Source organism: Kitasatospora sp. NPDC087861, assembly GCF_044742585.1.
Lineage (GTDB): Bacteria > Actinomycetota > Actinomycetes > Streptomycetales > Streptomycetaceae > Kitasatospora.
Genome location: NZ_JBIUUS010000003.1, coordinates 230,686 through 287,168 on the forward strand (window position 1 = coordinate 230,686; position 56,483 = coordinate 287,168).

A 56,483-nucleotide genomic window follows, 5' to 3' on the forward strand; every position below is an offset into this window, starting at 1 on the left:
AGCACGGTCACATGGTGAACTCGCAGGTCAACGCGGGGAAAACGGGACGGGCCCGCCATGCGGCATGCGCATGACGGGCCCATCGGCCAACGCCCTCCGGACACCGCCGGTGACGTTCCCCCCTCGACTCAGCCGATCGCTCCCGGCTGCCCGGTGAGCACCTCCACGGCCGCCAGCCCGCAGACCCGGGCGGCGCCGTGGGTGGCGATGTAGAGCGCGCCGACCGGCTCGGACTGCGGCAGCCCCATCTCGACCACCGCGGCGTCCGGGCGGGCCGCCACCAGGCGGCCCAGCGCGGCGGACATCCAGGCGTGCCGGTGCGCGTCGCGGACCACCAGCACCAGGCGACGTCCCTCGGCGGCGGCCACCAGCCCGGCGACCAGCGCGTCCAGCAGCTCGGGGGTGGCCTCGGCCGCCGAGACCGCGCGGGTGCGGGTGCCGGGGAAGCGGTCGGCCAGCATGCCGGCCACGCCCCACGGGGTGACGTCGCCGACGGCGATGTTCGGCTCGTCCGAGAACGAGGCCACGAACGGGCGCTCGGACACCGGCAACGGCTCGTGGCCCGGCGCCCGGACCACCTTCAGCGCCCGGCGGGCGGCCCGCAGGCCGACCGCGAGGTCCGGCTCCGGCCGCTCGCCCTGGGCCGAGATCCGGCCCCAGCTGCCGAGCGCGCGGACCCGGTCGGCGGCGTCCGCCAGCCGCTCCTCGGAGAGCCGGCCGGCCCGCACGCCCGCCACGATGGCGTCGCGCAGCATCAGCACGGTCTCCTCGTCGGCCAGCCCGCCGCCGACGCAGATCGCGTCCGCGCCGGCCGCCAGGGCCAGTACGGTGCCCTCGCCCATCCCGAAGGTGTCGGCGATGGCGCCCATCTCGATCGCGTCGCTGACGATCAGGCCCTGGTAGCCGAGGCCGCCGTCGGCCGGGGCGGCGCGCAGCAGGTCGCGCAGCACGGTGGGGCTGAGGGTGGCCGGCAGCTTCGGGTCGAGCGCCGGGATCATGATGTGGGCGGTCATCACGGCCTTGGTGCCGGCCGCGATCGCCGCCTGGAACGGGATCAGGTCGCGGGCCCGCAGCACGTCCAGGTCCACGTCGATGACCGGCAGGCCGTGGTGCGAGTCGACCGCGGTGTCGCCGTGGCCGGGGAAGTGCTTGGAGCAGGCGGCCACGCCGGCCGACTGCAGACCCTCCACCCAGGCGGCGGTGTGCCGGGCGCACAGCTCCGGGTCGGCGCCGAAGGAGCGGACGCCGATCACCGGGTTGCGCGGGTTGGAGTTGACGTCCGCGGTGGGCGCCCAGTTGTAGTTGACGCCGGCCGCGGCCAGCGCCCGGCCCAGCTCGCGGGCGACGTCCCGGGTCAGCGCCGGGTCGTCGATCGCGCCGAGCGCGAGGTTGCCGGGCCAGGACGAGCCGGAGCCCGCCTCCAGCCGGGTGACGTCCCCGCTCTCCTCGTCGATCGCGATCAGGAGGTCGGGGTTCTCCTCGCGCAGCGCCCTGGTGAGCGTGGCGAGTTGGTCGAGGTCGACCACGTTGCGGTCGAACAGCGCGACCGAGCCGAGCCCGGCGGCGAGGTGGCGGCGCAGCCACTGCGGCACCTTGGTGCCGACGAAGCCGGGCTGCAGAACGGTCAGGGCGTCGCGGTGCAGCTGGTCGCTGTCCGGCACGGTGGGAACGAGGATGCTCACGATGACTCAGCCCTTCACGGCGCCGTCGGTCAGTCCACCGACCGCCTTGCGCTGCAGGAAGACGAACAGGATCAGCACGGGGATGGCGAACATCGTGGACGCCGCCATGGTGGCGCCCCAGTCGTTGCCGAAGGCGGTCTTGAAGGAGGACAGCCAGAGCGGGAGGGTCTTGCCCTCCTCCTTGTTGAGGATCAGGACGAGCGGGAACTCGTTCCACGCGGTGATGAAGCCGAACAGCGAGGTCGACATCAGACCGGGGGCCAGCAGCGGGAAGATCACCTTCACGAAGGCCTGGGTGCGGGTGCAGCCGTCCACCATGGCCGACTCCTCCAGCTCCTTCGGCACGGCGGCGATGAAGCTGCGCAGCGTCCAGATGGTGAAGGGCAGGACCATCATCATGTAGAAGAAGGTCAGCGGCACCAGGCTGTTCAGCATGCCGTTGTCGCGGGAGATGATGTAGACCGCGATGGTCATGACCTCCCACGGCGCCATCTGCGCGATCATGACGACCAGCACGAAGGACTTGCGGCCGCGGAACTTCATCCGGGCGATGGCGAAGGCCGCCAGGGTCGCGATCACCAGCGAGGCCAGCACCGCACCGACGGTGGCGATGAGGCTGTTGGTGACGTACGTCCAGAAGTTCGGCGCGTTCACCGCGGTGGTGAAGTGCTCGAAGGTGCCGTTGAACGGGATGAAGACCGGCGTCTTGCTGATGATGTCGTTGTTCTGCTTGAAGGCAGTCGCGACCATCCAGTAGACGGGGAAGATGAAGAAGACGAAGAGGACGACCGCGATCACGTTCGGCCAGGTACGTCCGAAGAGAGAGCGCCTCACAGCTCGTCCTCCTGCTTGATCATGATGCGGAAGTAGTACGCCATCAGCGCGCCCAGCATCAGGATGGTGAGCACCGCGATCGCGGAGCCGACGCCGTAGTGCTGGCCGGACGAGCCTTCGAGGAAGGCGTGCACGGGCAGGGTGCGGGTCAGCTTCTCGGGACCGCCGGCGTTGATCGCGTACACCTGGGTGAAGGCCTTGAAGACCCAGATGATCTCCAGGAAGGTCGTGGCCAGGAAGAACGGCTTCAGGCTGGGGAAGATCACCGAGCCGAAGATCTTGAAGGAGCCGGCGCCGTCCATCCGGGCGGCCTCGTAGAGCTCCCTGGGGATGGTGGTCAGGCCGGCGTACATGTTGAACGCCACGAACGGCACCGACTGCCAGACGATCAGCAGGATGACGACGAAGAAGGTCGAGTACTGGTCGCTCATCCAGTTGTAGTCGGCCATCGAGTGCCAACCCAGCTGGTCCAGGACCCAGTTGACGACACCCCACTGCTGGTCGAACAGCCAGCTGTAGACGGTGGTCGCGGCGACCACCGGCATGGCCCAGGCCATCAGCAGCCCGATCGACAGCACCAGGCGCATCTTCTTGCCGAGGTGGTTGAGCAGCAGGCCGATCAGGGTGCCGCCGACCATGATCAGCACCACGTTGACCAGGGTGAAGACGACGGTGCGCCCGGTGACCGACCAGAACTCCGGGTCGGTCAGCTGCTCCTTGTAGTTGTCGAAGCCGTTCCACTCGGTCAGGTGCAGGACCAGCTGGCGCTTGTTGAGGTTCTGGAACGACAGCAGGACGGTCTTCACCAGCGGCCAGCCCAGCAGGGCGATGGTCGCCACGGTGGCCGGCAGCAGCAGCAGGTACGGGGCGAGACGGGAGCCCAGGCCGGGGCCGTCCGCGGATCTGGTGCCCTTCGGGGCGGAGCCCTTGGCACCGCCGCCCGCGGCACGCGTCTCAATGCTGGCCACAACAGCCTTCCCTGACTCCGGGGACTGTGTCTGCACCCGCTCTGAATGCACAGCCATCGTTCTCACTTCCTCACAACCCGACCACGACGGACAGGCGTGGCGCCCCCCCCCCCCCCCCGGGGGGGGGGGGGGGCGCCCCGCGGGGGGGGGGGCGCCCCCCCCCCCCGCCGCTCGGTGCCTACTGCTTCTGGTTGAGCCGCTTCGCGATCTCGTCGTCGTACTTCTTGGCCGTGGCCGCGTAGTCGCCACCCTGCAGGACCGCGGTCAGGAAGTCCTTGACCGGGTTCGGGTTGTCCTCGACGCTGGCCCAGTTCGGGGTGTTCGGGGTGATCCCGCCGACCGCGGCGGCCGACTGGGCGGCCTTCGCGAAGTCACCGGTGAGCTGGCTGTTCAGCGCGGCCTTGTTCGGGATGTTGCCCGCGGCGGCGACCAGACCCTCGTTCTTGTCGTTGAGGGCGACCTTCAGGAAGTCCTTCGCCATGTCGGTGTTCTTGCCCTGCGAGGCGATCGCCAGGTTCGAGCCGCCGAGGAAGACGCCGGAGGGCTTGTCGGCGGTCTTGCCCGGGAGCGGGAAGAAGCCGATCTTGTCCTTGGGCATGGTCTTCTCGTCGGGCAGCTCCCAGCCGAGGCCGATCATGGCGCCGACGTTGCCCTTGCCGAAGACGTCCTTCTGCTGCGGGGTGGCCTCGTCCTTGTCCTTCGGGCCGGTGACCGAGTAGCCCTGCAGCTTCTTGTAGGTCTCGAAGGCCTTCTGCGCCTCGGGCGAGGACAGGCCGCCGACCCACTTGTCGCCGTCCTTCTTGGCGATCTTGCCGCCCTCGCCGGTGAGCAGGCCGAAGTAGGTGTACCACTCCTGACCCGGCAGGTAGATCGGGTCGGCGACGCCGTCGGTGGTCTTCAGCTTCTCCAGGTCGGCGTAGAACTCGTCCAGGGTCTTCGGCGCGTCGGTCAGGCCGGCCTTGGTCCACAGGTCCTTGTTGTAGGCGACGACGCGGTTGGAGACCCACCACGGGGCGGCGTACTGCTTGCCGTCCAGGATCGCGGACTCGTTCTGGTTGGCGGCCCAGTCGGCCCCGCCCAGGTTGGCCTTGTCCTTGGTGATGTCGAGCAGGCCGCCCGAGGCCGCGTAGCCGGCGGTCTGGGTGTTGCCGACCTCCACGACGTCGACCGAGCCCTCGGACAGCGCGGCGGTGACCTTCGCGCCGATGCCGCCCCACTCCTGGATCTGGAAGTCGACCTTCGAACCCGGGTAGGTGGTCTCGAACTCGGTCTTGACCGCGTCGGTCCAGCCCTTCGGGGCGGAGCCGCTCATCAGCCACACCTTCAGCGTCTTGCCGCTGTAGTTCTTGGCGCCCGCCGCGGACGACGAGCCCGAACCGGCGTTGTCGTCCTTCTTGCCGTCGGAGCCACAAGCCGCCAGGCCGACGACCATTGCTGCGACGCCGACCGCCGCGATGAGCTGACGCTTCACGCCATCCTCCTGAGGGATGCCTGGGTTACCCCCGTCGGGCGGCAGCGGCAGACCCACGTAGAGCGGGGGGAAAGGTGCCGCGGACCCCTTCGAGCGGGTGGGGGGATTCGTAGTGACCGGCCTAGTGGTGTAGACCAGATGCCTGGAGCTTGGCCTAGACCAATGGGCCTGTCAACGGGAGTTCGACCGATCCGGACCACCCGTTATCAAGCCGACACCGCACATCGTTCATCGCGTGATGAGGTATTCGTTCCGTAGCCATACATGCAACGATGTCACCCGTTAACGATGTGGCGGGGTCCGTAAAGACCCTGTGAGAAGCGGGAGAACAGGTCCGATGAGCAGCGACGGGGGATCCACCGCCCAGGTCAACGACCCCGAGGTGAAAAACCTCCCGGCGCAGGCCGGCACCGACCCGACCGCGCGCGTCCCCAAGTACTACGGTCTCAAGCGCCACCTGCTCCAACTGACCGAGACCCAGCCCGCCGGCACCCCGGTCCCGCCGGAGCGCGCGCTGGCCGCCCAGTTCGACACCTCGCGCACCACCGTCCGCCAGGCACTGCAGGAACTGGTCGTCGAGGGCCGGCTGGAGCGCATCCAGGGCAAGGGCACCTTCGTCGCCAAGCCCAAGGTCGCCCAGGCCCTCCAGCTCACCTCCTACACCGAGGACATGCGGGCCCAGGGCCTGGAGCCCGCCTCGCGGCTGATCGAGATCGGCTACATCACCGCCGACGACCGGCTCGCCCCGCTGCTCGACATCAAGCCCGGCGGCCGGGTGCTGCGGATCGAGCGCCTGCGGCTGGCCAACGGCGACCCGATGGCCATCGAGGTCGCGCACCTGTCCGCCAAGCGCTTCCCCGCGCTGCGCCGCAACCTCGCCAAGCACAACTCGCTCTACGCGGCGCTGCGCGAGGTGTACGGGGTCACCGTGGCCGAGGCCGAGGAGACCATCGAGACCACCCTCGCCAACCCGCGCGAGGCCGGGCTGCTCGGCTCGGACCTCGGGCTGCCGATGCTCCAGCTCTCCCGGCACTCCTTCGACGCCGAGGGCGACCCGGTGGAGTGGGTCCGCTCGATCTACCGCGGCGACCGCTACAAGTTCATCACCCGGCTCAAGCGGCCGGAGTAGTCGACGGCGGCTCACGCCCCCTTCGCACCACGGGCACCGGCGCGCGCGACCCGCGCGCCGGTGCCCGTTCGCGTCACCCGGACGACCCGTACCGGTCGAATACACCCGGACGGCGTCCGAATGGCGGGAAGTCGCCCCGATCCCGGTGACATGGATCACCCCATGCCCTAGATTGCGCAGCCGTACTGACTGCCGATCACCGATGGTGCTGCTCGGCGGGCTCGCGGGGGCGTGCGGTGCTCCCGGGGCTGCGGCGCCGACGGGGAACCCTCCGGAGCGGAGCCGAAGATGCCGTCTGATCCCGATGCCACCGAACCTGTCATGCCCGAGCCACCCGGGGACCGGGTGCCGGCGGTGACCCCCGAGCGGGTGCTGGCCGGGCTCGCCCTGCTGGTGCCGATCGTCGCGTTGCTCTGGGTGTCCTCGTACGACAAGACCGACCCGCCCGCGGGCGGGGTGCCGTTCTTCTACTGGTACCAGCTGCTCTGGGTGCCGGTGTCGGCGGTGTTCACCGTCGCCGCGTACCTGCTGATCAACCGGGACGAGAAGGCCCGCACGGCGGCCCGGAAGGCGGGTGGCGCGCGATGAAGGACGTCAACGTGCCGGCCCTCGTGGTCTTCGTGCTGTTCTTCGCCCTGGTCACCGTGATGGGCTTCCTCGCCTCGCGCTGGCGCCGGGCCGACGACGCGGCGCACCTGGACGAGTGGGGCCTGGGCGGCCGCAGCTTCGGGACCTGGGTCACCTGGTTCCTGCTCGGCGGCGACCTCTACACCGCGTACACCTTCGTCGCCGTCCCGGCGGCGGTCTACGCGACCGGCGCGGCGGGCTTCTTCGCGGTGCCGTACACGATCGTCGCCTACCCGCTGGTCTTCCTCTTCCTGCCCCGGCTCTGGTCGGTCTCCCGGGTGCACGGGTACGTCACCCCGGCCGACTTCGTCCGCGGCCGGTACGGCTCGCGGCCGCTCTCCCTGGTCGTCGCGCTGACCGGGATCCTGGCCACCATGCCGTACATCGCGCTCCAGCTCGTCGGCATCCAGGCGGTGCTGGACGTGCTCGGCGTCGGCGGCGGCGAGCACGCCAACTGGTTCGTCAAGGACCTGCCGCTGTTCATCGCCTTCGGCGTGCTGGCCGCCTACACCTACTCCTCCGGGCTGCGCGCCCCGGCGCTGATCGCCTTCGTCAAGGACGCGCTGATCTACATCGTGATCATCGTCGCGGTGATCTACATCCCGATCCGGCTCGGCGGCTACGGGCACATCTTCGACGCGGCGGCGCACAAGTTCAGCGCCCCCAAGTCCGGCGGCTCGATGACCCTCCCGGACAACAAGCAGTGGACGTACGCGACGCTGGCGCTGGGCTCGGCGATGGCGCTGTTCATGTACCCGCACTCGGTGACCGGCGTGCTGGCCTCCAAGTCCCGCAACACCGTGCGCCGCAACATGGCCATCATGCCCGCGTACTCGCTGATGCTGGGCCTGCTGGCGCTGCTCGGCTTCATGGCGATCGCCGCGGGCGTCGGCCAGGGCGACAAGAAGTTCAACGCCCAGCTGTCGGTGCCGCAGCTGTTCGCCGACATGTTCCCGGACTGGTTCACCGGCGTGGCCTTCGCCGCGATCGGGATCGGCGCGCTGGTGCCGGCCGCCATCATGTCGATCGCGGCGGCCAACCTGTTCACCCGCAACGTCTACAAGGAGTGGCTGAAGCCCACCGCCAGCCCCGCGGACGAGACCCGGATCGCCAAGCTGGTCTCGCTGCTGGTCAAGGTCGGCGCGCTGGTCTTCGTGCTCGGCATGGACAAGCAGGCCGCGATCAACCTCCAGCTGCTCGGCGGCCTCTGGATCCTGCAGACCTTCGTGGCGATCGTCGGCGGCCTGTTCACCCGCTGGTTCCACCACTGGGCGCTGTTCGCCGGCTGGGCGGCCGGCATGGCGTACGGCACCTGGACGGCGTACGGCATCGCCAGCCCGGCCACCAAGCACTTCGGCGGCAACGCGGCCGCGATCCCCGGCATCGGCGAGATCGGCTACATCGGCCTGACCGCCTTCGCGCTCAACCTGCTCGTCGCGGTGGCGCTCACCCTGGTGCTGCGCGCGGTCAAGGCGCCCGAGGGCCCGGACGAGACCCGGCCCGCCGACTACAGCGCCGAAGCCGGCGACGAGGAGCCGGAGAACGCGCCGGAGCCCGTAGCAGCGCACTGATTCGCGCTGCACGCGCCCTGTGATCGCGCCGCCCTCTCCGTGAACACTGGAGAAGGCGGCGCGATCATATGTATGAACAGCCGCCTTCGCAGGGCACCACCAGACCGGACCGGCGACCGGCCGGAAACTGATCGACCCACGGGGAGCACGCGGCCATGGCAGAACTCGGCACCACCCTCAACGGCCAGCACCAGTCCACCCAGAGCCCGCACCACCTCACCACCCACCGCCCGGCGACGGCCACCCGGCTGCCGTCCGTCCTGATCGCCACCCGGCACGGCGAGTCCACCGCCAACGTCGAGTTCCAGCTGGCCGAGGCCGCCGGCGCGCTCAGCGTCCCGATCAGCTGCCGGGACGCCGACATCCCGCTGTCGCTGCACGGCCAGCAGCAGGCCCAGGCGCTCGGCCGCTGGTGGGCCGGCCTGCCCAGCGCCGACCGCCCGCGCAGCGTCTGGTGTTCGCCGTACGTGCGCACCACCGAGACCGCCCGGATCGCGCTCGCCCAGGCCGCCGGGCTCGGCGCCGTCCCGGTCACGCTCGCGGTGCGCTACGACGAGCGGCTGCGCGACCGCGAGCTGGGCGTCCTGGAGATGCTGCCGCGGGCCGCGATCGAGGCCAAGCACCCGGAGGAGGCCGCCCGGCGGCGCAAGATGGGCGAGCTGTACTACCGCCCGCCCGGCGGCGAGTCCTGGGCCGACGTCGCGCTGCGGGTGCGCAGCCTGCTGCGGGACCTCTGCGAGGAGGAGGCCGGACGGCCCGTCCTGCTGGTCGCGCACGACTGCACGGTGCTGATGCTGCGCTACGTGCTGGACCGGCTCACCGAGGAGCGGCTCACCGCGCTCGGGCCGGTGCACAACTGCTCCACCAGCCTCTGGCGCGCCCAGGACGGGCGGCTGCACCCGGACCGCTGGAACACCGTCGACCACCTGGCCCCGGAGAACTGACGATCCGTCACCCGCGCTCCCGCGGGTCGGCGAAGCAGCGCCGGTAGGCCAGCGGCGTGGTCCCCAGCCGGCGCCCGAAGTGATGCCGCAGCGCCGCCGCGTTGCCGAAGCCGCAGCGGGCGGCGATCGCGTCCACCGGCTCGGTGGTGGACTCCAGCAGCCGCTGGGCGAGCAGCACCCGCTGCCCGGTCAGCCAGCGGTGCGGGGTGGTGCCGGTCTCCTGCTGGAAGCGGCGGGCGAAGGTGCGCGGGGACATGTGCACCCGGGCGGCCAGCTGCTCGACGGTCGCGTCGCGGTCCAGGTGGTGGCGCATCCAGTCGAGCAGCGGGGCCAGCGAGTCGCCGTCGCCCCCGGGCAGCGGGCGGTTCACGAACTGGGCCTGCCCGCCCTCCCGGTGCGGCGCCACCACCATCCGGCGGGCGATCCCCCGGGCCACCTCGGCGCCCTGCACCTTGCGCACCAGGTGCAGGCAGGCGTCGATGCCGGCGGCCGTCCCGGCGGAGGTGATCACCGGGTCGTCGTCCACGTACAGCACGTCCGGCTCGACCGTGGTCAGCGGGAAGCGCCGGGCCAGCTCCTCGCTGTGCCGCCAGTGGGTGCTGGAGCGGCGGCCGTCCAGTAGTCCGGCGGCGCCGAGCACGAAGGCGCCGCTGCAGATGGAGAGCACCCGGCCGCCGTCCGCCACCACCGAGCGCAGCGCCGCCAGCAGCGGCTCCGGGTAGTCCGGGCGGATCGCCGTCGCGGTGACCACCGCCAGGTCGGCCCCGGCCAGCCGCTCGGGGCCGTGCGGGACGTCCACCGCGAACCCGGAGTGGGTCGCGTGCGGCCCGGGACGGGCCCCGGCGATCGCGAAGTCGTACCCGGGCAGGCCCTCGTCGGTGCGGTCCAGGCCGAAGACCTCGCAGGCGACGCCGAGCTCGAAGGGGTGGACCTCCTCCAGCACCACGGCGACCACGTTCTTCAGCATGCCGCCCAGGATGCCCGGCGGGCGTCGCGGGCGGAAGGGCCCGGGTGGCAGGATTTCGAGGCAATCGGTCGTTCCTGCCACTCGTGGCCGCCGCGCGGCCCGGCCAGAGTGGAGCCATGGACACCGACACTCTCGCAAGCGCACTCGCCCTGGCCGGGACCGTCGGCGGTTTCGGCCTGCTCGGCACCCTGATCGGCCGGGAGGTCGCCCGCGGCGCCGCCGCCGGCCGCGACAACTGGCACCGCCCGGGCGGCTACCCGGCCGGCCCGGAGCGCCTGGACCGGCTGTACGGCAGCCTGCCGGCCGCCTCGCTGCGCCCCTCCGCCGACCCGGCCACCCTCCCGGTCCGGTCCACCCCGGAGATCACCACACCGCACGGCTCCGGCACACTGGCGGGATGGACATCCTCATCCGTCAGGCCCGTTCGGAGGACCTCGACGACGCCGGCCGCATCACCGTCGAGGCCTTCGTCGGCGACGGCCACACCTCGCCCACGAGCGGCTACGTCGAGCTCCTGCGCGACGCCGCCCGCCGGGCCCGGGAGGCCGAGCTCCTCGTCGCGGTCGACGCGGCCGAAGGACGGGTCCTCGGCTGTGTGACCTTCGCCGTCGGCGGCACCGAGTGGGCCGACATCGCCGCCCCGAGCGAGGGCGAGATACGGATGCTGGCCACCGCCGCGGCCGCCCGCGGCCGGGGCGTCGGCGAGGCCCTGGTCCGCGCCACCGTCGCCCGCAGCCGCGAACTCGGCCTGGCCGGCATGGCCTTCTCCACCCGCCCCGAGATGACCGCCGCCCACCGCATCTACGAGCGGACCGGCTTCCTGCGCACTCCGGAGCGCGACTGGGCGCCGTACCCGGGGATGGACCTGATGGTCTACACGATGGCTTTCTGAGGCCGCGTCGGCCGCTGCGCACGGGCCGGTGACGTGAAATGACCATCTGATCGGGGCACTGCTAGGATCCGCCGCATGACGACGGGGAGTACGCCAAGCGGCTGGTACGACGACCCTTCCGGGCAGCCCAACACGCTGCGCTGGTGGGACGGTTCCGCCTGGACCGACAGGATTCAGGCCAAGCCCGGAGGCGCCGCCGCGCCCGCGAGCGCCTTCCCGGGCCACACCGCCCAGAACGCCGCCGCGTCGACCGTCGTCTCCCCCACGGTGCCTGGTCCGCAGCCCGGGCCCGTCGCGCCGGCCCCCAAGCCGATCCCGACCTCGGTGGTCTTCGAGACGGTCGAGCCGAACCGCGCCAAGCGCAGGGTGCTCCTGGCCGTCGGCGCCGTCGTGCTGTCGGTCGTGATGGCCGGCGCCGGGTACGTCGTCGGCGACAAGACCGGCAACTCCGGCTCGGCGAAGGCCGACCCGACCGCCGCCCCGACGGCCACCGGCGACCCGAAGAGCCCGAACGGCTTCATGGGCACCGCCCTGACCGGCGGCCAGCCACTCGCCGGCGGGCGGCAGATCACCGGCCAGGACTCGAAGATGAACTTCATGCTGCCGCCGGACTGGCAGGTCCAGGTCGACGCCAAGAACCCGACCGACGTCCGCTACGCGGTCGGCCCGTACGCCTGCGTGGGCCACGGCAGCGGGGCCTGCACCCGCGGCCTGGTCATCCAGAACCTCCGAGTGTTCAACGGCGGCTGGTCCGACCCGAAGTCCCTGGTGCTCGGCATGGGCCAGCTGCTCTACAACGCCCGTTACGGCTCCGACGCGCCGACCCCGCCGGAGCCGGTGAAGCAGTCGGCCGTCAAGATCCAGGGCCTGGACGGCTACCTCGCGCTGTGGCACGTCCCGATGTCCAGCGGCTCCTCCACGCCGGACGGCTACTGCGGCGTCCTCCAGGTCACCCCGGCGGCCGGGGCCACCACCGTGCCGGTGCTCCAGATCTGCCTCGACCAGGCGCCGGAGGCCCCCTCGCTGGCGCTGATGGACCAGATCGCGAACTCCGTCAAGATCACCCCCTGAAGCCCTCCCGACCCACGGGCCACCCCGCAGGCCCCACCGTCCCGGTGGGGCCTGCGGCGTCCCGGCGCCCCTGGACCCGAACCCCGACTGTGACCGTCCGGCAGCGGCCCGTATGCTGGCCGTTTGAACGACTATCAGCCAAGCCAGCGAGGGTGTCGGCCCACCCGCGGACCCGTCCCACCGACGGCCGGGTGACCAGCGCCGACGAGCGGTGACAGAGCAGGGAACCAACGGCTTCGGCCCAACGGAGCGGTTGCATGGGGGCATACCGGTGGACTCCACCAACGAACACGCGGCGACCAGGGGCAACCGGGGACGGGGACGCCACGGACGCGTCCTCCCCCGGGCCCGGCACGAACGGCGGATCGTCCGCAGGGACGTGCGCAACACCGCGGCCCAACGCGCCTACGTCGCCTGCGCCGAGACCGCCGGCCCGCTGACCCCCGGCGAGGACGGCGCCGCCGTCCGCTACCGCTCGGTCTCCTCCCGCGGCACCACGTTCGTGATGACCGTCCTGGTGACGGCCAACGCACTGGCCGGCCTCGCCTTCGTCGGCTGGCTGCTGCTGCCCGAACACATCCCCGGTTCCGGTGTCGGCTGGTCCCCGGACTGGCGGATCAACCTGGCCCGCATCTGCTTCTGTGCCGTCATCACGGTGGAACTGGTCCGGCTGGTCCAGAACCTCGCCGTCTGGGTGTTCGCCTTCCGCGCCAAGGACCCGGTGCCGGTCACCCCGCCGCCCGGGCTGCGGGTCGCCGTGCTGACCACGATCGTGCCCTCCAAGGAGCCGATCGAGATCGTCGAACGCACCCTCGCGGCGATGCTGCGGATCGAGTACGACGGCCGGGTCGACGTCTGGATCCTCGACGAGGGCGACGACGACCGGGTCAAGAAGATGGCCGCCCGGCTCGGCGTCCACCACTTCAGCCGCAAGGGACGCCCCGAGTACAACCGGTCCGAGGGCGAGTTCCGGGCCAAGACCAAGTCCGGCAACCACAACTCCTGGCGCGCCGAGCACGAGCACGGGTACGACGTGGTCGCCCAGATGGACCCGGACCACGTCCCGCTGCCCTGCTTCCTGCAGCGCACCCTCGGCTACTTCCGCGACCCCGACGTCGCCTTCGTGGTGGCCCCCCAGGTGTACGGCAACATGTACGACAACTGGGTCGCCCACGGCGCCTCCGTGCAGCAGTACCTGTTCTCCGGCCTGGTCGAGCGCGGCGGCAACGGCATGGACGCGCCGCTGCTGATCGGCACCAACCACCTGTACCGGCCCACCGCCTGGCAGCAGATCGGCGGCTACCAGGACTCGATCATCGAGGACCACCTCACCAGCATGCGGGTCCAGGCCTCCGTGAACCCGGAGACCGGCCACCACTGGAAGGGCGTCTACACCCCGGACGTCCTCGCCGTCGGCGAGGGCCCGACCTCCTGGACCGACTACTTCAACCAGCAGAAGCGCTGGGCGTACGGCATCTGGGAGATCCTGCTCAAGAACCGGCTGCGCTCGGGCATCAAGCTGCGGCTGCGCCAGCGGGTGCTCTACGGCCTGGTCCAGTTCTACTACCCGAGCGTGGCGCTCACCACCGTCCTCGGCAGCCTCGCCACCTCCGTGTACCTGGCCCTCGGCGTCACCTCCATCCACCTCAACAGCGCCCACTGGGTGGCCCTGTGGGGCGCCAGCATGGGTAGCTGGTTCGTGCTGTGGCTCTGGCTGCGCCGGTTCAACCTGGCCGCGCACGAGCGACGCGAGATCGGCATGGCGGGCATGGGACTGGCCCTGTTCGCCGGCCCGGTCTACGTCGCCGCCGCCGTCGCCGCGCTGCTGCGCCGTCCGCTCGCGTACGCCGTCACCGCCAAGGGCGACCTGCGCAGCGCCGAGTCGCTGTCGACGTTCCGGCTGCACCTGGTGTGGGCGGCCGTCGCGGGCGGACTGCTCGGCGCGAGCTTCACGCTCCACCACGACCTCTGGATCCTGCGGTTCTGGGCCGGAGTCAGCCTGTTCACCGGCGTCGCGCCGCCGGTGATCTCCTTCGTCAGCGGACGCCGCGAGGCCCGCGCCCGGCGCGCCGCGGCGACGTCGGCGCCCGTCGGGGCCGCCCACGCCCCCGCGGCCGGACACCTGCCGGCCCAGCGGAGCGAACCGCCGCACGACGGGACGACCGTCCGCAGCGACGAACCCACCGCCGCGGACGAGTTCGAGGAACTGCTGGAGCCCGCCCGGGCCGGCGGCCGGTCGAAGCAGGGAGGCCGCTGATGCTGCGGATCACCGTGCCCCGGATCGCCGCCCTGGTCGCCCTGGCCCTGATGGTCGGGTACACCTTCGTCCTGGCGCCCCGGCTCTCCCACGCCGACCGGGAGCCGTACGCCTTCGCCGGCGCCGCCCCGACCGCGCTGCCGAGCTGGCTGGCCAGCGCCCTGGCCGCGCCGCCGAGCGCCGACCCCACCACCCCCGGCACACCGGCGGCCCCCGCACCGACGACCGCCGCACCGACGACCGCCGCGCCGCCCCCGCCGCCGCCGTTCCCGCCGGCCGGCGGCGCGTTCACCGGCATCATGACCAAGACCGGCCCGTACGACCTCGGCCCGCTCGACGAGTTCACCGCCGCCGTCAAACACCAGCCGAACGTGCTGGAGTTCTCGGTGGGCTGGTGGGACCGGAAGTTCGACCGCCGGGTCTTCGACACCGTCGCCGAACGCGGCATCATGCCGATGGTCGCCTGGGAACCCTGGGACTACCACAAGGAATCGAAGGACGACAAGCTCCGCGGCGACCAGCCCGAGTACGCCCTGTCCAACATCATCGACGGCAAGTTCGACGACTACATCAGGACCTGGGCGGAGGGCATCAAAGGCCTCGGCTACCCCGTCGCCCTGCGCTTCGCCCACGAGATGAACGGCTACTGGTACCCCTGGGCCGAGCAGGCGAACGGCAACAGGAAGGGCCAGTACGTCCAGGCCTGGCGGCACGTCCACGACATCTTCAAGCAGGCGGGCGCCACCCGGGTCACCTGGGTGTGGAGTCCCAACGTCGACTACGAGAACGCCACCAGCCTGAACTCGCTCTACCCCGGCGACGACTACGCCGACTGGATCGGGCTGTCCGGCTACTACGGCACCACCGGCGTCGAGAAGTACAAGTCGTTCGACCAGATCTTCCAGCCGACCATCAAGCAGGTCCGGGAGTTCACCCAGAAGCCCGTGGTGATCACCGAGACCGGGGCCACCGACACCTCGGGGCTCAAGGCCCAGTGGATCACCGAGATGTTCTCCCAGCTCCCGCAGCACCCCGACATCATCGGCGTGATCTGGTACGAGGCGCGGAAGGAGGTGGACTGGCGGGTGGCCGCGTCCGGTGCGGCCGCCGAGGCGTACGCCGCCGGGGTCGCCGCGCCCCGCTACAGCACGCCGTGGACCGTCCGCTCCGAGCCGGCCCTGACCGTCCCCCCGCCGGTCCCCGACCCGCCGGCCTCCCCCACCCCCTCGACGTCCCCGTCGGCCACCACCACGAAGCCCCCCGCCAAGAAGCCGACCTCCGGTGCCACCCGGCCCCGGTCGGGTTCCACGCCCGCAGGGTGAACGCGCCACCGACCCGGCCCCAGCACCGGCCGGCCACACCGCCGCAGGGAGGCGAGGACCCCATGGCCCACCCCGTCGTGCCCGGAACCGGGCGCCCCCGTCTGCGACCGTGGTGGTGGCTCGCGCCGTCCATCGCGATCGTGCTGGCCCTGTGCGCGGTGCTGCTCCCGCAGGACCGCCAGGAGCCCACCAGGGCCGCCCCCGCGGTCACCCCGCTGCCGGCCGCCACCGCCGGCGAGATCTGCTCCACGGGGGACAACCGCTACCCGTCCCAGGCCGTCGACTCCGGCCGCTACCTGATCAACCCGAACGAGTGGAACGCCACCGGCGGCCTCTGCATCAGCAGCACCGACGGCGGACCCGGCTTCCGGGTGACCCGCAGCGGGATCAGCCCCACCAGCCTGACCGACCCGGACCGGGGCCCCGGCGCCTACCCGCACATCAGCACCCAGCTCCAGCCCGGCACCGGCCCGCTGCCCATCGCCGTCAACAACCTGCGGTACGCGACCAGCAGCTGGCGCACCACCCAGGTCGACGACGGCGTCTACAACGCGTCGTACGACGTCTGGTACAGCACCAGCCGGACCAGCTGCTCCTTCACCGAGAGCGCCGAGCTGATGATCTGGCTGCGCGGGAACGGCAAGACGCCGTTCGGGCAGCAGGCCGGCGAGCTGCGGGCCGGCGGCGCCTCCTACCGCGTCTACCAGGCGCCGAAGAAGAGCAGCCACACCCTGATCACCTACGAGATGGCCACCAGCGCCACCTCCGTCACCGACCTGGACCTGCGGGCCTTCACCCGCGACGCCGTCCAGCGCGGCTACGTCCCGGCCGGCTCGTACCTGTGCGCCGTCCAGGCCGGGTTCGAGATCTGGGACGGCGGCGCCGGGCTCAGCAGCGACTCCTTCTCGTTCCAGGCCGCCGCCGGACAGCCCAGCGGGGCGATCACCTCGGCCGTGCCCGGCCGCTGCCTGGACAGCCGGATGACGGACGATCCCGCCCTGCTGGGCGCCGGCACCTGCGACGGCTCGCCCGCGCAGACCTGGACGATGGGGGACGACGGCTCGATCGGCCAGTCCGGGCGCTGCGTCGAGGACCCGGACATCGGCTTCCCCGTCCTCACCGGCTGCACCTCGCGCCCCGACCAGCGCTGGCGGGTCACCCCCGCCGGGCAGCTCGCGAACCAGGACACGGGGCGCTGCATCGAGAATCCGGGCGCCTCCACGGGCGGCGCGACGCAGGTGCGGATGCGCCCGTGCGACGGCCGTACGGCCCAGGAGTGGCACCCTCCGGCCTGAGCAGATTACCGCACACAGACTCGATAGACCCTGCCGCGCGACACTACATGTGGGGCTGCATCGGACTCACGCCACTAGATGTATGCTCGTCCCTGCTGTCGACGCAGGGGAACCCGGTGCGAATCCGGGACTGCCCCGCAGCGGTGTGCGGGCGGCTCCAGCAGCCGCCCCGCGAGTCCGAATACCTGCCGATGGTGTGCGCACCGGCCCTCCCGCAGAGGCCGCACCAGCACGAGAAGTACCTTCCGGGCCTCGCGGGCGGGCCGGGGACGCCACTGTCGCGCGACGCATCCTGCGTACGTGCCGTGCTCCCCTGCCCCGAACGGTCCGGTGCCCCGATCACCGCCGCACGATCGCCGCCAGGAGAGAGCGCCTTGACCATCGCTGCCTCAGCCACCCTGCCCGCCCAGGGAACCGGCTCCGCCTTCACCGACCCGACGGTCTCCGACCCCGGGGGCGCGCTGCTGCGGCTGCTCACCGACCGCAGCGTCGACCTCCCCCAGGCCGACCCCGGCCACGTCGCCGCCGCCGCGCTGCGCGGCCGCCACGCCGGTTCGGACTTCGCCGAGCTGCGCGGGCTGGCCGTGGACGCCGCCGCGTCGATGATCGCCGAGGACCCCCAGTACTCGAAGCTGGCCGCCCGGCTGCTCGCCCTGGAGATCGTCGACGAGGCGAACAGCCAGGGCTCGGTCTCCTTCGCCGCCTCGATCGCCGTCGGCCACGCCGAGGGCCTGATCGGCGACACCACCGCCGCCTTCGTCGCCAAGCACGCCGCCGCCCTGGACGCGCTGATCGACCCGCGCGGCGACGACCGCTTCGAGTACTTCGGCCTGCGCACCGTGCAGTCCCGCTACCTGCTGCGCCACCCGATCACCCGCAAGGTCATCGAGACCCCGCAGCACTTCCTGCTCCGCGTCGCCTGCGGCCTGGCGGTCGGCGACAGCGAGCAGTCGGTGCGCGAGGTCGCCGAGCTGTACGGCCTGATGAGCCGGCTGGAGTACCTGACCTCCTCGCCGACCCTGTTCAACTCCGGCACCCGGCACCCGCAGATGTCGAGCTGCTACCTGCTCGACTCGCCGCTGGACAACCTGGACTCGATCTACAGCCGCTACGCGCAGATCGCCCGGCTGTCCAAGCACGCCGGCGGCATCGGCCTGTCCTACTCGCGCATCCGCTCCCGCGGCAGCCTGATCCGCGGCACCAACGGCCAGTCCAACGGCATCGTCCCGTTCCTGCGCACCCTCGACTCCTCGGTCGCCGCGGTCAACCAGGGCGGCCGCCGCAAGGGCGCGGCCTGCGTCTACCTGGAGACCTGGCACGCCGACATCGAGGAGTTCCTGGAGCTCCGCGACAACACCGGCGAGGAGGCGCGGCGCACCCACAACCTCAACCTGGCGCACTGGATCCCGGACGAGTTCATGCGCCGGGTCAACGCCAACGCGGACTGGTCGCTGTTCTCCCCCGCCGACGTGCCCGAGCTGGTCGACCTGTGGGGCTCCGACTTCGACGAGGCCTACCGCAAGGCCGAGCTGGCCGGCAAGGCCGTGCGCACCATCCCCGCGCAGACCCTGTACGCCCGGATGATGCGCACCCTGGCGCAGACCGGCAACGGCTGGATGACCTTCAAGGACGCCTCCAACCGCGCCGCCAACCAGACCGCGCTGCCCGGCCGCACGGTGCACTCCTCCAACCTGTGCACCGAGATCCTGGAGGTCACGGACGACTCCGAGACCGCCGTCTGCAACCTCGGCTCGGTCAACCTCGGCGCCCACGTGGCCGAGGGGGCCTCGGCTGAGGACCTGCTCGGCGCCATGGACTGGGAGCGGCTGGACGCCACCGTGCGCACCGCCGTCACCTTCCTCGACCGCGTGGTGGACATCAACTTCTACCCGACCACCGAGGCCGGCACCTCCAACTCCCGCTGGCGCCCGGTGGGCCTCGGCGTGATGGGCCTGCAGGACGTCTTCTTCAAGCTGCGGATCGACTTCGACTCGGCGGAGGCCGCGCGGCTGTCCACCCTGATCGCCGAGCGCATCATGCTCACCGCCTACGAGCGCTCCGCCGACCTGGCCGAGCAGCTGGGCCGCCACGAGGCGTACGGCGAGACCCGCGCCGCGCGCGGCGAGCTGCACATCGACCACTTCCCGACGGCCGCCCCGCAGTGGGCCGACCGCTGGAGCGCGCTGCGCGCCCGGATCGCCGAGACCGGCCTGCGCAACTCGCTGCTGCTGGCCATCGCGCCGACCGCGACCATCGCCTCGATCGCCGGCGTGTACGAGTGCATCGAGCCGCAGGTCTCCAACCTGTTCAAGCGCGAGACGCTGAGCGGCGAGTTCCTCCAGGTCAACCCGTACCTGGTGCGCGAGCTCAAGGAGCTCGGTGTCTGGGACCAGCAGACCCGGGACGCCCTGCGCGAGGCCAACGGCTCGGTGCAGGAGCTGGGTTGGCTGCCCGCCGAGGTGCGGTCGCTGTACCGGACGGCCTGGGAGCTGCCGCAGCGTGCGCTGATCGACCTGGCCGCGGCCCGGATGCCGTACCTGGACCAGAGCCAGTCGCTGAACCTGTTCATGGCGGCGCCGACCATCGGCAAGCTCAGCTCGATGTACGCGTACGCGTGGAAGGTCGGTCTGAAGACCACCTACTACCTGCGCTCGCGCCCGGCCACCCGGATCGCCCAGGCCGCCTCCGGTGCCGCCCGGGCCGCCGCGCCCGCGCCCGCGCCCGTGCCGGTGAACACCCCCGCTCTCACCCCGGAGCAGGAGGCCGCGCTGGCCTGCTCCCTGGAGAACCCCGAGTCCTGCGAGGCCTGCCAGTAATGACCGCCGACGACCGCAAGATGCTGCTCGACCCCGGCTTCGAGCTGACCCTGCGCCCGATGCGCTACCCGTCGTTCTACGACCGGTACCGCGACGCGATCAAGAACACCTGGACCGTCGAGGAGGTGGACCTGCACTCCGACGTCGCCGACCTGGCCAAGCTGAGCGAGGGCGAGCGCCACCTGATCGGCCGCCTGGTCGCCTTCTTCGCCACCGGTGACTCGATCGTCTCCAACAACGTGGTGCTGAGCCTCTACAAGCACATCAACTCCCCGGAGGCGCGGCTGTACCTGAGCCGTCAGCTGTTCGAGGAGGCCGTGCACGTCCAGTTCTACCTGACGCTGCTCGACACCTACCTGCCCGACCCGGAGGACCGCGCGGCGGCCTTCGACGCGGTGGAGAACATCCCCTCCATCCGCCAGAAGGCGCAGTTCTGCTTCAAGTACATGAACGCGGTCGACCACATCGACTCGCTGCAGACGAAGGAGGATCGGCGGGCGTTCCTGCTCAACCTGATCTGCTTCGCGGCGTGTGTGGAGGGTCTGTTCTTCTACGGCGCGTTCGCGTACGTGTACTGGTTCCGGTCGCGCGGCCTGCTGCACGGCCTGGCGACGGGCACCAACTGGGTGTTCCGCGACGAGTCCATGCACATGGACTTCGCGATGTCGGTCGTGGACACGGTTCGCGAGGAGGAGCCCGACCTCTTCGACGACGAGATGGCCAAGCAGGTCACGGAGATGCTGGAGGAGGCCGTCGAGGCCGAGCTCCAGTTCGCCCAGGACCTGTGCGGCGATGGTCTCGCCGGCATGAACACCGAGTCGATGCGCCAGTACCTGGAGGCCGTGGCCGACCAGCGCCTGGCCCGCCTCGGCCTGCCGATCCGGTACGGGTCGACCAACCCGTTCGGCTTCATGGAGCTGCAGAACGTCCAGGAGCTGACCAACTTCTTCGAGCGCCGGGTGTCCGCGTACCAGGTCGCCGTCGAGGGCTCGGTCGCCTTCGACGACGACTTCTAAAACACCCCACAACGACGCTGCCCCGCACGGCCACAAGCCGTGCGGGGCAGCGTCGTTGGATCAGGCGCCAGGAAACTCCCCGCCCTTGACCCCGGCCACGAAGGCCGACCACGCCTCAGCCGCGAACACCAGCGCAGGCCCGGCAGGATTCTTCGAGTCACGCACGGGGACCGCGCCAGGCATGCCAACGGCCACCTCGACGCACTCGCTCTGCGCGCCCGAGAACGAAGACTTGCGCCACTCAAGCGAGAACTCGTTCACAGTCTCTAGACCTTCTCACTCGCGATGCGCTCGATGAGCGCGATCGACTCGTTGCGGGGAAGCGACTCCGCCAGAGCACGGCGGAACAGATTCGCGTACTTGAAGACTTCGTCCGGCTCCTCAAGGTACAGAGTGCTGAGGAGGCTGTCGACGTACACCACGTCCGTCTCGGCTGTCTCCGGGAAGCTGAGGATGGTGACCGGTCCAAAGAGCGCCGCGTGAACCTCCGACGCCTCAGGCAGAACCTGGACGTTGATGTTGGGACGCTCAGCGGAAACCGCCAGGGATAGAAGCTGCTCACGCATGACTGACGAACCACCGACCTGATGCCTGAGCGCAGACTCCGAAATCACAGCCCATACCCTCAAGGGCGCATCCCTCACCAGGACTGATCGACGTTCCTGACGAACCTTCGTCAGTGTCTCGATCTGGTCGGACGTCGCATCCTCTATCTGCGCCCTCACAACCGCCGTGGTGTACTCCTCGGTCTGCAAAATCCCAGGCACCAGAAGAGTTTGGATGCTGTACATGTCCGACGCATCGGATTCCAGTGCGATGTAGTCGGCATAGTGCGGCGACAGGGTGTCCGAGTAGCGATCCCACCACCCACGAAGACGACCCTCACGCGACAGGACCTCCAACCGGCCCCGGGTCTCCAGGTCCGTCACCCCGTACAGGTCAAGTAGCAACCGGAGGTCCACCAGCCGGATGCCCGACTGCGCGGCCTCGATACGGCTGATCTTGCTCTCGGCGCATGCGAGGTGACGAGCAGCCTGAGCCATCGTCATGTCCACCTCGGTCCGCAGCTCCTTGAGCGTTCGAGCCAACCGCCGCTGCCGAACTGTCGGGTTTCTGTTCAAAGGCACTGCCATGACCTCCCCTCATCTGTGATCCGCAAGTCTGCCCCGCCCCTGCCGCCGGCAACAATCCTTACCCGGCTTTCAAAGTGGAGACTTGCAACATGGAAGCTTCCAGGAGCATGCTACTCAACGTAGTCCGCTAATCGACACATCGTGATCATGGCGGTCTACCCCCGGGCATCCCCATGCCTTCTTCAGCCGTCTTCACCCCGCACACTCCGGAGGTGGCCCCGCCATGCCTGAAACCGTCTCCCCCATCCCCACCGAGCAGACCTGCTGGCTCCCCCGACAAAGCAAGTCCCCCCGGGCCGCCCGCCAGGAGCTCCGAGACTTCCTCCTCCCCCTCCCCTCCGGCGAAGTCCTCCTCCCCATCGGCGAGTTGCTGGTCAGCGAGCTCGTCACCAACGCCATCCAGCACGCCCGCGCCCCGCGCGATCGGCTGATCTTCGTCCGTTACCACCTCGCCCCGGATGACACCCTCCGCATCGAGGTGCACGACGCCAACAGCAAGGAGCCGACGCTCCACCCGGCCTCCGCCTCCGCCGAGACCGGCCGAGGCCTGCTGCTCGTCCAGGAGTTGGCCACCCAGTGGGGCTGCTGCCCCCGCAAGGGCGGCATCGGCAAGTTCGTCTGGTGCCACATCTCCTCCCCCGCCGAGCACGCCGCGTGAGCGCCGTCCGCGCCGGGATCAGCGGCATCATGGCGCCCGCCGACTTCCCCAGCCTCGACCACGCGCTGCCCGTCCTCTGGGAGCGCGTCCGCGAACTCCCCGTCCGCGAGGCCCACCGCGACTTCATCCGCCTCTGCATCGGGCCCGGTGGCGGCGACGGAGTCGCCCTCTGCCTCTCCCGGGGCGGCAGCTGGAGCATGACCCTCTACGTCGGTGAGATGACCGACTGGACCGCCCACCCGATCACCATCACCACCCACCAGCCCTGAACTCCCCCGCCCCGCCCGGCTCTCACGCCGGGCGGGGCGGGGACGATACCTGAGGTGCTATCGGGGCCGCTGGATTCAAGCAGCCCGAATAAGGCGCGCGCGCCCGCCCGGACCGGTGAATTCCAGGGGGCGCTTCGTCGTACCTCATGCGCGATCGTCGGCCAGGCCGGTCACCCGAACGGGAGAACAGCGGTGCTGCGCTGGGACAGGACGCGCGAGTAGTCGACAGCTTCGCCGGTCAGGGCACGGTAGTTGAGCACCGGGTCACCTGCCCTGACCAGGGCAGTCGCGCATCCCACGCACCACGGCCGGGGCGGATGCACGTCCAGGTCCTCGATGACCGCCTCAGCAGTGCGGCACTCCGCGCAGATCGGCATGCTGCCGGCCCTCCTCGCTGTCTCAGGCCCAGGTGGAGCCGCACGAGGTGCAACCCCAACGGCCGTCCATCTCTCTCGACGATGACCTCTCAGCACCGAGGTCCAGAAGGGGAGTGCCACTCGACACTCCCCCTCCTTCGGTGATGGGCCAGCGGCAGCCGTCCGGCTCGCGCAGCCACGCCCACTGGCGCTCCGGCGTCACGGTGATCCCGTAGTCGTACGGTGCCGGTCGGCCGTGCGCCTCCCACTGCGCCCAGGCCGTCAACAGCTCGTCGCCGATGCGTCGCCGACCGCCTTGGTACAGCACGGCGCTGCCGTCGCCACGCGCGGACAGGGCCGCCCACGACGCGGTGCCGTCGTGGATCCAGGCGTTGACGCCCTCCTCGTCCCGGCCGGTGACCACCAGGGCGCCCGGAACGGCGACGCGAACCGCGAACCGTAGATCCCAGTTGTCGGCGAGCGGGGCGAGGTCACGTTCGACGACCTGCCCGGCGTCGGGATCGCCGGTGCCGCGTACTTTCGCGTAGCCGTCGTAACCGGCCGAAGCCGGAGCCGGACCGGACCGGTCGGCCATGAACTGTCCGAGGCCCTGTACCCAGCCGCTCGCACTGCGTCCGTCGGCCCCCACCGTCAGCGCCACGTGCCCGAGCCGTCCCCACGGATAGACGATCCGGCCGCCCGGCCCGGCGGCGCTGATCCACTCGTACGGGACGGTCTCGACGGCATAGGTCGCGTGGATCCGGTCGAACGGGCCGCCGGGCGGCACACTGCCGGTGCCATTGCCGGCAGAGATCTCGGCGTCGACCCCGGCGGTGGCAAGCCGTCGGCGGGCGAGCACGGCGAGGCCTTCGTCGATCTCCGTGGAGACGACCCGGCCGGGGCCGGCGCGCCACGCGGCGAGCGCGCAGCTCCAGCCCTGCCCGGTACCGATGTCCCACACCGTGTGGCCGGGCTCCAGCACGAGGCTGTCCAGCATGTCCGCGACCACTGCGGGCGCCGAGAGACTCGACGACGGAAGTCCACCGGTGACCTGGGTGACCGCCGCCGCGTCTGGGTCGGCATACAGCTCGTCCGCCCACGCGGCTGGATCAGTCGCACGGTCGAGCGGCACGTAGGCGTGGCCGTCCCAGCGCCACAGCCGATCCGGCGCGAACGCGTCGCGGGGCAGCGCGGCCATGGCCTCGCGAAGCCACGGCGAGTCGGTCGGCCACGCCCCGCGCTGCTCCATCACCGTGTCCAGCCGCTCGCGGCGGCCCGCCAGGTCACGGGTCACTTCTTGTGCTTCCCCCCGCTCGGCGGCGGAGGCGGCACCTGCCCGTCGGCATTGCCCGGCGGCGGCTCCCCCTGGCTCGGGTCCGGCGGCGGCTTCTCGTGCTCACCCATGCTGCGATCCCTTCGCGTGCGGAACACGTCCGGCTACCCATCCTTGTGGGCCACCGTTGCCCGGCGGTAGATGCGCAGAGGCGCACCCAAGGGTGCGCTCGTACAGACGCGCGCCGGACGGTACCCCCGCCCGTCCGAATGAACTCCCGGGCCGCACCGGCATCGCGCGCACACGTACCACCAGGCCCCCCGCTACGGTCCGGCGCACAGCCGAACGAAAGGGGTACGCCGTGACGACCGGAATCCTGGACTACCGGAGCGACGCGATCGTCCAGCTCATGAACATCCCGGAGGAGGACTGGACCGAGCAGGAGCTCAAGGACGCGCTCCAGCGGGCGATCATGCTGGAGTTGTCGACCATCCCGCCGTACGCCACCGCGCTCTGGTCGATCACCGATCCGGACAACAGCCAGCCGATCCGCAACACCATCCACGAGATCGTCTTCGACGAGATGTCACACTTCGGCCTGGTCTGCAACATGCTCACCAGCATCGGCGGCACCGTCGTCCTCACCGACCCGCTCACCGTCCCCACGTACCCGGGCGAGCTGCCCGGCGGCGTCAACCCCGGGCTGGAGGTCTTCCTCAGCGGGCTGACCCGCGACTCGGCGGGCCTCTTCTCCGACATCGAGAAGCCCGAGAACCCGCTCGCCTTCGCCGCCGACGGCAACACGATCGGCGCCTTCTACCAGCGCATCGCCAAGGTCTTCCCGAAGTTCGCCGACCTCCTCACCGGCCGGCACCAGGTGAGCTTTCCGCTCGGGTCGAGCCACGGTGCCGGCAACGACATCGTCCCGATGAACACCATCGACGACGTGCTGAACGCCATCCACGTCATCCAGGCCCAGGGCGAGGGCACCGACGCCTCCCCGGACAACCCCTTCCCCGGCGTCCCGGGTGAACTCGCCCACTACTACGCCTTCAAGGAGATCGCCGTCGGCAAGAAGCTGGTCCAGAACCCCACGACGAAGAAGTTCGAGTTCACCGGCCCCGACCTCCCGCTGCCGGACGCCCACCCGGTCGCCCGCGTCCCGGCCGGCGGCTGGGCCAACGACCCCGCCAACAAGCCCGACCAGGCCACGGCCGCCCTCCTGCGGACCTTCAACCAGCAGTACAGCGACATGCTGCGCGCCCTCGAACAGGCCTGGGGCGCCGCCGGGCCGAACTCGCTCTTCCAGGCGATCGGGCTGATGGGCCAACTGCGCGGCACCGCCCAGCAGATCAACGGCGTCAAGCTCCCCGCCGACCCGCGCTTCACCTACGGCCCGGAGTGGCTCTTCGTCCCGGCCTGACAGGCGCCGCAACGCCGCTGCCCCGTGAGGAAGTTCCTCACGGGGCAGCGGCGTTGCGGCGCTCAGTCCTTGACCGAGCCGGCGGTCAGGCCCTGGGCCAGGTAGCGCTGGAGGAACTGGTAGACCACGATCACCGGCAGCGAGGTGACCAGCGCACCGGCCGCGAACAGGCCGTAGTTCTGGTCCTGCTGGCCGGAGATGATGCCGTAGAGGCCGACCGCGACGGTCTTGGAGTCGTTCGAGGTCAGGAAGATGTTCGCCAGGATCACGTCGTTGAGCGCGGCGGTCAGCGACAGGATCGAGATCACCCAGCTGCTCGACGCGGGCGTCACCGCGATCATCGCCGGCAGCGACCTGATGGCCCTCGGCGTCGCCCAGGCCGCCCGCGAGGCCGGCCGCTCGGTGCCCGGCGACCTCTCCGTGGTCGGCTACGACGACTGCTACCTGGCCGCCCACAGCAACCCGCCGCTGACCACCGTGCGCCAGCCGATCCAGGAGATGGGCGCGGCGGTCGCCGAGGCCCTGTGGCGCCAGCTGGAGGGGCACGGCGGCCAGGCCCGGGACTACCTGTTCACGCCGGAGCTGGTCGCCCGCGAGTCCACCGGCCGGGCGCCCGGCTGACGCAACGCCGAGGGCCGGGACACCGCTCGTGTCCCGGCCCTCGTACGTCCCGCACCGTCAGTTGTTCGGCGCTGTCAGTTGTTCGACGCTGTCAGCTGTTCGGCACCGTCGCGTAGCGCGGGGTGCCCTCGGCCATCTGCTTCAGCGCGTCCTTGCGGTCCCGCTTCGACAGCTTGTCGATGTAGAGGGTGCCGTACAGGTGGTCGGTCTCGTGCTGCAGGCAGCGGGCGAAGAAGCCGGTGCCCTCGACCCGGATCGCCGTGCCGTCCTTGTCCACGCCGGTCACCGCCGCGTAGTCCGGGCGGGGCAGTTCGGCGTACGCGGTCGGCACCGACAGGCAGCCCTCGTTGCCGTCGTCCAGCACCCGCCGGCGGTCCGCCGGGTACTCCTCCAGCGTCGGGTTGATCACGTGGCCGATGTGACGCACGCCCTCGTCGTCCGGGCAGTCGTAGACGAAGACCTTCAGGTCCACGCCGATCTGGTTGGCCGCCAGGCCCACGCCCTCGGCCGCGTACATCGACTGGAACATGTCGTCGATCAGCCCGGACAGCTCACCGTCGAACGCGGTGACGTCCTTGACCTCGCGGTGCAGGACCGGGTTGCCCACGACGGTGATCGGACGCGCGGTGCCCCGGGAGAGGTCCGGCTCCTCACCGACCACCTTCAGCGGGGCCTCGTCGGCCGCCGACTCGTGGCCGTGGTCGTGGTCGTGGTCGTGCTGGTGGTCGTGCTGCTCCGCCATCGCTGCCTATCCGCTTCCGCTTCCGAGAATGGTCCAGGTATACGGCTCGCGCCGGGTATACCGGTCAAGGGTAAGCGGCGCGCTCAACAGACTTCCTCCAGATCACGGTACGCCCTCGTCCCGGGGGACGCCGCGGCCCAGCGGTCCAGCAGTGAACGGACCAGCAGGGCGGGCGCGGCGATCCCGCACTCCCGCTCCACCAGCCAGGACATCCCGGCCGCGCCGCCCTGGCTGAGGTGGCTCAGGTGGCCGGGGTGCGCGGCGTCGCCGTCGTCGTGCGGGTCGTGGTGGGCGGTGTGCCCGTCGTCCGCGGCCATCCGGCTCTCCGAGCAGGCCCGGCAGAGCAGCCGCACCGAGGACGTCCAGTCCTCCGCCGCGAAGCCGGCGTCCGCGACCACCCGCTCCAGCGCGTCCCGGTCCCCCGCCGTGGCGGCCTGCAGCAGCACCACGTAGGTCGGCACCGGGGAGGGCGCCCACAGCTCGATCTCGTCGAACACCGGGTAGGCGACCCCGTCGGTGACCCGCTCGCCGTGCGGGGCGCCGTCGTGCAGCACCACCTCGCCCCAGCGGCGGCCGGAGGACGGCAGCGGGATGGACAGCACCTCGATCCGGGCCGGGTCCAGTCGGCGGCCCCACACCACCTCGGACTCGCCGTCCGGGGAGAGCCGCACCGGGGTGGTGCCGAGGTCCAGGCTGACCGGGCCGTCCGGCTGCCCGCCCGGGCCGCCGGGCAGTTTCAACCCGTACGCCTGCCAGGCGCGGCGGGCCAGCGGCCAGTCCTGCAGGGCGGTCGCGGTGATGCCGAGGTTCCACCAGTCGGGGGCGCCGTGCTCGCGGTCCAGCAGGGCGACGGCCCGCAGTCCGGCCGAGCGGGCCTGCTCCCAGTCCCGGCGGAACTTGTGCAGCAGGGCGAGGTTGAACCAGGAGTCGGACAGCCAGGGCTCCAGGTCGGCGGCCATCACCAGCAGCGCGCCGGCGTCCTCGTAGCGGCCGTCGCCGATCAGCGTGAAGGCCCGGTCGGTCGTCTGCCGCCAGGTGGCGGACGGCCGGTGCCGTGCCCGGTGGAAGATCCTCACGTTCGTCCCTGCCGTCGTCGTCCGCTCAAGTCCCGTACCACCGCGCCCGGATCCGCTTCCGCGGGGTCGGGGCCCGGTGCCCCGGGTCGGTGTTTCCACGCTACGACCGCATCCAACCACGCCCGCCCCCGCCCGCGCTCCCCACCGCCGAGGTCGGGGCCCGCCCCTACCCAGCCTGCCCGCCCGGCCGCCACGCCTCAACCCCGGTGGGGGCCGCCCGGTCCGGACCGGGCGCCGGGGACCCGAGCCGGGCGCCGGAGACCCGAGCCGGGCACCGGGCCGGGCACCGGCTCAGGCCCGCACCTGGCCGCCCACCCGGGCCAGCGCGTCCACCACCCGGGCGTCGTACACCCGGCCGCGGCCCAGCCGCAGCAGCTCCAGCGCCTCCAGCCGGCCCACCGCCTCGCCCAGCCCGCGGCCGCGCGCCGCGGTCAGCAGGTCGTCGTGGGCGTTGGCCACCCGGATGATCCTGGCCGCCAGCGGCACCGAGCCGTCCCCGCCGACCGGACCGGGCACCGGGTCGGCCAGCCGGGCGACCTGCTCGGCGACCTGCCGGGGCACCCCGGTGCGGCGGATCACCTCGCTGCCCAGCCGGGCGATCCGCTGCTGCTCGGCGCAGGGCAGCAGCGCGGTCGCGCCGTCCGGCACCGGCTCGACCAGCGACAGCTGGCCCACATCGTGCATCAGCGCCGCGTACTCCAGCAGGGCGAGCTCGCGGGTGCCCAGCCCCAGCTCGCGCCCCAGCGCGCACGCCGTGTCCGCGACCCGGCGGGCGTGGCCGTGCGGGGTGTAGCCGGCCACCTCGGTGGCCCGGGCCAGGCTGGCGATGGTCTGCCCGGTGGTGGCCCGCACCGCCGCGGCCCGCCGGAACGACACCTGGGCGAGCAGCAGCGGGGTGCAGAACAGCGGCAGCGCCCACAGCCCGACCTCGCCGGCCGCCAGGCTGACCAGCATCCCGGTGGCGACGATCGCCGAGCCGATCCCGAACAGCGAGCGCAGCTCGTCCTCCAGCGCCGCTGGGAACCGCAGCCCGGTCTCCGGGCCCGCCGCCGACCGGCGCAGCAGCGCCGCCAGGGTCGCGTCGCAGAGCGCGGCCAACGCGGCGACGGTGGTCAGGAACGCGCCGTACGCCGGGCCCTCGGGCGAGAAGCGGTCGACCAGACCGCCGTTGTAGAGCGGCTGGAAGACGGCGGCCGCGAAACCGACCCCGAGCAGCCGGCGGGCGGCGCTGTCCCGCCGGGCCGGGTCGGCCCAGGGCGGGCGCCGGTGCGGGCGCCCCGGGCGGGAGCGGTGCGGCGGGCCCGGCCGGCCCAGCGGCGCACGGCACGCCCTGAGCCAGGGCAGCGCGAGCCCGGGCAGCCAGGCCAGCAGCAGGCCGACGCCGGTCACCGCGACCACCTGGAGCGTGCCGTGCGCGGTGGGCACCCCGCGCAGCGGCCCGAGCAGGGCGTACGCCAGCGCGCCGGCCGCGCCGATCGGCGCCTGCTCGCGGTCCCCCGGAAGGGTGATCCGGACGCACTCGCCGAGCGCGATCAGCGCGGTGAACGCCAGCGCGACCCTCGGCTCGGCCACCCCGCGCAGCCCGACCGCGCCCCCCGCGAACGCCAGCAGCGCGGCCGCCGCCGCGTGCACCGCGCGGGCCTCGCGGCCGGCCGCGGTCACGGCTGCCCGGCCGGGGAGGCGGTCCCGCCCTGCGCGGGCACCCGCACCGGCGCCGCCCGCACCGGCTCGGGCACCCCGAGCGGGATGTCCGGGACGGCCCGGATGCTGTCCTCGGGCGGCGGCAGCACCGGCTGCCAGTCGTACCCGGCCAGCGCGTCGATCAGCGCCCGGACCATCACCGGGTCGAACTGGCTGCCCGAGCAGCGCTCCAGCTCGGCCACGGCCTCGGCAACCGGGCGGCCGCGCCGGTAGGAGCGGGTGGAGGTCATCGAGTCGAAGGCGTCGGCGACCGAGATGATCCGGGCGAACTCGGGGATCTGCTCGCCGGCCAGCCCGCTCGGGTAGCCCCGGCCGTCCATCCGCTCGTGGTGGTGCAGGATCCCGGCGTGCGCCTCGCCGAGGAAGGCGATCCCGCGCACCAGCTCGTACCCGTACACCGGGTGGACCTCGACGGCCCGCCGCTCCGCCGCGCTGAGGGGACCGTTTCTGCGCAGCAGCTCGGTGGCCACGCCCAGCTTGCCGACGTCGTGCAGGATCCCCGCGAAGCGCAGGGTGCGCAGCCGCTCGGCCTCCATGCCGAGCTGACCGGCGATCAACACCGAGGCCCGGCCGACCCGTTCACTGTGCCCGCGGGTGTAGGCGTCCTTGATCTCCACCGCCTGCACCAGCGACTGCACGGTGGCCTGGTGGGCGTCCCGCTCGCGCTGGCCCTGGGCGAACACCCAGGCCGAGATCGACAGCGGCAGCAAGGCCAGCAGCGCCGCGAACGCCCCGTACGGGCCCTGCCAGAGCACGGCCACCATCAGCCCGCCGGCCGCGTGCACCAGCACCGGCAGCCCGCACACCGTGCCCGCCCCGCGCAGCAGCACCCCGGGGCGGCGGTCCTCGGCGAGCATCAGCATGGCGCCCACCAGCACCCCGTTGACCAGGCAGAACGTGACGACGGCGGCGAAGCCGGGCAGCAGCGCGGCCGGGAAGCGGGAGCCGAGCAGAAGCTGCGGCCCGTGCAGCAGGTGGAAGGCGGCCGAGGCGGCGAAGGCGCACAGCGCGAGCTGGGAGCCGTTCCACAGCTGGCGGGTGCGGCAGGTGCGTCCGCTCGGCCCGCCGAGCAGCGCGGCGGGCACCGCGACCAGCGCGGCGGCGGCCGGCGGCAGCATCAGCACGCCGGCGAACAGCACCGGGAAGAAGGCGTTGACCCCGGGGCGGGCGGGCGCCCGCTCGGGCGGCGGCGGGCGGCGCAGCAGTCGGCGCACCAGCCGCAGGCAGGGCGTCGGCAGGCCCTGGGCCAGCGACTCCCAGCAGCCGTGCAGGAAGGCCAGCAGCCCGACCTTGGGCCAGTCCACGGGGGCGCCGAGCCAGCGCGGGAGGCCGGGCGCCACCCCGGTCGGCAGCAGCGGCAGCAGGCAGCACAGCGCCGCCACCGGGACGGCCACCAGGTAGCGCGTCGCCCCCTCCGGCAGGGCCGCGCCTCCACTGTCGGTAGCGATCTCGACCTCCCCCGCCGTCCGGGCCCGCGTTGCCTCAGCGCGCCGGGCGGACCGGCGGTGAGCGTCCGTCAGGAGGATAGGCCGCCACCCGGACGCAAGGACGCATGATCGCGCGATGACGCAGCTGGCGCACCGCCAACTCACTCGAACGAGTGAGGGGCGCATGCGAGCACAACGGGAGCGGCCCCGGGAGCGCACGCTCCCGGGGCCGTTGGACTCCGTGTCCGGACCGTTCGTCCCGCCCTCGCCGGCGGGCCCGTCCGGTTGCTCCGCCCGGCCGCCCGGCTACTCCGCCGGGGCGCCCGCCTCGACGGGTGCGCCGGGGCGCACCGCTGGCTCGTCCGAGGCCTCGGCGGCCGTCGGCGCCGGCCGGGCCTGCTCGACGTGGATCTCGACCGTGGTGTCGACCGCGACCACCACCTGCTCGCCCGAGCGCTGCCCGGCCCGGATCGAGTCGATCCTGGCCAGCACCTTGCTGCGCAGGTCGCTCGGGGCGTCGTCGCACCCGCAGGAGCGCTTGATCAGCGCCTTGATCGCCTGCTCCAGCCCGTACTGCTTCAGGCAGGGCGAGCACTCCTCGAAGTGCACGCGCAGCTTGGCGCAGTCGCCCTCGGTCATCTCGTTGTCGAGGAATTCGTAGAGGTGGTCGAGGACCTCGCCACACTCCGTCTCGTGCGGATCGCCGCAGCTCATGAGCCCGAGCCCTTCGCTTCCTGCCCTGCCCCGCTACCGGCCGGGACCAGCCCGCGCTCACGGGCGTAATCCTCCAGCATGCCGCGCAGCTGACGGCGGCCGCGGTGCAGCCGGGACATCACCGTACCGATGGGAGTACCCATGATGTCCGCGATCTCCTTGTACGCAAAGCCCTCTACGTCCGCGAGATAGACGGCGATCCGGAATTCCTCCGGGATGGCCTGGAGCGCGTCCTTCACATCGCTGTCGGGCAGGTGGTCGAGTGCCTGGGTCTCGGCCGAGCGCAGACCGGTCGACATGTGCGACTCGGCGCGGGCCAGCTGCCAGTCCTCGATCTCCTCCGCCGCCGTGCGCTGGGGCTCGCGCTGCTTCTTGCGGTACGAGTTGATGAACGTGTTGGTGAGGATGCGGTACAGCCAGGCCTTGAGGTTCGTGCCCTCACGGAACTGGTGGAAGGACGCGTACGCCTTGGCGAACGCCTCCTGGAGCAGGTCCTCCGCATCCGCGGGGTTGCGCGTCATGCGCAGCGCCGCCGAGTACATCGGATCCAGGTAGCCCAGGGCGTCGCGCTCGAAGCGCTCCCGCCGGGCCTCCTCGGACTCCTCCGCCGACACCCGGAAGGTGTCCTCACCGATCGCCTCGGCCAGCTCCTCACCGGTGAGCGCCTCGCCCGCGGGCTGGCCCTCCTCCGGGCCCCGGCCCGGCTCGGCCTCGTGCTCGGTCCCGACGACCGGACCCACCTCCTCGCCATGGCGGGCACGACCCACGGCGGGCCGCCCCGAAATGGAGGATATCGGGCTGACGGGCTTCTCGCCCGCGACAATCCAGTCGGACCAGGCGGGGGCGAACGCCGCGGCGGCCTCGCGCTGCTGTGACCGCTCGGGGCACGCGATCGAACCCATCTGCCCTGCCTCTCAACGGGAATCGTGCTGACGAGGGTGTCAACCACCCGGACCTCGCCCGCATTCCCGTGCCCACCCCGGAATCACTCGCACGAGTGATCGAGTGGAAACTCCCTGCTCACGGCCGCCCGCGCCGCCTCACCCGACCCTCAGCACCCAGTCCCCCACCGCCCGGCAGATCAGCTCCAGCACCTCGTCCTGGCCCAGCGACGCCCGCTTGGGCACCTCGAAACCGTGGTTGCCGTACGGCAGCGCCACCAGCTCGTGCCCGGCCGGCAGCTCCGGGAACTCCTGCGGCCCGCCGAACGGATCCGCCGCGCCCTGCACCACCAGCGTCGGCAGCCCCGACTCCAGCAGCTCCTGCGCCCGGCTCTTCTCCGGCTTGCCCGGCGGGTGCAGCGGGAAGGCCAGCGCCACCACCCCCACCGCCCCGGTCGCCGCGCCGGTGCGGCAGGCCACCCGCGCCCCGGCGCTGCGCCCGCCGACCACCAGCGCCGGCCCCTGCCCGGCCAGCCGCTCGGCCACCGGCCGCCAGCCGAGGTCCAGCGTCTTCGCTGCCGACGGGCCCAGCTTCCTCCCGGCCACCTTCCAGGGCTGCTCGACCAGCGTCACGGTGATCCCGCGCGACGGCAGCCTCCCGGCCAGCGCCGCCAGGTCCCGGCTGTCGATCGCCCCGCTGGTGCCGTGCCCGAGCGCCAGCACCACCCTCGGGTCGGCCGCCCGGTGATAGGTGATCCGGGCGTCCCCCGCCTCGGTGGGGACGAGCTCGGTGGTCCTCACAACAGTCACTCCAGCAGGTTTCAGAACAGGGTGGTCTCGTACTCGACCTCGGCCCACGGCTCCTTGAGCTCCGGGCCGTCGTTGCGGATGTTGCCGACCGCCGGCGAGACCGGGGTGGCCAGCAGCGCGCCGGGCGGCGGGGGTATCAGCAGCCGGCGCAGCTCGTCCGGGTCGGCCTGCCCCGGGTCCAGCCACTCGTCGTAGGAGACCGGGTCGAGGAACAGCGGCATCCGCTCGTGGATCGGCGCCAACGACTCCTCGGCGTCGGTGGTGACGATGGTGAAGGTCACCAGCCAGGCCGCCGGGTGGTCGGCCGGCACCGTCCGGTCCCGCCAGAACTCGTACAGTCCGGCCAGCGCCAGCGGGGTGCCGTCGGCCCGGGCGACGAAGAACGGCTTCTTGCGCGGCTTGCCCCGCTCGGCCGCCACCGTCTGCCACTCGTAGTAGCCGTCCACCGGCAGGATGCACCGGCGCGAGGCGAAGGCCTGCCGGTACGAGGGCTTCTCGTGCACCGTGTCCGAGCGGGCGTTGATCATCTTCACCGCCGTCTCGGCCGACTTCGACCACTGCGGCACCAGGCCCCACCGCAGCACCCGCAACTGCCGCACCGCCCGCGACCCGCCCCTGGGCACCCGGTCCAGCACCACGAAGGCGCTGTTCGTCGGAGCGACGTTCCAGCTGGGGGCCAACGTCTCCGCCGGATCCCACTGCTCGACGCCGAAGAGCTCCACGATGTCCTCGGGCTTGCCACTGGCTGCGAAGCGACCGCACATGCGGGCCAGCTTGCCATGCCGGGCCCGCTCACCACTTCTTCATCCCACCAGGAGAACCGCCCGCTCCCGCCCGCCCGTCCCCGCATGGGAGGCTGCCCCGAACGGCCCAACGCAGCGGACGGAGGCGGAGAAGAAACGATGAGTACACAACCGACCGACCAGAACCTCGGCGCACTGTGGAACCAGGTCACCGGGACCCAGCCCGCCCCGCCCGGCTGGCTGGTCCTGGCCACCGCGGGCGCCGCCCTGCTCGCCGTCCTCGCCCGCCCGCTCTGGCACGTCACCCGCAACGCCGTGACCATCGCCCACGAGGGCGGCCACGGCCTGATCGCCCTCGTCACCGGCCGCCGGCTCGCCGGCATCCGGCTGCACTCCGACACCTCCGGCCTCACCCTCTCCTACGGCCGCCCCACCGGCCCCGGCATGATCCTCACCGCCGCCGCCGGCTACACCGCCCCCGCCCTGCTCGGCCTCGGCTGCGCCGCCCTGCTCTCCACCGGCCGGATCACCCTGCTGCTCTGGCTGGCCATCGCCCTGCTGCTCGCCCTGCTGGTGCGCATCCGCAACGCCTTCGGCCTGTTCACCGTGCTGGTCGCCGGCGGCGCCTTCTTCCTGGTCTCCTGGTTCGGCAGCGCCGAGGTCCAGGCCGGCTTCGCCTACCTCGGCTGCTGGTTCCTGCTGTTCGGCGCCGTCCGCCCGGTCCTCGAACTCCAGCACCAGCGCCGCATCGGCTGGGCCCGCGACTCCGACGCCGACCAGCTCGCCCGCCTCACCCACATCCCCGGCCTCGCCTGGATCACCGTCTTCCTGCTCACCGCCCTCGCCTGCCTGGCCCTCAGCACGAGCTGGCTGCTCAAGCCGCTGTGACCCGGCGGGCGGGCAGCCGTCCGTCATCCGGCCGCAGCAGGGGCCGTTCCGGTACGGCCCCTAAACTGGCCCCCATGACCGAGACCCTGTGGCCCGCCCCCGTCGCGACCACCCCCGTTGACGCCACCGTCACCATCCCCGGCTCCAAGTCGGTCACCAACCGAGCCCTGGTGCTGGCGGCGCTCGCCGACGAGCCCGGCTGGGTGCGCCGCCCGCTGCGCAGCCGCGACTCCCAGCTGATGGCCGACGGCCTGCGCGCCCTCGGCGTCGGCATCGAGGAGAAGGTCAACAACGACTCCGGCGGCACCGGCGGCGGCGAGGCCTGGCGGGTCATCCCGGCCCCCGCGCTGCGCGGACCGGCCTCGATCGACGTCGGCAACGCCGGCACCGTCATGCGCTTCCTGCCCCCGCTCGCCGTCCTCGCCGACGGCCCGGTGCACTTCGACGGCGACCCGCGCAGCTACGAGCGCCCCCAGCACGGCGTGATCAACGCCCTGCGCGCGCTCGGCGCCCGGATCGACGACGGCGGCCGCGGCGCCTTCCCGCTCACCGTGCACGGCACCGGCGCGCTCGACGGCGGCCCGGTCGAGCTGGACGCCTCCTCCTCCTCCCAGTTCGTCTCCGCCCTGCTGCTCTCCGGCGCCCGCTACAACCACGGCGTCGAGGTCCGGCACGTCGGCGGCCCGGTGCCGTCGCTGCCGCACATCCGGATGACCGTCGAGATGCTGCGCCTGGCCGGCGTCCAGGTCGACGCCCCCGAGGACGGCGGCGAGAAGGACGTCTGGCGGGTCACCCCCGGCGCCCTGATCGGCCGCGACCTGGTGGTCGAGCCGGACCTCTCCAACGCCGCGCCGTTCTTCGCCGCCGCCCTGGTCACCGGCGGCCGGGTGACCGTGCGCGACTGGCCCAAGCACACCTCCCAGCCCGGCGACCAGCTGCGCGAGATCTACACCCGGATGGGCGGCGCCTGCGAGTTCACCGACGAGGGCCTGCAGTTCACCGGCACCGGCCGGATCCACGGCATCGAGGCGGACCTGCACGACGTCGGCGAGCTCACCCCGGTGATCGCCGCCGTCGCCGCGCTGGCCGACTCCGAGTCCCACCTGTACGGCATCGCCCACCTGCGGCTGCACGAGACCGACCGGCTCGCCGCGCTCGCCAAGGAGATCAACGACCTCGGCGGCGACGTCACCGAGACCGAGGACGGCCTGCGGATCCGCCCGCGCCCGCTGCGCGGCGGCATCTTCCACACCTACGAGGACCACCGCCTGGCCACCGCCGCCGCGGTGCTCGGCCTGGCCGTGCCCGGCGTCGAGGTGGAGAACGTGGCCACCACCGCCAAGACCCTGCCGGACTTCCCGAAGATGTGGGCGGAACTGCTCGGCGAAGCGGTGGCGGACGCCTGAGCGGAGACTGAGCACATGCGCCGCTACGGCAAGGACGCCGACGAGGACGACATCCGCAACCGCCCCGCCCGCCGGGGCTCCCGGCCGCGGACCCGGATCCGGCCCAAACACGAGGACGCCGCCGAGGCGATGGTGCTGACCGTCGACCGCGGCCGGCTGACCTGCCTGATCGACCCGGGCACCAAGCAGGAACGCGAGATCGTCGCCATGAAGGCCCGCGAACTGGGCCGCAAGGGCGTCGTCGTCGGCGACGTGGTCAACATCGTCGGCGACCTCTCGGGGGACGCCGACACGCTCGCCCGGATCGTCCGGGTCGAGGAGCGCAGCTCGGTGCTGCGGCGCACCGCGGACGACGACGACCCGTACGAGCGGATCGTCGTCGCCAACGCCCAGCAGCTGGCCATCGTCACCGCGCTGGCCGACCCGGAGCCGCGGCCCCGGCTGATCGACCGCTGCCTGGTGGCCGCGTACGACGCGGGCATGGAGCCACTGCTGGTGCTCACCAAGTCCGACCTCGCCCCGGCCGGGCCGCTGCTGGAGTCGTACGCGCCGCTCGGCATCGACTACGTGGTCACCCGTCGGGACGAACTGGAGACGGCCGGCGCCGAGGCCGTCCGCGAGCACCTGCGCGGCCTCTCCACGGTGTTCATCGGCCACTCCGGCGTCGGCAAGACCACCCTGGTCAACGCCCTCGTCCCGGACCACCAGCGGCAGACCGGCCGGGTCAACGCGGTCACCGGGCGCGGCCGGCACACCACCGTCTCCGCCCTGGCGCTGCGGCTGCCCCCGCCGCCCGGTGCCAAGCCGGGCTCCAGGAAGGCGCTGGACCCGGGCTGGGTGATCGACACCCCGGGCTTCCGCTCCTTCGGCCTCTCGCACATCGACCCGTCCCGGGTCATCCACGCCTTCCCCGACCTGGAGCCCGGCACCGTCGACTGCCCGCGCGCCTGCAGCCACGACGAGGCGGACTGCGCGCTGGACGCCTGGGTCACCGACGGCCACGCCGAGGCCGCCCGGCTCTACTCGCTGCGCCGCCTGCTGGCCAGCAAGGAGGCCCGCGAGGGCGACTGATCCGCTCGGCGGTTTTACCGTCCCATGGGGTTTCCCGACCGTTCGAGGTGTCGGACCGCGCCGGCCTGGTGATCATAGGAAGGTCGGGCCACATCGCGGCCCGACCCGTCGATCGACAGGGAGGGCGCGCGATGGCATGGGCCCTGGTGGTCCTGGCCGGCCTGCTGGAGACCGGCTTCGCGATCAACCTCAAGCTCAGCGAGGGCTTCACCCGGCTCTGGCCCACCATCAGCTTCTGCGTGTTCGCCCTGGGCAGCTTCGGCCTGCTCACCCTCTCCCTGAAGACCCTGCCGGTCGGCCCCGCCTACGCGGTGTGGACCGGCATCGGCGCGGCCGGCACCGCCATCTACGGCATGGTCTTCCTGGAGGAGACCACCTCGGTGCTGAAGCTGGTCTCGATCTCCCTGGTGATCGCCGGCGTGATCGGCCTCCAGCTCAGCGGCACGGCGCACTGACGCCGGGCGGCCGGTCGCGTCCCGCTCCGCGAGCCCGGCTGTCCCGATCCGGGTGGGCTCGCTAGGGTTTCGGACATGGCCGACTACCACGACGATCTCCGACTCGCCCACGTCCTCGCCGACTCGGCCGACTCGGTCACCCTGGAGCGTTTCCGCGCCCTCGACCTGAGGATCGAGACCAAGCCCGACCTCACCCCCGTCAGCGACGCCGACAAGGCCGCCGAGGAGCTCGTCCGCAGCGTGCTGCAGCGTGCCCGCCCGCGCGACGCGGTGCTCGGCGAGGAGTTCGGCCTGCTGGGCTCCGGCCCGCGCCGCTGGGTGATCGACCCGATCGACGGCACCAAGAACTACATCCGCGGCGTCCCGGTCTGGGCCACCCTGATCGCCCTGGTGGAGGACGGCCCGGACGGCGTCGAGCGCCCGGTGGTCGGCATCGTCTCCGCCCCCGCGATCCAGCGCCGCTGGTGGGCGGCCAAGGACCTCGGCGCCTTCGCCGGCCGCAGCCTCGCCAAGGCCTCCCGGATCCACGTCTCCGGCGTCTCCCGGATCGAGGACGCCTCCTTCTCCTACTCCTCCCTCTCCGGCTGGGAGGAGCGCGGCCGCCTCGACCCCTTCCTGGACCTCACCCGCGCCTGCTGGCGCACCCGCGCCTACGGCGACTTCTGGTCCTACATGATGGTGGCCGAGGGCGCGGTCGACATCGCCGCCGAGCCCGAGCTGTCGCTCTGGGACATGGCCGCCAACTGCGTCATCGTCGAGGAGGCCGGCGGCCGCTTCACCGGGCTGGACGGCGTTCCCGGCCCCGGCGGCGCGGACGCCGTCGCCAGCAACGGCATCCTGCACGAGGAGGCCCTGCGCCGCCTGAGCGTCTAGGGAGTGTCCGGCCCCGGACCTGGTGCGGGCCCGGTCGACCAGTCCTCCGGTCGACCGGGCCCGCCGCTCAAAGGGGCGCCCCCCGGCTACTGCTTGCGCAGCTCCCGGACGGCCACCTCCAGCCGCTGCCCGTAGTCGGCGTCGGCCTTGCGGAAGTTGTCGATCGCCCGCTCGACGATGTCCTCGCGGTCGGCCGAGACCTTGGCGATGAAGCCGGCCAGGTTGGCGATCAGCCGCTGCTTCTCGTCCTCCGAGAACAGCCGGTAGAGGTTGCCGGCCTGCACGAAGTCGTCGTCCTCGGCGTGCGAGGGCGCCTCGTGGTTGCCGGTGGCACCGGTGACCGGGGTGGCGGCCCACAGCGGGCGGCCGGTCTGCGCCGGGCCGCCGAAGCTGTTCGGCTCGTAGTTCTTCTGGCGGCCGTGGCGGCCGTCGTACAGGTGGCCGTCGCGGCTGTTGGTGCGCGCCTCGGTGGCGTGCGGGCGGTTCACCGGCAGGTGGTCGGCGTTGATGCCGACGCGGTAGCGGTGGGCGTCCGCGTACGCGAACAGGCGGCCCTGCAGCATCTTGTCCGGGGACGGGCCGATGCCGGGCACGAAGTGCGCCGGGGAGAAGATCGACTGCTCGACCTCGGCGAAGACGTTGTCGGGGTTGCGGTTGAGCTCCAGCCGGCCGATCTCGATCGGCGGGTAGTCGGCGTGCGGCCAGACCTTGGTGAGGTCGAAGGGGTTGAAGCGGTAGTTCGCCGCGTCGGCCGCCGGCATGATCTGCACCTGCACGGTCCAGCTGGGGAACTCGCCGCGCTCGATCGACTCGCGCAGGTCGCGCTGGTGGCTGTCCGGGTCCTCGCCGGCCAGCCGGTTGGCCTCGGCCTGGGTCAGGTTCCGGATGCCCTGGTCGGTCTTGAAGTGGTACTTGACCCAGAAGTACTCGCCGGCCTCGTTCTGCCACTGGAAGGTGTGCGAGCCGTAGCCGTTGAGGTGGCGGTAGCTGGCCGGGATGCCGCGGTCGCCGAACAGCCAGGTCACCTGGTGGGTGGCCTCGGGCGACAGGCCCCAGAAGTCCCAGACGTTGTCCGCCTCCTGGGAGCCGGTGTACGGGTCCCGCTTCTGGGTGTGGATGAAGTCGGGGAACTTTACGGCGTCCTTGATGAAGAACACCGGGGTGTTGTTGCCGACGAGGTCGTAGTTGCCCTCCTCGGTGTAGAACTTCAGCGCGAAGCCGCGCGGGTCGCGCACCGCGTCGGCCGAGCCGAGGTTACCGGCCACGGTGGAGAACCGCAGGAACACCTCGGTCTGCTTGCCGACCTCGGACAGGAACGCGGCCCGGGTGAAGGGCGTCAGGTCGGCGGTCACCGTGAAGGTGCCGTACGCCGCCGCGCCGCGGGCGTGCACCACGCGCTCCGGGATCCGCTCGCGGTTGAAGTGCGCGAGCTTCTCGAACAGCTGCTGGTCCTGGATGAGCGCCGGGCCGCCGACACCCGCGGTCTCGGTGTTCTGGTTGTCGGCGACGGGGGCACCCGCCTCCGTGGTGAGGGTGGGGCGCAGCTCGTCCTGGGTCGTCATAAGAGGGCCTCCGCGTTATCCGGTCGTGACGACTCGATCCTAACTTGGACTTTGTCCAAGTCAATACTGGAACCAATCTCAGAGCGTGACTTACCCTGTTCCCATGAGCGACCTGCTGGAACGACTTCGCGGACGCGGCTGGCGGCTGACCTCACAGCGCCGGGTCGTGGCCGAGGTCCTCGACGGCGACCACGTCCACCTGACCGCGGACGAGGTGCACGCCCGCGCGGTGGCCCGCCTGCCGGAGATCAGCCGCGCGACCGTCTACAACACCCTCGGTGAACTGGTCGGCCTCGGCGAGGTCCTGGAGGTCGCCACCGACGGCCGCGCCAAGCGCTACGACCCCAACGCCCACCGCGCCCACCAGCACCTGGTCTGCTCCGGCTGCGGCGCCATCCGCGACGTCCACCCGCACGGCGACCCGCTCGCCGCCCTCCCCGCCGACGAGCGCTTCGGCTTCACCGTCACCGCGGCCGAGATCACCTACCGCGGCCTCTGCCCGGACTGTACGGGCCAGGCCTAGCAGCACGCAGCGCTACGCGCTCAGCTCCGCGTGCAGCGCGCCCAGCAGGCGCCCGGCCCGCTCCGCCACCTCGGCCGGCCCGTAGTCGGCCGCCCGGCGGCACCAGTTCTCGGCCTGCACCGGCTCGCCCCGGCGCAGCGCCAGCAGGGCCAGCCGCAGCGCCGCCCGCCCGTGCCCGGCGTCGGCGGCCCGGGTGTACCAGAGCATCGCCTGGGCCTCCCGGTCCTGCCGGGCCAGCAGCAGCCCCAGGTTGAAGGCGGCGCTGCGGCTGCCCGCCTCGGCCGCCCGCCGGTACCAGCTCTCGGCGATCTCCAGCGCGCCCCGCTCGGCCGCCCGCACGCCCATCCGCACCTGCGCCCGGCGGTGGCCGGCGTCGGCCGCGACCGCGTACCAGTGCTCGGCCTCGGCGTCCGCGTCGCCGCGCCGGTCCAGCACCGAGGCCAGCCGGAACGCGCCCTCCGCCGACCCGCCGGCGGCCGCCTGCCGGTAGCGCTCCAGGGCGCCGGCCAGGTTGCCCCGCTGCTCCTGGGCGACGGCCAGCTGCAGCGCGGCCTCGCCGTGGCCCTCGGCGGCGGCGCGCGCGTACCACTCCTGGGCCTGCCGCTGCTCGCCGCGCCCGGCGTGCAGCACGCCCAGGTTGAACGCGCCGTCCACGCTGCCGGCCTCGGCCGCCTTGGAGAACCACGGTTCGGCGCCCGACTCGTCACCACGCTGCAGCAGCACCACGGCCAGCGCGTTGCAGGCCTCCCGGTGCCCGGCGTACGCGGCCCGGCGGTACCACTGCTCGGCCTGCTGGTCGCGGCCGGTGGCGACGCAGAGCAGGCCGAGGTTGAAGGCGCCGTTCTGGTCGCCCGCGTCCAGGGCGGTGCGGTACCAGCGCTCGGCCTCCTTGGCCTCGCCGCGCCCGGCGTGCAGGGCGCCCAGCGCGTTGGCGGCGTTGCCGTCGCCGGCCTCGGCGGCCTCCCGCCACCAGTCGGCGGCGGCGGCCAGGTCCCCGGAGTCGCGCAGCAGGAAGCCCAGCGCGCAGGCGGCACGCGGTTCGCCGTTCTGCGCGGACTGCCGGTACCAGCGGGCGGCCTCCTCCAGCAGCGGCTGGTCGGTGCCGGCGCGCTCCTCCAGCAGCACGCCCAGGCGCAGCGCGGCACGGGCGTGGCCGCGCGCGGCGGCGGTGCGGTACCAGGCCTCGGCGGTCTCCTTGTCCCCGGCGGCCTCGCGCATCCGGGCCAGCCGGTAGGCGGCCTCCCGGTGCCCGGCGTCGGCGGAGATCTTGAACCAGCGCTCGGCGCGCACGTCGCGCCGGTGCTCCATCAGGTCGCCCAGCGCGTAGGCGCCGAGCGGGTGGCCGTGGTCGGCGGCGAAGTGCAGCCAGTACTCGGCGGCCTCCTCCTCGCCCTGGTCGCGCAGTTGGAGCCCGAGCGCGTGCGCGGCGGGGGCGCTGCCGGCCACCGCGGCCTGGCGCCACCACTGGGCGGCCTCGCCCCGGTGGCCCTGCTGGTGCAGCAGCACGCCGAGGTTGTTGGCGGCGGCGCGCGTCCCGGCGGCCGCGGCGGCGCGCAGGTACGGTTCGGCGTCCTCCAGGTCGCCGCGGCGCAGCAGCAGGGTGCCGAGCCGGCAGGCGGCGTCCGGGTCGCCGTCGTCGGCGGCCTGGCGGTGGCGGGCCTCCAGCGCGGCGCTCTCGCGGGCGGCCAGCGCGGTCTCGAAGCTGGTGGTGTCCAGGCCGGCCGGGTCGAGGGCGGCGGCGTGCGGGCCGTCGGCGGCCTCGGTCCCGTACGGGCGGACGGCGTCGGCGAACTGACGGGTGGACACGTGGACCAGGCTGTCGGGGCCGTAGCCGGCGGCCGGGGGGCGCTCGGACAGGCCGCTGGTGCGCTGGGCGGGCAGGGCTCCGGGCCGGCTCTCGGGGCTCTCCGCCCAGGCGTCGGTGTCCGCCTCGGTGGCCGCCGCGGACTTGGTGCCTGACCCGTTCTTACCGATCAGCCTCATGCCGACTCCCGCTCCCCCAGAGTGTCGCGGCATCGTGCCCCGGCCCGCGGCCGGGGGGACCCCCAGGGGAGGCGCCGGACCCGACGACCGGTCAGCGGCCGCGCACCGTCCCCCATGTGTCCCATCGTCGCATCACCCGCAACCCGCGTACACCTGCCCCGGCCGAATTCGGGCGGGGCCGACCCGAAGCCGACGAAATTGCTTCGGCGCTTTGTCGATTTCCCGACACTTGGGCCCCACAAACCCCGTGTCGTCGTCGTTGGCGACGGTCGATACTACCGGAGCGGTTCCCGCCGCTTCGGGGTGAAAACACCAGAGGCCCGGAGGAAGAATCCTCCGGGCCTCTGGCCACTGTGTAGCGGGGACAGGATTTGAACCTGCGACCTCTGGGTTATGAGCCCAGCGAGCTACCGAGCTGCTCCACCCCGCGTCGGTAGTTAAACCATAGCACGGGCGCGGGGTGGAACAGGAATCGGTTGTCGCAGCTCAGCGGGCTACGGGTGCGGGCTCTGCGATCCGGTCGGGGTCGCGCCCGCGCTCGGGGCGGCCGCCGGGGCACCGCCGCGGGCCGCGTCGGCCGCCTTCAGCGCATCGCCGAGCGCCTTCTGGGCGTTGCCGTAGGCCACCCAGTCGCCGTTCTTGAACGCGGTCTGGCTGTCGTTGTACGCCTTCTCCGCGTCCCCGAGCGCCTTCTGCAGTTCGGGCGAGATCGTCCCGCCCGGCGCCGGCGTGGTCGGGGACGTGGGCGTCGTCGGGCTGGTCGGCGCCGTCGGGGTGTTTGGTGTGGAGGGCGCGGTCGGCGTGGTCGGCGGGGCCGCCCCGGCGAACACCTTCTTCAGCGCGTCCTCCAGGGTGTTCTCGAACGCCACGTTGTCGTTCCCGTACACCGCCAGGACCTTCTGCAGCGTCGGGTACTTGGCGCCGCGTCCGCGCACGTACACCGGCTCGACGTTGAGCAGCCCGCCGCCGACCGGCAGGGTCAGCAGGTTGCCGTACTCCAGCTCGGCGTCACCGCCGCTCTTCAGCGCGTAGATCTGCGAGGCCACCTCCTGCCGGGAGTTGAACTGCGACTGCACCAGGTTGGGCCCGAGCGTCTTGCTGTCGCCCGGGATCTTGAGGATCCGGATCTTCCCGTAGTCCGGCCCCGGGTCGGCGTCGACCGCCATGAAGGCCGCCAGGTTGTCCCGGCCGTTGGGCACGAAGGTCGTGGTCAGCGAGAAGCTCGCCGAGGTGACCGCCGGGTCCGGCATCCGGACCGTCAGGTAGTACGGCGGCTGGACCTGCTTGGTGTCGCTGGTCGGGTCCACCGGGATCTGCCAGATGTCGCTGCCGTTGAAGAAGGAGTTGGAGTCGGTCACGTGGTACTGGCCGAGCAGGTCGCGCTGCACCTTGAACATGTCCTGCGGGTAGCGCAGGTGCGGCAGCAGCGCCGCCGGGATGTCCGCCTTCGGCTCGACGGTGCCCGGGAACGCCTTCATCCAGGTCCGCAGCACCGGGTCCTGGTCGTCCCACTGGTAGAGCTTCACCTCGCCGGTGTAGGCGTCCACCGTGGCCTTGACCGAGTTGCGGATGTAGTTGACCTGGTTGGCGACGGTCAGCAGCTCACCGCGCTGGTTGGTCAGCGAGTCCTTGGTCGCGGTGCCCAGCGTCGTCTTCGACGAGAACGGGTAGCCGTCCGAGGTGGTGTAGCCGTCCAGCACCCAGACCACCCGGCCGTCCTGCACCACCGGGTACGGGTCGGCGTCGATCGACAGCCACGGGGCGACCTTCTCCACCCGCTCCTTCGGCGTCCGGTTGTAGATCACCTTCGCGCCGTCGGTGATCGCCCCCGCGTACAGGATCTGCGGCTCGGCGAAGCGCACCGCGTACGCGGCCCGGGTGATCGGGTTGTCCAGCGAGACCCCGCTGTTGCCGGTGTACTGGTACTGCTTGTTCTCGCCGGTCTCGGTGGTGTAGTCGATCTCCTGGTTCGAGCCGCCGACGATCGAGTACGAGGTCGTCTTCTCGCCGTAGTAGATCCGCTGCTCGTAGTCGCCCAGCGCGCCGGTGGCCGGCAGACCGGACTCGGTGAACACCGGCTGGCCCTTGTCGTTGACCTGGTTGCCCTTGGCCACGACCGCACCGTAGCCGTGGGTGTACTTGAAGTGGTCGTTGATCCAGTTGCGCTGCACGCCGTTGAGGTCCAGCTCGCGCAGGCCGATCACGGTGTCCTGCTTGTCGGTGCCGGAGCCGTAGCGGTCCACGTCCAGGGTGTTCGGGAAGGCGTAGTAGCTGCGCTGCTGCTCGATCGACTGGAAGGTCGGCGAGACGATGTTCGGGTCCAGCAGGCGGATGTCGGCGATGGTCTGCGCGTCCGGCTTGAGCGCGTCGGCCGTCGTCGCCGCCTGCGGGCTGTACTGGGTGGTCTGCGCGTCGGCGATCCCGTACGCCTGCCGCGTCGCGTCGATGTTCTTCTGGATGTACGGCGTCTCCTTGGCCTGCTCGTTCGGCTTGACCTGGAACTGCTGCACGATCGCCGGGTACAGCCCGCCGATCAGCACCGCCGACAGCACCATCAGGCCCAGCCCGATCAGGGCCGGCGCCCAGGTGCGGCGCACCGGGGTCAGGAAGAACAGCACCGCGCAGATGATCGCGACGAAGAACAGGATCGTCTTGGCCGGCAGGAACGCGTTGGCGTCCACGTACCGCAGGCCGGTCCAGCCGGAAACCCCCTTGTACGAGCCGGTCTTCACCGCCAGCGCGTACCGGTCCAGCCAGTACGCGACGGCCTTCAGCAGCACGAACACGCCCAGCAGCACCGCCAGGTGCCCCTGCGCGCCCACGCTCGCCCGCCGGCCCGGGCCCTGCAGCCGCAGCCCCCCGTACAGGTAGTGCACCAGCGCCGAGGTCAGCAGCGAGACGATCACCGCGCTGAACGCGAAGCCCAGCAGGAACTCGTAGAACGGCAGGTCGAAGGCGTAGAACGAGACGTCCATGCCGAACTGGGCGTCCTTCTCGCCGAAGGACGTCGCGTTCGTCCACATCAGCCAGGTCCGCCACTGGCCCGACGCCGCGGCGCCCGCCACCAGGCCGATCACCAGCGAGACGCCGATCAGCGCCCAGCGCTTGAACGGCGCCAGGCCCGACCGGTAGCGGTCCAGGCTCTGCTGCTCGACCGACATCGCCGACAGCGGCGGCCGCAGCCGGTGCGCCAGCCAGATGTTGAAGCCGACGATCACCGCCATCAGCAGGCCGAACACCGCGAACAGGCCGATCTTCGTCCACAGTTGGGTGGTGAAGACCGACGAGTAGCGAACGGATCTGAACCAGAGCCAGTCCGTCCAGAACCCGGCGAACATGACGAACAGCAGGAACAGCACCGCGAGCACGCCCAGGGTCAGCAGGGCCACCCGCGCCCGCCGGGAGGGCGGGCCTACCCTGCGCCGGAAACCCGGCCCTGAGCGTTCCGGCATCTGGAATACCACGGTGGCACCTCAGCTGTGTCGTCTGGAGTCGGTTGGTCTTCAGGGAAACTTAACCAGGCTTTGGCCGAGTTCCCACCGTTAGCAGACGGTTACTACACCGTTCCCCGCTCCGGCCGTTCCCCGCCCCTCGGACGGCGCCCGGCGCCCGCGCCCCCGCCCGACGTGTGAGGATTGGGGCATGTCCGACGCGCCCAATGCACTCAACTCCCCCGGCTCCCCCGACGACGTCTCCAAGCTCCCCGCCGCCACCCCGCTCACCCGGGCCGCGCTGGAGATCGACGAGTACGCCGCCACGCTCGGCTGGGACCTCCCGGCCCGGCTGTTCGCCCTGGTGGACAGCTCCGCCCTGCGCAAGGCCGACCCGAAGATCGCCGCCCAGCTCGGCCTCGGCGACGACGACACGGCCGGCCTCACCCCGGTCGAGCAGGACGAACTGCCGGCCGGTATGGAGCTGGACAAGTTCCTCGGCACCATCGCCTGGCCCGACGCGGTGGCCGGCTGCGCCCTCGTCGTCGAGCGGATGATGCTGCCGCCCGGCGCCGAGCAGTCCCGCCCGCGCAACGCCAGCGACGCCCAGCTCGCCGAGTGGGTGGCCAACCACCCCAAGCGCGAGGAGGTGCGGATCACCGCCGCCGTACTGCGCGACGGCAAGCGGGAGATCGCGCTGCGGCTGCGCTCCAAGGACACCGCCCGCGAGGTGCTGACCGGCCCGGACCTGGTGCCCGGGCTGACCAAGGCGCTGCTCGCGACCTTCTCGTAGCCGCGCCCCCGCGGGGCGCTACTTCGCGGCGCAGGACGGCAGCGCGGAGGTCTGCCCGGAGCGGATCTGCTCCAGCGACTTCAGCGCGCCGTCCAGCGTGTCCGTCTTGATCAGGGTCAGCCCGGACGGGATGCTCTTGGTCGCCTCGGCGCAGTTCGAGGACGGGGTGAAGAAGTACTCGGCGCCGGCGTCCCGGGCGGCGATCAGCTTCATCGATATGCCGCCGATCGGGCCGACCTTGCCGTCGTCGTCGATGGTGCCGGTGCCCGCCACGAACTTGCCGCCGGTGATGTCGCCGCCCGGGGTGAGCTTGTCGATGATGCCGAGCGAGAACATCAGCCCGGCACTCGGCCCGCCGACGTCCTGCAGGCCGATGTCGATCTGGAACGGGTAGGTGTGCCGGATCGCGGTGCCGATGCCGACCACCGCGAGCTCCGCCCGCTCGGCCGGCGCCTTCGGGTCCAGGTCCTTGGCCCGCACGGTGGGGACGGTGACGTCGGTCCGGCTCCCCGGGTTCGCGCCGCCGTTGCCGGAGGCGTCCTTGACCCGCGGCACCACGGTGAAGACCGCGGACTCGCCCGGCTTGTGCTTGGTGACCGCGGCCACCACCTGCTCGACCGTGCTGACCGGCGCGCCGTCGACCGCCACGATCTGGTCGCCCGCGTGCAGCCGGCCCTCGGCCGGGGCCCCGGCCGTGACCGACTTGACGATCAGCTCATTGCCCACCGGGACGCCCAGCTGGTTGAGCGCGGCGGTGCGGGCGCTGTCCTCGGAGGAGGCGAACTCCTCGGCGTTCTGCTTCTTGGCGTCGGCGTCCGTCTGCCCCTTCGGGTAGACGTTGCCGTGCGGCACGACCAGCACGTCGTCGCGCAGCCAGCCGACCACCGCGTTGACCAGGCTGGGCTCGTACTTGGCCCCGGTGACCTGGACGGTGGTCATGTTGAGGTGCCCGGTGGTCGGGTACGACTCGCGCCCGGTGATGGTGATCACCGGCTTGCCGCCCTGGTTGCCGAGCGTGTTGTACGTCGGCCCCGGGCTCATCTCCGTGTACGGCACCTTCATCAGCACCGAGACGCAGAGCAGCGCTATGAGCAGCAGGGTGGCAGCGAGCATCGTCGCGGAGCGGCGTGGCATGCCTCGACAGTACGGGACGCCGGTGAGCGAGCGCCCCCCGGGCTACCGGCCGGAACCGTCCCCCTGGGCGCCGCTCCCGGCGGTGGTGCGTTCCATCGCGGCCATGAACCGCCGGTGCTCGGCGAGTGAGGCCGGGTCCCCCGTGACTCTCGGGGCCCGCTGGGCCCAGCCCGCCCACAGCGCGGCGAGCAGGACGGCGACAACCGGAATGATCAACCAGGCGAGCGCACCCATATCAACTCCCAGCTCGTCGTGTCTACGAGCAGATTAACCACTCCGGCGGACAACGCGGGCAGCGCCGTCCGGGTTACGGGAGGGCCGATCGGCTCACTGCCAGGGAGTATTCGGAGCACCGGCCCGGACCCGTTCGAGTGAGAGCCCGGCGCGCCTGGCATGATCGTAGCGATACGTGTGCACGTGGCGACTCTCCGCATGCGGACCGCCGGCCGGAGGCCGGGTCAGCAGCTGCCGGCGCCGACCCACTCCTCCTCGCCGTCGGTGAAGACCTGGTGCTTCCAGATCGGCACCTCGTGCTTGAGGTCGTCGATCAGCCGGCGGGCGGCCGCGAAGGCCTCGCCCCGGTGGGCGCAGGACACGGCGACGATCACCGCCTTGTCGGTGATCTCCAGCCGGCCGATCCGGTGCACCGCGGCCAGCGCCTTCACCGGGAAGTCCGCGACGACCTTCTCGGCGATCCGGCGCATCTCCTGCTCGGCGGTGGGGTGGCAGCTGTACTCCAGCGCGGTGACCGACTTGCCGCCGTCGTGGTCACGGACCGTCCCGACGAAGACGGTCGTACCGCCGGCCGCGTCGTCGCCCACCGCCTCGTACACCTCGTCCAGCGAGAGCGGGGTGTCGCGGATGGCGAGCAGGCGGATGGGGTCGTGATTCTCGGACATGCCCCCATGATTCCCCATCCCGGGTGGTTTGGGGCAAGTGGCTTCCGCATCACGATCCCGCGATTCCGCATCGCGAGAAAGCATCGGCCGGGCGCCTCGGCACCGCGGGCTTCGGGACGGCAGGCTTCGGGACGGCAGGCTTCGGGACGGCAGGCTTCGGAACTGCGGGCCGCCCGACGTCCGTCCCGGAACCGCGGGCCTCAGAAACGGCGCCGCTTGCGGGCCCGGCGCACCAGCGCCGCCGTACCGACCAGCGCCACCGTCGCCCCGGCCGCCCCCAGGCTGGTCGCGGCCTCCTTGCCGCCCAGCCGGCGCCCGGCCACCGCGTGCTTGCCGGCCACCTGCCCCAGCAACTCGGCCAGCACCTGCTCATTGGTGTGCGCCGGACGCCAGCCCGCCTCGTGCAGCCGGCTGCCGGACACCACCCACGGATACATCGTGTAGGCCAGGTCCCCCGCCGGGGCCGGGGTCAGGCCCAGCCGGTGCAGCCGGGCCGCGGTGCCCAGCGCCAGCGAGGCCGGCAGCTCCATCCGCCGGATCCCCGACAGCCGCTCCACGTCCTCCTGCTCCAGCCAGCCGTCGCAGCCGACCGTCACCTCGCCCTCCACCAGGCCCAGCGCCGCGTACTCCAGCGCCGCCGCCAGGTCGTCCACGTGGCAGAACTGCCAGCACGGGCGGGAACCGGCCACCACCAGCAACCGCGGCGCCTCGAAGTGCCGGGTCAGCACGGTGTCCACACCGGGGCCGACCACCACGGCCGGGCGCAGCACCGTCACCTGCAGCCCCGGGTGGGCGCGCGGCGCGCGGCGGGCCAGCCGCTCGATCTCCAGCAGGTCCCCGACCAGCGAGGCCTCCTCGGTCGCCCGCAGCTCGGAGTCCTCGGCCAGCGGCACCTCGTTGTCGGCCAGCGCGCCGTAGACCATCGCGGAGGTGCAGAGCACCACCCGGTGCACCCCGGCGGCCGCGGCGGCGGTCAGGACGGTCTGCGCGCCGCGCACGTTGTAGGCGCTGCGGGCGCGCGGATCCGACTCCATGCCGAAGTCCATCGCCAGGTGCACCACCACGTCCACCCCGGACAGCCGCTCGGCCACCGCCGGGTCCCGCACGTCCAGCACCCGCCACTGCACGCCCGGCACGTCGCCGCGCCGGTCGTCCACCGCCAGCACCTTGCGCACGTGCGGCGAGGCGACCAGACGGGCGGCGACCCGCTCGCCGAGCACGCCGGCGGCACCGGTGACGGCCACGGTGACCGGCCGTCCGCCGTAGGCTGGAGGCGGCGACGCCGTGGTGTCCGGGGCGTCCTCTCCTCCGGTCAGCCCAGAGCGAACGTCCGAAGGCGGGGAACTCACCGGCCATCCTCCACGGTTAGCTTATGTGCGTACGGACGTGTGTCACGTACGTCCATCCTGCCCGAGGCGAAGGCCCGGCGGTGCACCCGGCGCGGGCCTGCCGCGTGGGAGCCGCCCACGAGCCCCCACTCCGCCGCTGCCCCGGGCGGGCAGCACATCCCGCCACACCCGCATGACGGCCGACCGGATCGAGGACCCCGTGAGCGACCTTCCCTTCGGATTCGGCGTTCCGCCCGAGGAGCCCGAGGACGGCAAGGCCAAGCCCGACGACGAGCAGAAGAAGCAGGACCAGGGCTCCGGCGGCTCCGACCAGGGCGGCGCGCAGCCGTTCGGCTTCGGCGCCGGCAACCCGTTCGGCGCGCTGTTCGGCATGCCCGGTGGGGCCCCGGGCGGTCCCGGCGGCGACAACCCGTTCGCCGCGATGTTCGGCGGCCTCAACCCCAACGACCTCGGCGCCGCGTTCCAGCAGCTCGGGCAGATGCTCTCGTTCGAGGGCGGCCCGGTGAACTGGGACCTCGCCAAGAACATCGCCCGCCAGACCGTCGTCGCCGAGCCCGCCGAGGGCAAGAGCAAGGACCGCTCGGTCAGCGCCGCCGAGCACTCCGCCGTGGCCGAGGCCGTCCGGCTCGCCGACCTGTGGCTCGACGGCGTCACCGAGTTCCCCTCCGGCGCCGGCACCGCCGTCGCATGGAGCCGCGCCGAGTGGATCGAGGCCACCCTCCCGGTCTGGAAGGACCTCGTCGACCCGGTCGCCGAGCGGGTCGGCAACGCCATGGGCGGCGTCCTGCCCGAGGAGATGCAGGCCATGGCCGGCCCGCTGATGGGCATGATGCGCTCGATGGGCGGCGCCATGTTCGGCACCCAGATCGGCCAGGCGATCGGCGCCCTCGCCGGCGAGGTGGTCGGCTCCACCGACGTCGGCCTGCCGCTCGCCCCGGCCGGCAAGGCCGCGCTGCTGCCGCAGAACGTCGCCGAGTTCGGCGAGGGCCTGAACGTGCCCACCGACGAGGTCCGGCTCTACCTCGCCCTGCGCGAGGCCGCCCACCAGCGGCTCTTCGCCCACGTGCCATGGCTGCGGGCCCACCTGCTGGGCGCCGTCGAGGCGTACGCCCGCGGCATCAAGGTCGACACCTCCCGGATGGAGGAGCTCGTCGGCCAGCTCGACCCGAGCAACCCGGAGGCGCTCCAGGAGGCACTGGCCGGCGGGCTGCTCCAGCCCGATGACACCCCCGAGCAGAAGGCCGCGCTCGCCCGCCTGGAGACCGCGCTCGCGCTGCTCGAAGGCTGGGTCGACGCCGTCGTGCACGCCGCCGCCGAGCCGCACCTGCCGCAGGCCGGTGCGCTGCGCGAGACCGTCCGCCGCCGCCGGGCCGCCGGCGGGCCCGCCGAGCAGACCTTCGCCACCCTGGTCGGCCTGGAACTGCGCCCGCGCCGACTGCGCGACGCCGCCCGGCTGTGGGCGCTGCTCGCCGACGCGCGCGGCATCGAGGGCCGCGACGCGCTCTGGCAGCACCCGGACATGCTGCCCACCGCCGCCGACTTGGACGACCCGGACGCCTTCGTGCACCGGGGCGGCGCCGACGACCTGGAGGGCGGCCTCGACTTCGACGCGATCGACAAGCTGCTGGGCGAGGCCGCCGCGGGCGGCACCGCCGCCAAGCCGGACCTCACCAAGAACGACGGGCCGGCGAAGAGCGACGAGCCGAAGCAGGACGACGGCGGCACCGACGGGAAGGGCGAGCCCAGCGCATGACGGTCACCGACACGGGGGCGTCCGCCCTGCACGCGGACGCGGTCCGCGCCCTGACCGGGTGGCGGCCCGCCGAGGAGGAACAGGAGCGGCTGCGGCGCGACTACCTGGCGCACCTGGCCGAGCAGCCGGAGGGTCTGTACCGGTCCTGTCTGCCCGCGCACATCACCGCGAGCGCGGCGGTCGTCGACCCGGCGGCCGGGCGGGTGCTGCTCACCCTGCACCCGAAGGTCGGCATGTGGCTGCAGATGGGCGGGCACTGCGAGCCCGACGACCGCGACCTCGCGTCGGCCGCGCTGCGGGAGGCCGTCGAGGAGTCCGGCATCCCCGACCTGGTCCTGCTGGAGGTGGACGGCGCCCCGGTGCCGGCCAAGCTGGACCGGCACCTGGTCCGCTGCACGGGCAAGGACAAGCCGGAGAACACCCACCTGGACGTCCAGTACATCGCGGTGGCACCGCCCGGTGCGCAGGCACTGATCAGCGAGGAGTCGCTGGACCTGCGCTGGTTCGACTACGACCGGCTGCCGGAGCTGACCGACCACTCGGTGCGGGATCTGGTGGCCCGGGCACGCCGGCTGACCAGTTGAGGTGAGACACCAAGAGGGGGCGCGGGCCTTATCGGCCCGCGCCCCCTCTCGTCGTTCCCACGCACGACCGGTCGTCAACCGCAGGAGCAGGCCGGGTCGGCGCCCCGGTCGGCGTGCCGGGCGCCGGGGATGTGCGGCAACCGGGCCGCCGAGACCACGCCCTCCAGATAGCCGCGGGCCCGTTCGGTGCGGGGGTAGGCCTCCAGCAGGGCCCAGAACGCCGGTCCGTGGTCCGGCACCAGCAGGTGGGCGAGTTCGTGCAGCAGCACGTAGTCGAGCACGTACTCCGGCATGCCCTGCAGGCGATGGGAGAGGCGGATCGTCCCCTCACTGGGGGTGCAGGACCCCCAGCGGGAGTTCTGGTTGGTGACCCAGCGGACCTGGACGGGCTGGGCGCGATCGCCCAGGTAGGCGGCCGACAAGCCGCGGGCCCGCTCCATCAGCGCGTCGTCCCCGAGGATCCGGCGGCTCTCCTGGGCGGCGAGCTTCTCCAGCATCTGCGCGACCCAGCGCTGCTCCTCGGAGTGCGACATCCGGGCCGGGATCAACACGATCGTGCGGTCGCCCTCGCGATAGGCCGAGACGGTGCGGCTCCGGCGGGCGCTGCGGCGCACCTCCACCCGACCGCGGTCGTGCGGCTCCGGTGGCGCGGGCGCGGCGGGTGAGTGCTGCGGTGACGCGGGCCTCGACTGCTGATCCTGGTCCGGGCGCCCACGCGTGCTGGGCGCCGCCACTTGCGACCCGGACGCTGCACGGGCACGCCGACGCGACGCCGATGGATGGGAGTCCCGCTCGGCTGCCATGGCACACGACGTTACCCGGTACCCCTGACAGAAGTCCGCTGCCGTGGCCGAAATCTTTCGTGGAGTGATCGGGAACGAAAAGTCGACGGAGGGTGTCCGGAAACCGACATCGGAGGGGATGTGCAGTTATCCACAGGGCCCACGAACAGATGATGTGATCATGGACCTTCGCCTGTGGATAACTTTGCGCACGACGTCGGCGCGATAGGGCATGCTGCGGTCAGCCGTCCGGAAACGATCGGAAAGGAGATCGCCGTGCGCCTCGTCCTGAAGCCCGCCCTGTCCCGCAGCTGGCGGGACTCCGACACCCTGCAGTTCGGCACCGTCACCCGCTACGCCGGGGTGCTCGGCCAGGCCGACAAGACCCTCTGCGACTTCCTCGGCCTGGTCGACGGAACCCGCGACCGGCCGGAGCTCCTGGAGGCCGGCGAGCGGATCGGCCTCGGCCGGGAGCCCGCCGACGCACTGCTGACCGACCTGGAGGAGACCGGGTTACTGGACGACGCGGAGGCGACCGACACGGCGCTGGCCCGCTTCCCCCAACCCCACCGGGACATGCTCGGGCCGGACCTCGCCTCGCTCTCCCTGGTCCACTCCGGCCCGGGCGCCGCACCGGCGATCCTGGCCCGGCGGGCCGACATCCGGATCGAGGTCCGCGGCGCGGGCCGGGTGGGGACCGCCGTGGCGGCCGTACTCGCGGCCGGCGGAGCAGGCGCGGTCACCGTCGTGGACGGCGGCCGGGTACGCCCCGGCGACTGCTCCCCCGCGGGGCTGCCTCCGGGAGACGTCGGGCGGCTGCGGTCGACGGCCGCACGGGAAGTGGTGCAACGAGCCTCGGCCCGGCCACTGGTGCCCGTGCCCCGGCGGAAGGCCGACGGGCCGCCACCCGATCTCGTGGTGCTCGCGCCCAGGGACGGGAGCGGGGCCTTCGCCGGTGGGACGTACGAGGCCCGACTGCTGCTCCGGGCCGGGGTGCCGCACCTGTACGTGGGAGTGGTCGAGGAGTTCGGGGTGATCGGGCCCCTGGTGCTGCCGGGGGTGTCGGCGTGCGGACACTGCCTGGTCCTGCGCCGGGAGGACGAGGACGCCGCCTGGCCCCGGGTCCTGGCCCAGCTGGCGGACGGCGGGCCCGGCCGGGCGCGCACACCGGCCTGCGACACCGCGCTGGCGACGACGGTGGCCGGGCTGGCGGCGCTGCACGTCCAGGTCTACCTGGACGGCGGGCGGCCGCCGAGCGTGGACGGGTGGTGCGAGGTGTCGGCGAGCGACGGGATGCCACGGCGTCTACGCCTGCGCGGGCATCCGGACTGCGGGTGCCTCTGGCAACCGCTGCCGCCGAGGTAGGGAGGAGGAGAACGAGCGGAACGTGCCGGGGCGTCGGCTCGGCGGCTGCGAGGCTCGGCAGCCGCCCGACCCGAAGCCACGGCACCCCGGGCGGACGCCCGGCCAGGTGAGCCCATGGCCAGGTGAGCCCATGGCCAGGTGAGCCCATGGCCAGGTGAGCCCATGGCCAGGTGAGCCCATGGCCAGGTGAGCCCATGGCCCGCGCCCTGCCTGGGGGCAGGGCGCGGGCCGGTCGAAGCTGGGATCCGCCATTCCGGGCGGGCGGTGGGTGCGGGAGGTGGTGGGCAGGCGGGAGGCGGAGGAGGGGGGAGGGGGCCCCAGCAGAGCGCCACAACACGCCGAAGGCCGGTGCCCCCAGGGCACCGGCCTTCTCGGTGAGGTGGACCGCCCGGGCCCGCCGGAGTCAGGCGCCGATCCCGGCGCCCTCCGCCGGCGCCTCCGCCGCGACCGCCTCCGCCTTCCGGTCCCGCATCAGCAGCGTGGCCACCAGCGCCGCCGCCAGCACACCGACCGCGCTGACCGTGAAGGTCGTCGACATCGCCGAGGTGAACGCCTCCCGGACGGTCCGGACGAGCCCGGCGTCCCCGTTGGCCAGCGCCAACGCCCCGCCGATGGAGTGCTTCGCCTCCTCCGGCATCCCGGTCGGCATCCCACTCGCGAAGCCGCTCGACAGCAGCGAGCCCAGGATGGCGATGCCGAGCGCGGTACCGGCCTGCTGGATGGTGTCGTTCAGCGCCGAGCCGACGCCCGCCTGCTCCGCCGGGATGGTGCCCATCAGCGCACCGACCGCGGCCGGCATCGCCAGGCCCGCACCGAGACCGAGCAGTCCGAGGGCGATCGCCGGGATGGCGAAGCCGGTGTCGGCGGTGACGGTGGTCAGCAGGGCGAAGGAGGCCGCCATGACGAGCATTCCGGCGAGGATGAGCAGGCGGTTGCCGATCTT

The 56,483-nt window shown here is 72.3% G+C and carries 52 protein-coding genes, 1 tRNA gene and 1 riboswitch (1 of these 54 running past the window's edge); of the genes, 25 read left to right on the top strand and 28 right to left on the bottom strand.

Annotation, left to right across the window (positions count from 1 at the left end; all coding sequences use genetic code 11):
• Positions 1–128 precede the first annotated feature (128 nt).
• The 4 genes from ACIOJE_RS06065 to ACIOJE_RS06080 form a co-directional block, all read right to left on the bottom strand.
• The gene (locus tag ACIOJE_RS06065; RefSeq protein ID WP_280676168.1) at positions 129–1,682 is read right to left on the bottom strand and encodes a glycoside hydrolase family 3 protein; all 1,554 of its coding nucleotides are present in this window, start codon (positions 1,680–1,682) and stop codon (positions 129–131) included.
• Between the two features lie 6 nt (positions 1,683–1,688).
• Positions 1,689–2,516 (bottom strand): carbohydrate ABC transporter permease, encoded by an 828-nt coding sequence (locus tag ACIOJE_RS06070; protein ID WP_280676170.1) that lies wholly within the window; start codon positions 2,514–2,516, stop codon positions 1,689–1,691.
• Positions 2,513–3,541: a carbohydrate ABC transporter permease gene (locus ACIOJE_RS06075; RefSeq protein WP_400773639.1), complete on the bottom strand. Its 1,029-nt coding sequence runs from the start codon at positions 3,539–3,541 to the stop codon at positions 2,513–2,515. Before ACIOJE_RS06075 ends, ACIOJE_RS06070 begins: the two co-directional genes overlap by 4 nt.
• A 121-nt stretch (positions 3,542–3,662) precedes the next feature.
• A complete protein-coding gene (locus ACIOJE_RS06080) occupies positions 3,663–4,955 on the bottom strand; it encodes an extracellular solute-binding protein (RefSeq protein ID WP_400773641.1) in 1,293 nt (430 codons plus the stop codon).
• A gap of 337 nt (positions 4,956–5,292) precedes the next feature.
• Between ACIOJE_RS06080 and ACIOJE_RS06085 the strand changes: the two genes are divergently transcribed.
• From ACIOJE_RS06085 to ACIOJE_RS06100, 4 genes are all read left to right on the top strand, one after another.
• On the top strand, positions 5,293–6,084 hold the full coding sequence (locus ACIOJE_RS06085) for a GntR family transcriptional regulator (RefSeq protein WP_280676199.1): 792 nt from the start codon (positions 5,293–5,295) through the stop codon (positions 6,082–6,084).
• 321 nt (positions 6,085–6,405) lie between these two features.
• Positions 6,406–6,672 (top strand): DUF3311 domain-containing protein, encoded by a 267-nt coding sequence (locus tag ACIOJE_RS06090; RefSeq protein WP_280676201.1) that lies wholly within the window; start codon positions 6,406–6,408, stop codon positions 6,670–6,672.
• On the top strand, positions 6,669–8,282 hold the full coding sequence (gene mctP, locus ACIOJE_RS06095) for a monocarboxylate uptake permease MctP (protein WP_280676203.1): 1,614 nt from the start codon (positions 6,669–6,671) through the stop codon (positions 8,280–8,282). Before ACIOJE_RS06090 ends, mctP begins: the two co-directional genes overlap by 4 nt.
• A 155-nt stretch (positions 8,283–8,437) precedes the next feature.
• Positions 8,438–9,226, top strand: a complete 789-nt coding sequence (locus ACIOJE_RS06100) for a histidine phosphatase family protein (RefSeq protein WP_400773644.1) — start codon at positions 8,438–8,440, stop codon at positions 9,224–9,226.
• Positions 9,227–9,233: 7 nt separating this feature from the next.
• On the opposite strand, the gene ACIOJE_RS06105 is transcribed toward ACIOJE_RS06100, so the two are convergent.
• Positions 9,234–10,193 carry a helix-turn-helix domain-containing protein gene (locus ACIOJE_RS06105; protein WP_280676207.1) on the bottom strand — a complete coding sequence of 320 codons (960 nt, stop codon included), beginning with the start codon at positions 10,191–10,193 and terminating at the stop codon, positions 9,234–9,236.
• 397 nt (positions 10,194–10,590) lie between these two features.
• Here ACIOJE_RS06105 and ACIOJE_RS06110 point away from each other — a divergent pair, with 397 nt between their 5' ends.
• From ACIOJE_RS06110 to ACIOJE_RS06140, 7 genes are all read left to right on the top strand, one after another.
• Positions 10,591–11,085: a GNAT family N-acetyltransferase gene (locus tag ACIOJE_RS06110; RefSeq protein WP_400773646.1), complete on the top strand. Its 495-nt coding sequence runs from the start codon at positions 10,591–10,593 to the stop codon at positions 11,083–11,085.
• Between the two features lie 75 nt (positions 11,086–11,160).
• Positions 11,161–12,156 (top strand): DUF2510 domain-containing protein, encoded by a 996-nt coding sequence (locus tag ACIOJE_RS06115; protein WP_280676211.1) that lies wholly within the window; start codon positions 11,161–11,163, stop codon positions 12,154–12,156.
• 379 nt (positions 12,157–12,535) lie between these two features.
• On the top strand, positions 12,536–14,413 hold the full coding sequence (locus ACIOJE_RS06120) for a glycosyltransferase family 2 protein (RefSeq protein ID WP_400773649.1): 1,878 nt from the start codon (positions 12,536–12,538) through the stop codon (positions 14,411–14,413).
• On the top strand, positions 14,413–15,735 hold the full coding sequence (locus ACIOJE_RS06125) for a glycoside hydrolase family 26 protein (RefSeq protein ID WP_400773651.1): 1,323 nt from the start codon (positions 14,413–14,415) through the stop codon (positions 15,733–15,735). Before ACIOJE_RS06120 ends, ACIOJE_RS06125 begins: the two co-directional genes overlap by 1 nt.
• A gap of 62 nt (positions 15,736–15,797) precedes the next feature.
• Positions 15,798–17,030, top strand: a complete 1,233-nt coding sequence (locus tag ACIOJE_RS06130) for a GH12 family glycosyl hydrolase domain-containing protein (protein ID WP_280676217.1) — start codon at positions 15,798–15,800, stop codon at positions 17,028–17,030.
• A gap of 65 nt (positions 17,031–17,095) precedes the next feature.
• Positions 17,096–17,238: riboswitch (cobalamin riboswitch) on the top strand.
• A gap of 190 nt (positions 17,239–17,428) precedes the next feature.
• Positions 17,429–19,846 carry a ribonucleoside-diphosphate reductase subunit alpha gene (locus tag ACIOJE_RS06135; RefSeq protein WP_280676613.1) on the top strand — a complete coding sequence of 806 codons (2,418 nt, stop codon included), beginning with the start codon at positions 17,429–17,431 and terminating at the stop codon, positions 19,844–19,846.
• On the top strand, positions 19,846–20,862 hold the full coding sequence (locus tag ACIOJE_RS06140; RefSeq protein ID WP_280676219.1) for a ribonucleotide-diphosphate reductase subunit beta: 1,017 nt from the start codon (positions 19,846–19,848) through the stop codon (positions 20,860–20,862). The genes ACIOJE_RS06135 and ACIOJE_RS06140 overlap by 1 nt, the downstream gene beginning before the upstream one ends.
• 60 nt (positions 20,863–20,922) lie before the next feature.
• Here ACIOJE_RS06140 and ACIOJE_RS06145 read toward each other — a convergent pair whose 3' ends face one another.
• Positions 20,923–21,123 carry a DUF397 domain-containing protein gene (locus ACIOJE_RS06145; RefSeq protein WP_400773653.1) on the bottom strand — a complete coding sequence of 67 codons (201 nt, stop codon included), beginning with the start codon at positions 21,121–21,123 and terminating at the stop codon, positions 20,923–20,925.
• Between the two features lie 5 nt (positions 21,124–21,128).
• Positions 21,129–21,995 (bottom strand): helix-turn-helix domain-containing protein, encoded by an 867-nt coding sequence (locus ACIOJE_RS06150; RefSeq protein WP_400773656.1) that lies wholly within the window; start codon positions 21,993–21,995, stop codon positions 21,129–21,131.
• Between the two features lie 223 nt (positions 21,996–22,218).
• Here ACIOJE_RS06150 and ACIOJE_RS06155 point away from each other — a divergent pair, with 223 nt between their 5' ends.
• Positions 22,219–22,653, top strand: a complete 435-nt coding sequence (locus ACIOJE_RS06155) for an ATP-binding protein (protein ID WP_400773658.1) — start codon at positions 22,219–22,221, stop codon at positions 22,651–22,653.
• Positions 22,650–22,922, top strand: a complete 273-nt coding sequence (locus ACIOJE_RS06160) for a hypothetical protein (RefSeq protein WP_400773659.1) — start codon at positions 22,650–22,652, stop codon at positions 22,920–22,922. The genes ACIOJE_RS06155 and ACIOJE_RS06160 overlap by 4 nt, the downstream gene beginning before the upstream one ends.
• A gap of 170 nt (positions 22,923–23,092) precedes the next feature.
• Here the strand turns inward: ACIOJE_RS06160 and ACIOJE_RS06165 are convergent, their stop codons facing one another.
• On the bottom strand, positions 23,093–23,299 hold the full coding sequence (locus ACIOJE_RS06165) for a hypothetical protein (RefSeq protein WP_030057944.1): 207 nt from the start codon (positions 23,297–23,299) through the stop codon (positions 23,093–23,095).
• Between the two features lie 22 nt (positions 23,300–23,321).
• A complete protein-coding gene (locus ACIOJE_RS06170; protein WP_400773662.1) occupies positions 23,322–24,572 on the bottom strand; it encodes a protein-L-isoaspartate O-methyltransferase in 1,251 nt (416 codons plus the stop codon).
• Between the two features lie 340 nt (positions 24,573–24,912).
• On the opposite strand from ACIOJE_RS06170, the gene ACIOJE_RS06175 reads away from it, so the two are divergent.
• Complete coding sequence (locus ACIOJE_RS06175; RefSeq protein WP_400773664.1) at positions 24,913–25,974, top strand: ferritin-like protein; 1,062 nt, start codon at positions 24,913–24,915, stop codon at positions 25,972–25,974.
• 62 nt (positions 25,975–26,036) lie between these two features.
• On the opposite strand, the gene ACIOJE_RS06180 is transcribed toward ACIOJE_RS06175, so the two are convergent.
• Positions 26,037–26,282 (bottom strand): hypothetical protein, encoded by a 246-nt coding sequence (locus ACIOJE_RS06180; protein ID WP_400773666.1) that lies wholly within the window; start codon positions 26,280–26,282, stop codon positions 26,037–26,039.
• On the opposite strand from ACIOJE_RS06180, the gene ACIOJE_RS06185 reads away from it, so the two are divergent.
• Entirely contained in the window at positions 26,248–26,595 is a 348-nt protein-coding gene (locus tag ACIOJE_RS06185) for a substrate-binding domain-containing protein (protein WP_400773669.1), read from the top strand. The genes ACIOJE_RS06180 and ACIOJE_RS06185 overlap by 35 nt on opposite strands.
• A 91-nt stretch (positions 26,596–26,686) precedes the next feature.
• On the opposite strand, the gene def is transcribed toward ACIOJE_RS06185, so the two are convergent.
• From def to ACIOJE_RS06225, 8 genes are all read right to left on the bottom strand, one after another.
• A complete protein-coding gene (def, locus tag ACIOJE_RS06190) occupies positions 26,687–27,262 on the bottom strand; it encodes a peptide deformylase (RefSeq protein WP_280676616.1) in 576 nt (191 codons plus the stop codon).
• Between the two features lie 158 nt (positions 27,263–27,420).
• A complete protein-coding gene (locus ACIOJE_RS06195) occupies positions 27,421–28,413 on the bottom strand; it encodes a hypothetical protein (protein ID WP_280676238.1) in 993 nt (330 codons plus the stop codon).
• 291 nt (positions 28,414–28,704) lie between these two features.
• Positions 28,705–30,075, bottom strand: coding sequence for an HD-GYP domain-containing protein (locus tag ACIOJE_RS06200; RefSeq protein ID WP_400773671.1), 1,371 nt, complete (start codon positions 30,073–30,075; stop codon positions 28,705–28,707).
• Complete coding sequence (locus ACIOJE_RS06205) at positions 30,072–31,508, bottom strand: HD-GYP domain-containing protein (protein ID WP_400773673.1); 1,437 nt, start codon at positions 31,506–31,508, stop codon at positions 30,072–30,074. The genes ACIOJE_RS06200 and ACIOJE_RS06205 overlap by 4 nt, the downstream gene beginning before the upstream one ends.
• 339 nt (positions 31,509–31,847) lie before the next feature.
• Positions 31,848–32,255, bottom strand: coding sequence for a mycothiol system anti-sigma-R factor (gene rsrA / locus ACIOJE_RS06210; RefSeq protein ID WP_280676244.1), 408 nt, complete (start codon positions 32,253–32,255; stop codon positions 31,848–31,850).
• Positions 32,252–32,995, bottom strand: a complete 744-nt coding sequence (locus tag ACIOJE_RS06215; protein WP_400773937.1) for a sigma-70 family RNA polymerase sigma factor — start codon at positions 32,993–32,995, stop codon at positions 32,252–32,254. The genes rsrA and ACIOJE_RS06215 overlap by 4 nt, the downstream gene beginning before the upstream one ends.
• A 300-nt stretch (positions 32,996–33,295) precedes the next feature.
• The gene (locus ACIOJE_RS06220; RefSeq protein ID WP_400773678.1) at positions 33,296–33,937 is read right to left on the bottom strand and encodes an alpha/beta family hydrolase; all 642 of its coding nucleotides are present in this window, start codon (positions 33,935–33,937) and stop codon (positions 33,296–33,298) included.
• Positions 33,938–33,957: 20 nt separating this feature from the next.
• Positions 33,958–34,710 (bottom strand): SOS response-associated peptidase, encoded by a 753-nt coding sequence (locus ACIOJE_RS06225; protein ID WP_400773680.1) that lies wholly within the window; start codon positions 34,708–34,710, stop codon positions 33,958–33,960.
• Positions 34,711–34,848: 138 nt separating this feature from the next.
• Here ACIOJE_RS06225 and ACIOJE_RS06230 point away from each other — a divergent pair, with 138 nt between their 5' ends.
• The 5 genes from ACIOJE_RS06230 to hisN all read left to right on the top strand — a co-directional run bounded on the left by ACIOJE_RS06230 (position 34,849) and on the right by hisN (position 39,382).
• Positions 34,849–35,577 (top strand): M50 family metallopeptidase, encoded by a 729-nt coding sequence (locus ACIOJE_RS06230; RefSeq protein WP_280676250.1) that lies wholly within the window; start codon positions 34,849–34,851, stop codon positions 35,575–35,577.
• A 74-nt stretch (positions 35,578–35,651) separates the two neighbouring features.
• Complete coding sequence (aroA, locus tag ACIOJE_RS06235; RefSeq protein WP_280676252.1) at positions 35,652–36,983, top strand: 3-phosphoshikimate 1-carboxyvinyltransferase; 1,332 nt, start codon at positions 35,652–35,654, stop codon at positions 36,981–36,983.
• A 15-nt stretch (positions 36,984–36,998) separates the two neighbouring features.
• Complete coding sequence (gene rsgA, locus ACIOJE_RS06240) at positions 36,999–38,054, top strand: ribosome small subunit-dependent GTPase A (protein ID WP_400773683.1); 1,056 nt, start codon at positions 36,999–37,001, stop codon at positions 38,052–38,054.
• Between the two features lie 131 nt (positions 38,055–38,185).
• On the top strand, positions 38,186–38,509 hold the full coding sequence (locus ACIOJE_RS06245; RefSeq protein WP_280676257.1) for a multidrug efflux SMR transporter: 324 nt from the start codon (positions 38,186–38,188) through the stop codon (positions 38,507–38,509).
• Positions 38,510–38,584: 75 nt separating this feature from the next.
• Complete coding sequence (hisN, locus tag ACIOJE_RS06250) at positions 38,585–39,382, top strand: histidinol-phosphatase (protein WP_280676259.1); 798 nt, start codon at positions 38,585–38,587, stop codon at positions 39,380–39,382.
• An 86-nt stretch (positions 39,383–39,468) separates the two neighbouring features.
• On the opposite strand, the gene ACIOJE_RS06255 is transcribed toward hisN, so the two are convergent.
• Complete coding sequence (locus tag ACIOJE_RS06255) at positions 39,469–40,944, bottom strand: catalase (protein ID WP_280676261.1); 1,476 nt, start codon at positions 40,942–40,944, stop codon at positions 39,469–39,471.
• 103 nt (positions 40,945–41,047) lie between these two features.
• On the opposite strand from ACIOJE_RS06255, the gene ACIOJE_RS06260 reads away from it, so the two are divergent.
• Positions 41,048–41,467, top strand: coding sequence for a Fur family transcriptional regulator (locus tag ACIOJE_RS06260; RefSeq protein ID WP_280676263.1), 420 nt, complete (start codon positions 41,048–41,050; stop codon positions 41,465–41,467).
• Positions 41,468–41,479: 12 nt separating this feature from the next.
• Here ACIOJE_RS06260 and ACIOJE_RS06265 read toward each other — a convergent pair whose 3' ends face one another.
• The 3 genes from ACIOJE_RS06265 to ACIOJE_RS06275 form a co-directional block, all read right to left on the bottom strand.
• Positions 41,480–43,450 (bottom strand): tetratricopeptide repeat protein, encoded by a 1,971-nt coding sequence (locus tag ACIOJE_RS06265; protein WP_280676265.1) that lies wholly within the window; start codon positions 43,448–43,450, stop codon positions 41,480–41,482.
• A 356-nt stretch (positions 43,451–43,806) separates the two neighbouring features.
• Positions 43,807–43,880 (bottom strand) — tRNA-Met (locus ACIOJE_RS06270).
• A 64-nt stretch (positions 43,881–43,944) separates the two neighbouring features.
• On the bottom strand, positions 43,945–46,902 hold the full coding sequence (locus ACIOJE_RS06275; protein ID WP_280676268.1) for a UPF0182 family protein: 2,958 nt from the start codon (positions 46,900–46,902) through the stop codon (positions 43,945–43,947).
• A 190-nt stretch (positions 46,903–47,092) separates the two neighbouring features.
• Between ACIOJE_RS06275 and ACIOJE_RS06280 the strand changes: the two genes are divergently transcribed.
• Positions 47,093–47,674: a PPA1309 family protein gene (locus ACIOJE_RS06280; protein WP_280676271.1), complete on the top strand. Its 582-nt coding sequence runs from the start codon at positions 47,093–47,095 to the stop codon at positions 47,672–47,674.
• Positions 47,675–47,692: 18 nt separating this feature from the next.
• Here the strand turns inward: ACIOJE_RS06280 and ACIOJE_RS06285 are convergent, their stop codons facing one another.
• From ACIOJE_RS06285 to ACIOJE_RS06300, 4 genes are all read right to left on the bottom strand, one after another.
• Positions 47,693–48,808 carry a PDZ domain-containing protein gene (locus ACIOJE_RS06285; protein WP_280676273.1) on the bottom strand — a complete coding sequence of 372 codons (1,116 nt, stop codon included), beginning with the start codon at positions 48,806–48,808 and terminating at the stop codon, positions 47,693–47,695.
• A 42-nt stretch (positions 48,809–48,850) separates the two neighbouring features.
• The gene (locus ACIOJE_RS06290; RefSeq protein WP_400773688.1) at positions 48,851–49,024 is read right to left on the bottom strand and encodes a hypothetical protein; all 174 of its coding nucleotides are present in this window, start codon (positions 49,022–49,024) and stop codon (positions 48,851–48,853) included.
• A gap of 242 nt (positions 49,025–49,266) precedes the next feature.
• Positions 49,267–49,707: a molybdenum cofactor biosynthesis protein MoaE gene (locus ACIOJE_RS06295; protein WP_280676277.1), complete on the bottom strand. Its 441-nt coding sequence runs from the start codon at positions 49,705–49,707 to the stop codon at positions 49,267–49,269.
• 200 nt (positions 49,708–49,907) lie between these two features.
• Positions 49,908–51,056, bottom strand: coding sequence for an NAD-dependent epimerase/dehydratase family protein (locus tag ACIOJE_RS06300; protein WP_400773691.1), 1,149 nt, complete (start codon positions 51,054–51,056; stop codon positions 49,908–49,910).
• Between the two features lie 199 nt (positions 51,057–51,255).
• On the opposite strand from ACIOJE_RS06300, the gene ACIOJE_RS06305 reads away from it, so the two are divergent.
• Entirely contained in the window at positions 51,256–52,809 is a 1,554-nt protein-coding gene (locus tag ACIOJE_RS06305) for a zinc-dependent metalloprotease (RefSeq protein WP_400773693.1), read from the top strand.
• Entirely contained in the window at positions 52,806–53,393 is a 588-nt protein-coding gene (locus ACIOJE_RS06310; RefSeq protein ID WP_400773696.1) for an NUDIX hydrolase, read from the top strand. The genes ACIOJE_RS06305 and ACIOJE_RS06310 overlap by 4 nt, the downstream gene beginning before the upstream one ends.
• Positions 53,394–53,467: 74 nt before the next feature.
• On the opposite strand, the gene ACIOJE_RS06315 is transcribed toward ACIOJE_RS06310, so the two are convergent.
• Complete coding sequence (locus ACIOJE_RS06315; RefSeq protein ID WP_280676285.1) at positions 53,468–54,127, bottom strand: M48 family metallopeptidase; 660 nt, start codon at positions 54,125–54,127, stop codon at positions 53,468–53,470.
• Between the two features lie 324 nt (positions 54,128–54,451).
• On the opposite strand from ACIOJE_RS06315, the gene ACIOJE_RS06320 reads away from it, so the two are divergent.
• Positions 54,452–55,540, top strand: coding sequence for a ThiF family adenylyltransferase (locus ACIOJE_RS06320; protein WP_400773700.1), 1,089 nt, complete (start codon positions 54,452–54,454; stop codon positions 55,538–55,540).
• Positions 55,541–55,943: 403 nt separating this feature from the next.
• On the opposite strand, the gene ACIOJE_RS06325 is transcribed toward ACIOJE_RS06320, so the two are convergent.
• Positions 55,944–56,483 carry the 3' end of an MFS transporter gene (locus ACIOJE_RS06325; RefSeq protein WP_400773702.1) on the bottom strand. The gene runs 984 nt beyond the window's last position, so only the last 540 of its 1,524 coding nucleotides appear in the window; the start codon falls outside the window, past its right edge — the gene reads right to left on this strand; its stop codon occupies positions 55,944–55,946.

What these genes read in the sequence shown, in the direction of transcription:
- ACIOJE_RS06075 (WP_400773639.1), bottom strand. Translation starts at nt 3,541, where the DNA reads ATGGCTGTGCATTCAGAGCGGGTGCAGACACAGTCCCCGGAGTCAGGG.
- ACIOJE_RS06085 (WP_280676199.1), top strand. Translation starts at nt 5,293, where the DNA reads ATGAGCAGCGACGGGGGATCCACCGCCCAGGTCAACGACCCCGAGGTG.
- ACIOJE_RS06090 (WP_280676201.1), top strand. Translation starts at nt 6,406, where the DNA reads ATGCCCGAGCCACCCGGGGACCGGGTGCCGGCGGTGACCCCCGAGCGG.
- mctP (WP_280676203.1), top strand. Translation starts at nt 6,669, where the DNA reads ATGAAGGACGTCAACGTGCCGGCCCTCGTGGTCTTCGTGCTGTTCTTC.
- ACIOJE_RS06100 (WP_400773644.1), top strand. Translation starts at nt 8,438, where the DNA reads ATGGCAGAACTCGGCACCACCCTCAACGGCCAGCACCAGTCCACCCAG.
- ACIOJE_RS06105 (WP_280676207.1), bottom strand. Translation starts at nt 10,193, where the DNA reads ATGCTGAAGAACGTGGTCGCCGTGGTGCTGGAGGAGGTCCACCCCTTC.
- ACIOJE_RS06110 (WP_400773646.1), top strand. Translation starts at nt 10,591, where the DNA reads ATGGACATCCTCATCCGTCAGGCCCGTTCGGAGGACCTCGACGACGCC.
- ACIOJE_RS06115 (WP_280676211.1), top strand. Translation starts at nt 11,161, where the DNA reads ATGACGACGGGGAGTACGCCAAGCGGCTGGTACGACGACCCTTCCGGG.
- ACIOJE_RS06125 (WP_400773651.1), top strand. Translation starts at nt 14,413, where the DNA reads ATGCTGCGGATCACCGTGCCCCGGATCGCCGCCCTGGTCGCCCTGGCC.
- ACIOJE_RS06130 (WP_280676217.1), top strand. Translation starts at nt 15,798, where the DNA reads ATGGCCCACCCCGTCGTGCCCGGAACCGGGCGCCCCCGTCTGCGACCG.
- ACIOJE_RS06140 (WP_280676219.1), top strand. Translation starts at nt 19,846, where the DNA reads ATGACCGCCGACGACCGCAAGATGCTGCTCGACCCCGGCTTCGAGCTG.
- ACIOJE_RS06150 (WP_400773656.1), bottom strand. Translation starts at nt 21,995, where the DNA reads ATGGCAGTGCCTTTGAACAGAAACCCGACAGTTCGGCAGCGGCGGTTG.
- ACIOJE_RS06155 (WP_400773658.1), top strand. Translation starts at nt 22,219, where the DNA reads ATGCCTGAAACCGTCTCCCCCATCCCCACCGAGCAGACCTGCTGGCTC.
- ACIOJE_RS06165 (WP_030057944.1), bottom strand. Translation starts at nt 23,299, where the DNA reads ATGCCGATCTGCGCGGAGTGCCGCACTGCTGAGGCGGTCATCGAGGAC.
- rsrA (WP_280676244.1), bottom strand. Translation starts at nt 32,255, where the DNA reads ATGAGCTGCGGCGATCCGCACGAGACGGAGTGTGGCGAGGTCCTCGAC.
- ACIOJE_RS06225 (WP_400773680.1), bottom strand. Translation starts at nt 34,710, where the DNA reads ATGTGCGGTCGCTTCGCAGCCAGTGGCAAGCCCGAGGACATCGTGGAG.
- ACIOJE_RS06230 (WP_280676250.1), top strand. Translation starts at nt 34,849, where the DNA reads ATGAGTACACAACCGACCGACCAGAACCTCGGCGCACTGTGGAACCAG.
- aroA (WP_280676252.1), top strand. Translation starts at nt 35,652, where the DNA reads ATGACCGAGACCCTGTGGCCCGCCCCCGTCGCGACCACCCCCGTTGAC.
- rsgA (WP_400773683.1), top strand. Translation starts at nt 36,999, where the DNA reads ATGCGCCGCTACGGCAAGGACGCCGACGAGGACGACATCCGCAACCGC.
- ACIOJE_RS06245 (WP_280676257.1), top strand. Translation starts at nt 38,186, where the DNA reads ATGGCATGGGCCCTGGTGGTCCTGGCCGGCCTGCTGGAGACCGGCTTC.
- hisN (WP_280676259.1), top strand. Translation starts at nt 38,585, where the DNA reads ATGGCCGACTACCACGACGATCTCCGACTCGCCCACGTCCTCGCCGAC.
- ACIOJE_RS06255 (WP_280676261.1), bottom strand. Translation starts at nt 40,944, where the DNA reads ATGACGACCCAGGACGAGCTGCGCCCCACCCTCACCACGGAGGCGGGT.
- ACIOJE_RS06260 (WP_280676263.1), top strand. Translation starts at nt 41,048, where the DNA reads ATGAGCGACCTGCTGGAACGACTTCGCGGACGCGGCTGGCGGCTGACC.
- ACIOJE_RS06265 (WP_280676265.1), bottom strand. Translation starts at nt 43,450, where the DNA reads ATGAGGCTGATCGGTAAGAACGGGTCAGGCACCAAGTCCGCGGCGGCC.
- ACIOJE_RS06275 (WP_280676268.1), bottom strand. Translation starts at nt 46,902, where the DNA reads ATGCCGGAACGCTCAGGGCCGGGTTTCCGGCGCAGGGTAGGCCCGCCC.
- ACIOJE_RS06280 (WP_280676271.1), top strand. Translation starts at nt 47,093, where the DNA reads ATGTCCGACGCGCCCAATGCACTCAACTCCCCCGGCTCCCCCGACGAC.
- ACIOJE_RS06285 (WP_280676273.1), bottom strand. Translation starts at nt 48,808, where the DNA reads ATGCCACGCCGCTCCGCGACGATGCTCGCTGCCACCCTGCTGCTCATA.
- ACIOJE_RS06295 (WP_280676277.1), bottom strand. Translation starts at nt 49,707, where the DNA reads ATGTCCGAGAATCACGACCCCATCCGCCTGCTCGCCATCCGCGACACC.
- ACIOJE_RS06310 (WP_400773696.1), top strand. Translation starts at nt 52,806, where the DNA reads ATGACGGTCACCGACACGGGGGCGTCCGCCCTGCACGCGGACGCGGTC.